This window comes from Butyrivibrio hungatei DSM 14810 (genome assembly GCF_900143205.1).
GTDB classification, from domain to species: Bacteria; Bacillota; Clostridia; order Lachnospirales; family Lachnospiraceae; genus Butyrivibrio; species Butyrivibrio hungatei.
Map to the genome: position 1 here is coordinate 203,161 of NZ_FRDH01000007.1, position 45,716 is coordinate 248,876.

Annotated in this window: 43 protein-coding genes, 5 tRNA genes, 1 rRNA gene and 1 other annotated feature (1 of these 50 running past the window's edge); of the genes, 8 read left to right on the top strand and 41 right to left on the bottom strand. The window is 41.0% G+C overall.

All coding sequences use genetic code 11. The features are described 5' to 3' along the window. The 19 genes from rpoB to BUA02_RS09935 form a co-directional block, all read right to left on the bottom strand. Positions 1–1,290, bottom strand: partial view of a DNA-directed RNA polymerase subunit beta gene (rpoB, locus tag BUA02_RS09845; protein ID WP_072703476.1) — the beginning only. Its footprint begins 2,580 nt before the window's first position; the window shows 1,290 of its 3,870 coding nt (coding positions 1–1,290); its start codon is at positions 1,288–1,290; the stop codon falls past the left edge of the window. Positions 1,291–1,580: 290 nt separating this feature from the next. After that, positions 1,581–1,958 carry a 50S ribosomal protein L7/L12 gene (rplL, locus tag BUA02_RS09850; protein ID WP_071175398.1) on the bottom strand — a complete coding sequence of 126 codons (378 nt, stop codon included), beginning with the start codon at positions 1,956–1,958 and terminating at the stop codon, positions 1,581–1,583. Between the two features lie 71 nt (positions 1,959–2,029). Beyond that, positions 2,030–2,605: a 50S ribosomal protein L10 gene (rplJ, locus tag BUA02_RS09855; protein ID WP_072703478.1), complete on the bottom strand. Its 576-nt coding sequence runs from the start codon at positions 2,603–2,605 to the stop codon at positions 2,030–2,032. A gap of 22 nt (positions 2,606–2,627) precedes the next feature. Next, positions 2,628–2,757, bottom strand: a sequence feature (ribosomal protein L10 leader region). A gap of 59 nt (positions 2,758–2,816) precedes the next feature. Beyond that, complete coding sequence (locus BUA02_RS09860; protein WP_072703597.1) at positions 2,817–4,064, bottom strand: CapA family protein; 1,248 nt, start codon at positions 4,062–4,064, stop codon at positions 2,817–2,819. Between the two features lie 72 nt (positions 4,065–4,136). Then, entirely contained in the window at positions 4,137–4,826 is a 690-nt protein-coding gene (rplA, locus tag BUA02_RS09865) for a 50S ribosomal protein L1 (protein ID WP_071175395.1), read from the bottom strand. 13 nt (positions 4,827–4,839) lie between these two features. Then, the gene (gene rplK / locus BUA02_RS09870; protein WP_071175394.1) at positions 4,840–5,265 is read right to left on the bottom strand and encodes a 50S ribosomal protein L11; all 426 of its coding nucleotides are present in this window, start codon (positions 5,263–5,265) and stop codon (positions 4,840–4,842) included. Between the two features lie 126 nt (positions 5,266–5,391). Then, positions 5,392–6,015 (bottom strand): transcription termination/antitermination protein NusG, encoded by a 624-nt coding sequence (nusG, locus tag BUA02_RS09875; RefSeq protein ID WP_072703481.1) that lies wholly within the window; start codon positions 6,013–6,015, stop codon positions 5,392–5,394. A gap of 16 nt (positions 6,016–6,031) precedes the next feature. After that, the gene (gene secE / locus BUA02_RS16190) at positions 6,032–6,310 is read right to left on the bottom strand and encodes a preprotein translocase subunit SecE (RefSeq protein ID WP_083385679.1); all 279 of its coding nucleotides are present in this window, start codon (positions 6,308–6,310) and stop codon (positions 6,032–6,034) included. 31 nt (positions 6,311–6,341) lie between these two features. After that, a complete protein-coding gene (gene rpmG / locus BUA02_RS09885; protein WP_013281689.1) occupies positions 6,342–6,491 on the bottom strand; it encodes a 50S ribosomal protein L33 in 150 nt (49 codons plus the stop codon). 122 nt (positions 6,492–6,613) lie between these two features. Beyond that, on the bottom strand, positions 6,614–8,488 hold the full coding sequence (locus BUA02_RS09890; protein WP_072703484.1) for a hypothetical protein: 1,875 nt from the start codon (positions 8,486–8,488) through the stop codon (positions 6,614–6,616). Between the two features lie 116 nt (positions 8,489–8,604). Then, positions 8,605–9,909, bottom strand: a complete 1,305-nt coding sequence (locus BUA02_RS09895; protein WP_072703487.1) for a hypothetical protein — start codon at positions 9,907–9,909, stop codon at positions 8,605–8,607. 169 nt (positions 9,910–10,078) lie between these two features. Then, entirely contained in the window at positions 10,079–11,266 is a 1,188-nt protein-coding gene (glf, locus tag BUA02_RS09900; RefSeq protein WP_072703490.1) for a UDP-galactopyranose mutase, read from the bottom strand. Between the two features lie 120 nt (positions 11,267–11,386). Beyond that, entirely contained in the window at positions 11,387–11,722 is a 336-nt protein-coding gene (locus BUA02_RS09905; protein ID WP_071175390.1) for a transcriptional regulator, read from the bottom strand. Between the two features lie 353 nt (positions 11,723–12,075). Next, entirely contained in the window at positions 12,076–12,813 is a 738-nt protein-coding gene (locus tag BUA02_RS09910; RefSeq protein WP_072703493.1) for a zinc ribbon domain-containing protein, read from the bottom strand. Between the two features lie 4 nt (positions 12,814–12,817). Beyond that, positions 12,818–14,356 carry a glycosyltransferase family 2 protein gene (locus BUA02_RS09915; RefSeq protein ID WP_072703496.1) on the bottom strand — a complete coding sequence of 513 codons (1,539 nt, stop codon included), beginning with the start codon at positions 14,354–14,356 and terminating at the stop codon, positions 12,818–12,820. 8 nt (positions 14,357–14,364) lie between these two features. After that, positions 14,365–15,273, bottom strand: coding sequence for an NAD-dependent epimerase/dehydratase family protein (locus BUA02_RS09920; protein WP_072703499.1), 909 nt, complete (start codon positions 15,271–15,273; stop codon positions 14,365–14,367). Position 15,274: 1 nt separating this feature from the next. Beyond that, positions 15,275–16,621 carry a lipopolysaccharide biosynthesis protein RfbH gene (gene rfbH, locus BUA02_RS09925; RefSeq protein WP_072703502.1) on the bottom strand — a complete coding sequence of 449 codons (1,347 nt, stop codon included), beginning with the start codon at positions 16,619–16,621 and terminating at the stop codon, positions 15,275–15,277. A 12-nt stretch (positions 16,622–16,633) separates the two neighbouring features. Continuing rightward, positions 16,634–17,671, bottom strand: coding sequence for a CDP-glucose 4,6-dehydratase (gene rfbG / locus BUA02_RS09930; RefSeq protein WP_072703505.1), 1,038 nt, complete (start codon positions 17,669–17,671; stop codon positions 16,634–16,636). Beyond that, entirely contained in the window at positions 17,671–18,693 is a 1,023-nt protein-coding gene (locus BUA02_RS09935; RefSeq protein ID WP_072703508.1) for a glycosyltransferase family 2 protein, read from the bottom strand. The genes rfbG and BUA02_RS09935 overlap by 1 nt, the downstream gene beginning before the upstream one ends. A gap of 71 nt (positions 18,694–18,764) precedes the next feature. On the opposite strand from BUA02_RS09935, the gene BUA02_RS09940 reads away from it, so the two are divergent. Both BUA02_RS09940 and BUA02_RS15585 read left to right on the top strand, forming a co-directional pair. After that, positions 18,765–19,814, top strand: coding sequence for an NHL repeat-containing protein (locus tag BUA02_RS09940; RefSeq protein ID WP_072703510.1), 1,050 nt, complete (start codon positions 18,765–18,767; stop codon positions 19,812–19,814). 91 nt (positions 19,815–19,905) lie between these two features. Continuing rightward, positions 19,906–20,988, top strand: a complete 1,083-nt coding sequence (locus BUA02_RS15585) for a GGDEF domain-containing protein (RefSeq protein ID WP_083572726.1) — start codon at positions 19,906–19,908, stop codon at positions 20,986–20,988. A gap of 13 nt (positions 20,989–21,001) precedes the next feature. Here BUA02_RS15585 and BUA02_RS09950 read toward each other — a convergent pair whose 3' ends face one another. From BUA02_RS09950 to BUA02_RS09970, 5 genes are all read right to left on the bottom strand, one after another. Then, positions 21,002–21,970, bottom strand: coding sequence for a carbohydrate kinase family protein (locus BUA02_RS09950; RefSeq protein WP_072703513.1), 969 nt, complete (start codon positions 21,968–21,970; stop codon positions 21,002–21,004). Between the two features lie 3 nt (positions 21,971–21,973). Then, the gene (locus BUA02_RS09955) at positions 21,974–23,455 is read right to left on the bottom strand and encodes a glycoside hydrolase family 32 protein (protein WP_072703516.1); all 1,482 of its coding nucleotides are present in this window, start codon (positions 23,453–23,455) and stop codon (positions 21,974–21,976) included. Between the two features lie 74 nt (positions 23,456–23,529). After that, positions 23,530–25,182: an ABC transporter substrate-binding protein gene (locus tag BUA02_RS09960; RefSeq protein WP_072703519.1), complete on the bottom strand. Its 1,653-nt coding sequence runs from the start codon at positions 25,180–25,182 to the stop codon at positions 23,530–23,532. Between the two features lie 67 nt (positions 25,183–25,249). Beyond that, entirely contained in the window at positions 25,250–26,164 is a 915-nt protein-coding gene (locus BUA02_RS09965; protein WP_072703522.1) for a carbohydrate ABC transporter permease, read from the bottom strand. Between the two features lie 11 nt (positions 26,165–26,175). Continuing rightward, positions 26,176–27,096: an ABC transporter permease gene (locus tag BUA02_RS09970; RefSeq protein ID WP_072703525.1), complete on the bottom strand. Its 921-nt coding sequence runs from the start codon at positions 27,094–27,096 to the stop codon at positions 26,176–26,178. A 227-nt stretch (positions 27,097–27,323) separates the two neighbouring features. Here BUA02_RS09970 and BUA02_RS09975 point away from each other — a divergent pair, with 227 nt between their 5' ends. Further along, a complete protein-coding gene (locus BUA02_RS09975; protein ID WP_072703528.1) occupies positions 27,324–28,382 on the top strand; it encodes a LacI family DNA-binding transcriptional regulator in 1,059 nt (352 codons plus the stop codon). Between the two features lie 90 nt (positions 28,383–28,472). On the opposite strand, the gene prfB is transcribed toward BUA02_RS09975, so the two are convergent. The 5 genes from prfB to BUA02_RS10000 all read right to left on the bottom strand — a co-directional run bounded on the left by prfB (position 28,473) and on the right by BUA02_RS10000 (position 35,357). Then, positions 28,473–29,615 carry a peptide chain release factor 2 gene (gene prfB / locus BUA02_RS09980; RefSeq protein ID WP_072703531.1) on the bottom strand — a complete coding sequence of 381 codons (1,143 nt, stop codon included), beginning with the start codon at positions 29,613–29,615 and terminating at the stop codon, positions 28,473–28,475. 77 nt (positions 29,616–29,692) lie between these two features. Then, a complete protein-coding gene (gene secA / locus BUA02_RS09985; protein ID WP_072703534.1) occupies positions 29,693–32,260 on the bottom strand; it encodes a preprotein translocase subunit SecA in 2,568 nt (855 codons plus the stop codon). A gap of 458 nt (positions 32,261–32,718) precedes the next feature. Next, positions 32,719–33,783 (bottom strand): butyrate kinase, encoded by a 1,065-nt coding sequence (gene buk / locus BUA02_RS09990; RefSeq protein WP_071175373.1) that lies wholly within the window; start codon positions 33,781–33,783, stop codon positions 32,719–32,721. 2 nt (positions 33,784–33,785) lie between these two features. After that, complete coding sequence (gene ptb, locus BUA02_RS09995) at positions 33,786–34,706, bottom strand: phosphate butyryltransferase (RefSeq protein ID WP_072703538.1); 921 nt, start codon at positions 34,704–34,706, stop codon at positions 33,786–33,788. 144 nt (positions 34,707–34,850) lie between these two features. Continuing rightward, a complete protein-coding gene (locus BUA02_RS10000) occupies positions 34,851–35,357 on the bottom strand; it encodes an acyl-CoA thioesterase (protein ID WP_071175371.1) in 507 nt (168 codons plus the stop codon). A gap of 152 nt (positions 35,358–35,509) precedes the next feature. Here BUA02_RS10000 and BUA02_RS10005 point away from each other — a divergent pair, with 152 nt between their 5' ends. Next, complete coding sequence (locus BUA02_RS10005; protein WP_072703541.1) at positions 35,510–36,532, top strand: glycosyltransferase family 2 protein; 1,023 nt, start codon at positions 35,510–35,512, stop codon at positions 36,530–36,532. 19 nt (positions 36,533–36,551) lie between these two features. On the opposite strand, the gene sdaAA is transcribed toward BUA02_RS10005, so the two are convergent. The 3 genes from sdaAA to BUA02_RS10020 are packed head-to-tail and all read right to left on the bottom strand — an operon-like array spanning position 36,552 to position 39,243. Then, the gene (sdaAA, locus tag BUA02_RS10010) at positions 36,552–37,439 is read right to left on the bottom strand and encodes an L-serine ammonia-lyase, iron-sulfur-dependent, subunit alpha (RefSeq protein ID WP_072703544.1); all 888 of its coding nucleotides are present in this window, start codon (positions 37,437–37,439) and stop codon (positions 36,552–36,554) included. Positions 37,440–37,447: 8 nt separating this feature from the next. Beyond that, positions 37,448–38,116: an L-serine ammonia-lyase, iron-sulfur-dependent subunit beta gene (gene sdaAB / locus BUA02_RS10015; RefSeq protein ID WP_072703547.1), complete on the bottom strand. Its 669-nt coding sequence runs from the start codon at positions 38,114–38,116 to the stop codon at positions 37,448–37,450. Positions 38,117–38,136: 20 nt separating this feature from the next. After that, a complete protein-coding gene (locus tag BUA02_RS10020; RefSeq protein ID WP_072703550.1) occupies positions 38,137–39,243 on the bottom strand; it encodes a hypothetical protein in 1,107 nt (368 codons plus the stop codon). Between the two features lie 179 nt (positions 39,244–39,422). Here BUA02_RS10020 and BUA02_RS10025 point away from each other — a divergent pair, with 179 nt between their 5' ends. Continuing rightward, positions 39,423–40,700: an endo-1,4-beta-xylanase gene (locus BUA02_RS10025; RefSeq protein WP_072703553.1), complete on the top strand. Its 1,278-nt coding sequence runs from the start codon at positions 39,423–39,425 to the stop codon at positions 40,698–40,700. A gap of 59 nt (positions 40,701–40,759) precedes the next feature. Here the strand turns inward: BUA02_RS10025 and BUA02_RS16105 are convergent, their stop codons facing one another. Both BUA02_RS16105 and BUA02_RS10040 read right to left on the bottom strand, forming a co-directional pair. Then, positions 40,760–41,665, bottom strand: a complete 906-nt coding sequence (locus BUA02_RS16105; protein ID WP_242946497.1) for an NUDIX domain-containing protein — start codon at positions 41,663–41,665, stop codon at positions 40,760–40,762. A gap of 42 nt (positions 41,666–41,707) precedes the next feature. Continuing rightward, a complete protein-coding gene (locus BUA02_RS10040) occupies positions 41,708–42,526 on the bottom strand; it encodes an MBL fold metallo-hydrolase (protein WP_072703556.1) in 819 nt (272 codons plus the stop codon). Positions 42,527–42,687: 161 nt separating this feature from the next. On the opposite strand from BUA02_RS10040, the gene BUA02_RS10045 reads away from it, so the two are divergent. The 3 genes from BUA02_RS10045 to BUA02_RS10055 are packed head-to-tail and all read left to right on the top strand — an operon-like array spanning position 42,688 to position 44,092. After that, on the top strand, positions 42,688–43,167 hold the full coding sequence (locus BUA02_RS10045) for a hypothetical protein (RefSeq protein ID WP_072703559.1): 480 nt from the start codon (positions 42,688–42,690) through the stop codon (positions 43,165–43,167). Continuing rightward, positions 43,160–43,396 (top strand): helix-turn-helix transcriptional regulator, encoded by a 237-nt coding sequence (locus BUA02_RS10050; RefSeq protein ID WP_178297642.1) that lies wholly within the window; start codon positions 43,160–43,162, stop codon positions 43,394–43,396. The genes BUA02_RS10045 and BUA02_RS10050 overlap by 8 nt, the downstream gene beginning before the upstream one ends. A gap of 6 nt (positions 43,397–43,402) precedes the next feature. Further along, positions 43,403–44,092, top strand: a complete 690-nt coding sequence (locus tag BUA02_RS10055) for a hypothetical protein (protein WP_072703565.1) — start codon at positions 43,403–43,405, stop codon at positions 44,090–44,092. Between the two features lie 51 nt (positions 44,093–44,143). On the opposite strand, the gene BUA02_RS10060 is transcribed toward BUA02_RS10055, so the two are convergent. The 7 genes from BUA02_RS10060 to BUA02_RS10090 form a co-directional block, all read right to left on the bottom strand. Further along, entirely contained in the window at positions 44,144–44,623 is a 480-nt protein-coding gene (locus BUA02_RS10060) for a DNA-deoxyinosine glycosylase (RefSeq protein WP_178297643.1), read from the bottom strand. 250 nt (positions 44,624–44,873) lie between these two features. Continuing rightward, a tRNA-Leu gene (locus BUA02_RS10065) sits at positions 44,874–44,959 on the bottom strand. A gap of 55 nt (positions 44,960–45,014) precedes the next feature. Then, positions 45,015–45,087: transfer RNA gene (locus BUA02_RS10070), tRNA-Val, on the bottom strand. Positions 45,088–45,129: 42 nt separating this feature from the next. After that, positions 45,130–45,203: transfer RNA gene (locus BUA02_RS10075), tRNA-Ile, on the bottom strand. 4 nt (positions 45,204–45,207) lie between these two features. After that, a tRNA-Glu gene (locus BUA02_RS10080) sits at positions 45,208–45,279 on the bottom strand. Positions 45,280–45,310: 31 nt separating this feature from the next. Then, positions 45,311–45,383 (bottom strand) — tRNA-Asn (locus BUA02_RS10085). Positions 45,384–45,492: 109 nt separating this feature from the next. Continuing rightward, positions 45,493–45,716, bottom strand: a 23S ribosomal RNA gene (locus BUA02_RS10090); the annotation flags it as partial.

Genomic DNA, 45,716 nt, shown 5'->3' on the forward strand with positions numbered 1-45,716 from the left:
ATCGTCATCGTTACCAATTCCATATTCAACATGGATGTTATAGTTAATAGAAGCAATGATATCTTCCTTAGTAATGTGCTTAGGAATAAGTTCATGTACACGCTTCTTGATTGTCTCTGCAAGTCCTTCAGGATCATTCTTGGCTGAGTACTCTTCAAGAATCTCCTTAAGAACAGGATAGTATACGTCCTCGTTGATTCCGAGCTGCTCTGGATCACACTCGATGAAGTGTGTGATATCAACCATCATATTAGAAAGAACTTTGATGTTGCGCTCTTCACCCTGAATAAGTACGTAAGGGATAGCACTGTTCTGAATCTCAGTAGCGAGTGCACGATCAACCTTAGTACCAGCTGATGCGATCATCTCGCCTGTTGTCTCATCAACAACATCCTCTGCAAGAACATGTCCGCTAATACGATTCTTGAAATGAAGCTTCTTATTGAACTTATATCTTCCGACCTTAGCAAGATCATATCTTCTAGGGTCAAAGAACATAGCATTAATAAGACTCTCCGCACTCTCAACTGAAAGTGGCTCACCAGGACGGATCTTTCTGTAAAGTTCAAGAAGACCGCTCTGATAATCTGTCGAAGAATCCTTAGAAAAGCTTCCCTGAATCTTAGGCTCATCACCAAAGAGTTCAAGAATTTCCTCATTTGTACCAATACCAAGTGCTCTGATGAGTACAGTTACAGGAACCTTTCTGGTTCTGTCTACTCTTGCATAGAACACGTCATTAGAGTCTGTCTCATACTCGAGCCAAGCTCCTCTGTTAGGGATAACAGTACATGCAATGAGTTCCTTACCGATCTTATCATATGTAATATCATAATAGATACCGGGTGAACGAACCAACTGGCTGACAATAACTCTTTCAGCTCCGTTGATAACAAAGGTACCAGTTGCTGTCATAAGAGGAAGATCGCCCATGAAAATCTCATGTTCTGTAATCTCGTCTTTCTCTTTGTTATGAAGACGAACCTTAACCTTTAAAGGTGCAGCGAAAGTAGCGTCTCTTTCTTTGCACTTTTCAATTGTATTCTTGTTCTTGTCAATCTCATCCTCGCAAAGCTTGAAATCAACAAATTCCAAACTGAGCTTGCCACTGTAATCTTCAATAGGAGAGATATCGTCAAAGACTTCTTTTAAGCCTTCGTCAAGAAACCATTGATAAGAGTTCTTCTGAACTTCGATCAGGTTTGGCATCTCCAGGACTTCCTTCTGGCGCTGGAAACTCATACGTATGTTTTTACCAGAGCCGGTAGGATGTAATCTGTTTTTTTCCATTGACATTCACCCCGTTCTTAAATATTTTCGTAGTGGTAATACGGATTTTTTTGCACAGAAAAAAGAGCGCAAAAAAGCCCACCACACCACAATAGTGCATTATCCATCTTACATCTAACTAAATTCCGTGTCAAGAACTTTTTATAAAAAACAATCAGACTCGAAAATGCTCCGCATTTTCTCATTTGGCGCTTCGCGCCAAATATATAAATAAAAAAGAGGCAGACATGTAAGTAAACTTACATCTGCCTCTTTCATTATTTATCTGCTTGTCTTTGAAGTAATCAAAATTACTTAAGAGTGATCTTAGCACCCTCAGCCTCAAGCTTAGCCTTGATGTCATCAGCCTCAGCCTTAGCTGCGCCTTCCTTAACCATCTTAGGAGCGCCATCAACGAGATCCTTTGCTTCCTTAAGTCCAAGACCTGTGATCTCACGAACAACCTTGATAACCTTAACCTTGTTAGGACCTACTTCTGTAAGCTCTACGTTGAACTCAGACTTCTCCTCGCCTGCTGCTGCTGCGCCAGCACCTGCTGCTGCAACTACAACGCCTGCTGCTGCAGATACGCCGAACTCTTCCTCGCAAGCCTTTACGAGATCATTTAACTCAAGAACTGTTAACTCTTTGATAGCATCAATAATTTCTGCTGTAGATAACTTTGCCATTTTATATACCTCCGTATAGTATAATCAATAAATTTTTGTTTTCATTACTTTAAGCACTCAGTACGATCAGATTACTCTGCTGCAGGTGCTTCTGCTGCAACTTCTTCAGTTGCTGGTGCCTCTGCTGTATCAGCTGGAGTTTCCTCTGCTGCTGGAGCTGCCTCACCATTCTTCTCTGCGATCTGCTTAATAACACGAGCGAAGTTTGTGATAGGTGACTGCATAGAGCCAAGCAACTTGGAAAGAAGAACTTCCTTTGAAGGGATTGCAGCGATTTCTGTCATAGCGTCAGCATCATAGTACTTACCTTCTATAACACCACCCTTAATCTCAAGAGCCTTAGCAGTTTTAGCAAACTCGTAAAGTACACGAGCTGGTGCAGCTGGATCTGTTGTTGAAACAGCCATTGCGCTAGGACCATTAAGGAGATCCTTAAGCTGCTCGAAATCTGTTCCCTTGAATGCGAAGTTCATCATCGTATTCTTGTAAACCTTATATGTTACGCCTTCTGCACGAAGTTTCTTACGAAGCTCAGTATCCTGTGCTACTGTAAGTCCACGGTGATCTACAAGTACGACAGCCTGTGCGTCTTTAATCTTCTCTGAAATCTCATCAACTACAGGCTTTTTTAATTCAACCTTTGCCATCTTCTTACCTCCTTATAGAATTAACCGCCGAAAAAAAGCCCCTCGAAGACATCGAGAGGCAAAAAGTCTAAATAATAACTTTTCCTCGGTAGGCGGATCATCATTATGTTCTTACGAACACCTACTGTCTTCGGACGGTTGTCTGTCTTTTTCAGACGACCTTAGTAAAGATATCACAAACACATATACTTGTCAACATTATTTTATTATTTTATCTAGGACTGATATATCCGTTAGAATCAAGTACTATTCCTGGTGACATTCCAGCCATCTCATTAAGCACTCTCATCTTCTCATCACCTACAGCTTCATATACGCTACATCCGCTTTGAATTGCAGGTACAAACTGTAAGTTCACTGATCCATTTTTGTGAAGAGTTGCTACCATCATTCCTGTATCAAGCGTCTTAGAATTAAAGATATAATTTCCAAGGCTATATACAACAGGAACTCCATTTACATAATCAATCTTTTGAAGTACATGTGGATGAGCTCCTATAATAAGATTTGCTCCCGCATCTGTAATTTCTTTTGCCTGATCAGTCTGAAGATAATCAACTTCGGATGTACTCTCTGTTCCCCAATGGATAAAGACTATAACATAGGCATTCTTTTCTCTTGCTTCTCTTACTCTATCCAACAAAAGCGAATCATCAAAGCATCTAAATACGCCTGCGCTAGTCTCTGTAGCGCCCTTGGTATCAGGATTATCAAGTCTTTCAATCTGTGTAGCACAGATGATTGCAATCTTCATGCCACTGTCAGTGATGTAATATACAGGATGTGAAGCTTCATCAAGATTTTTGCCAGCTCCAGCATACACAATCCCAGCATCATTAACAGTTGTAAACGTATCTAAAAGAGCCTGTTCTCCATAATCATATGCATGGTTATTGGCAAGTCCAACTATATCTACACCCATATCATTTAATATAGAAGCTGTCTCAGGTCTTGCCCTGAATGTATAGGTCTTACCTGCAGTAGGAGTTCCTCCATTAGAATATGGAAACTCGTTGTTGACCATCATGATATCAACACCCTGCATCTTTTCAAGAAGGCTACTTCCAACTACGCCAACAGCTGTATTCCCTGCTCTTGCAAAAGCATCGCCAACTGCATAGTTATCATCAAAGAGAATATCACCAGCAAATCCGATAGTTACAGTATCATCATCCGCCGCAGCGATTACATGTGTATAATCCTCATCGCCTTCATATATGATTGCCGCTCTCTTTGCACCTTCCTCACTATCAACCGCTGCATTTGGAGCTGTACTTGCTTCTGGAATGTCTTCCCATCCACTTACCAGCTTCACTCCTCCGCCCTGAGTCGAATCATTTATCTTCTTGATCACGAGAATTCCAAGGATTCCAGCAAAAAGAACTATCGACAACGTCAAAATAAAGACTCTGACAGCCAAAACACCATTATTAACTTCTCTTTTACCACTATTTCTCATAAAAAACAGTATAACATAAAAAAGAAGCAAGTCGATAAACGACTTGCTTCTCAAATTTACATTTTATGCAAATTAATACTTGTTAGAAACAACCTTAACACCAGGGCCCATTGTTGTAGCAAGAGTGATGCTCTTGAGGTACTGACCCTTTACAGATGCTGGCTTAGCCTTTGTGATAGCATCCATAAGTGCGTTGAAGTTCTGCTCGAGCTGCTCCTCTGTGAAAGAAGCCTTTCCAACTGGAACGTGGATGATGTTAGCCTTATCAAGTCTGTACTCAATCTTACCAGCCTTGATATCGTTAACAGCCTTTGTTACATCCATAGTAACTGTACCAGCCTTAGGGTTTGGCATAAGTCCCTTAGGACCAAGTACCTTACCAAGACGTCCTACAACACCCATCATATCAGGTGTAGCAACTACAACGTCAAAATCAAGCCATCCTTCGTTCTGGATCTTTGGAATAAGGTCCTCACCGCCAACGTAATCTGCGCCAGCTGCCTGAGCCTCATCAAGCTTTGTACCCTTAGCGAATACAAGAACCTTAACTGTCTTACCTGTGCCGTTTGGAAGTACTACAGCGCCTCTGATCTGCTGATCAGCGTGACGGCTGTCACAACCTGTTCTGATGTGAAGTTCAACTGTCTCGTCAAACTTTGCAGTAGCTGACTTCTTAACAAGAGCTATTGCATCAGCGGCTTCATACTGCTGAGTCTTATCGATAAGCTTAGCAGCTTCTACGTATTTCTTTCCGTGTTTCATCTCTCATCCTCCATCAGTCTTCTACTACAATACCCATACTACGTGCTGTACCAGCGATCATGCTCATAGCACCCTCGATGTCAACAGCATTAAGGTCAGGCATCTTTGTCTCTGCAATCTTTCTAATCTCTTCCTTAGAAATTGTTGCAACCTTAGTCTTGTTAGGAACTCCAGAACCCTTCTGGATCTTAGCTGCCTTTTTAAGAAGAACAGCAGCTGGTGGAGTCTTTGTGATGAATGTGAAACTTCTGTCTGCATAAACTGTGATAACAACAGGGATGATAAGATCACCCTTATCTGCTGTCTGTGCGTTGAACTGCTTTGTGAATTCAACGATGTTTACACCATGCTGACCAAGTGCTGGTCCAACTGGTGGTGCTGGTGTTGCTTTACCAGCCTGGATCTGTAACTTAATGTATCCTTCGACTTTCTTTGCCATTATGGCACCTCCTGAAAATATGTGGTCGGCGCGCTACTACATAAATGTGTAACGCTCCCACTCAGCGGTTACGTGCAGCCATAAGCTGCTATATATTCAAACGCTCTCGCGTCCAAATATCAAATCTTATGATTCTATCTTTCTAACTTCAGCAAAGCTGATCTCAACTGGTGTTTCACGGCCAAACAGATCTACATTGATTGTAGCAGTCTGCTTACCGAAGTCCATTCTCTGAACAACGCCAGCTGTATCTTTCCAAACGCCTGCGATTACTGCAATCTCATCGCCAACACCGAAATCAACAGAAATTGTATCCGTCTTGATTCCGAGAGGCTTAATCTCAGCATCTGTAAGAGGTACTGGTTTGCTTCCAGGTCCAACGAAACCTGTTACGCCACGTGTATTACGAACTACATACCAAGTCTCATCATTCATATCCATGTTAACAAGAACATAACCTGGGAACAGCTTTCTCTGAACATTCTTGCGAACACCATTCTTAACCTCGACAACGTCCTGAAGAGGAACACGAACTTCAAAAATCTGATCCTCAAGGTGTCTGTTGACGATTGCGCTCTCAAGATTGTCCTTTACTTTGTTCTCATATCCAGAATATGTATGAACAACGTACCAATGAGCGTTTTCATTAGCCTTAGCTTCCGCTGCAGCAGTTTCTCCCTCAGTTACAGGAGCCTCTGCCTCTGATAATACCTCATCAGATTCTAAAGCCTTTTCCATTTCTTCAGACATATTATCTCCTTTTAACTTAGAATATAGATGTAATGATATTCATTCCATATCCAAACACATAGTCTAATACAGCAATCAAAGCGCAGCAAATGACAGATACGATCACAACAGCAGTTGTCTGCTTAACCATATCATCCTTGGTAGGCCAAATTATCTTACCAAACTCAGCCTTAACGCCTACAAAGAAGTTCTTGATCTTGTTAAATGTAGCAACAAAAACATTCTCTTTCTTTTTCTTCGTAGAACTGCTCTTAGAAGCCTTAGACTCGTTATCTACTACCTTGGTCTCTTCCATACCTGTAGTCTCCCTCCAATAAAGGATGAAATTACTTTGTTTCCTTGTGTAATGTGTGCTTCTTGCAGAATGGGCAGTACTTCTTCATCTCAACACGATCAGGATGTGTCTTCTTATCCTTTGTTGTGTCATAGTTACGATTCTTACAATCTGTACATGCTAATGTAATTCTTGTACGCATTATCTCACCTCCGGCGTGTTATTATCACTTTAAATTCACGCCATTTTTTACTAAATTTTTGCATAAAAAAAAGACGTAAATCTCATGTCGCTTGTCTACTATAACATAGACAAACTTCTTCGTCAATTAGTTTTTTTTGAAAGCAAAATACCGCCATTATTCCAATTGACCTCATATATTTCTCCAGGTTCAAACTCCTGTCCGGCACTCATAAGAGGGGCAAAAAGTTCCTTAGATAAATTATCTTCATCTTCCACATAAATATATGAAGCGTGATCAGAAATTATCTTTTGCATCATCGTATCGCTGCTATCTTCCTCTACCTTAAAAGAGTCATAGACAAGTGCAACAGGTGAAGCCTCTTTACTGATATAAGTATCATGTACCCAGTGATAAGTATGACCATCTCTGATGATCAGAACTCTTTTTCCCCAAAGAGACTTATCTCTAAGGACTTTATCCACAATTATCCTGCCGTCATCCCCTACCATATCATGATTATATGCATTATTCTCCGACACATCTTTTCTATATCCGCTTAAGTGCTTGTAAATTCCGGCATAATCCGCTGTTAAAAGAACAAATGCAAAAGTTACAGTAGCTGCGATCATTTTAAATTTCTTTTCCTGAACCTCTTCAAGCCTTGAAAAAAGAGTTCCCATCAAAAGGTAATATCCTCCAAAAAGGAAAGGAAAGCCGTATCTTCCCATGGACACAGCCATGGCATAGGCATCAAGGTACTGATCCTCAGTCTGGAAGATTGAAATATGTGCCAGGAAAATAATTCCATAAGTAATAAGTCCGGTAACTATAAGAAATGCTCCAACTTTCTTGATCTCTGAAATGTCCATGAGCTTCTTATAATAAAGAATGAATAAAAAAGCAAATAGTATCACTACGCCAGCGCAAACAGAAATATCAAAAGTCAGGTTTCTGTCGGCATGCATAGGCATTGTAAGAAATCCCTCTGCAAAAAATCTCGCCTTATCAGCCGCATTCTGTGGTGCAGTGTAGGTTCCTGAAGTTGCCATCTTGAGGCCTGCGCCTGTAAGCTTAGCAACCCTTCTATTGATCAGACAAAAGACAAGCCAGCTGCCGTAAGTTATTCCGCTAAAAGCAGCGGCGCCGAATATCTTTTTGTCTTTCTTGCAGATTAAAATATAGAAGATAAGTGCAAACACCGCCCACTCAACTCCCACAGACTTTGTCAGAAAAAGAACTGCTGTAAAAGCGGCGATCTTTACATATAATAATGAATCGCTGCCACCCTTACCTTCGATCATCGTAAGAAGAAGCGCGCCATAAATTATTCCCATGGTAATGTCTGCCGGTGTTCCATAATAGATGATTCCATTAAATACACCAGGAAGCATCATAACAACCGCAAATCCCAGCACATTGACTGCCGTGCCAAGTCCAGTCTTTTTGATCCTGCCAAAAAGAGGCATCAAAAACAAAGTATTTAATGCAAAATATCCTGCAAACTGAAGACTCTCCCTGTACTCCTTCATTCCAAGCTGTAAAAAGAGCCATTTAAAGATAGAAGTTACTGGGGGATAATCCCCAAACTCAGGTGAAACATTTCCGTATTTTCCAGGAAAGCCGTTCATGAAAAAGAGCTGCTTGGCATCAGATGACCAAAAATTGATATCATCCCACCAGGTAAATGGTGTTTCCAAAGTCATTACAGTCACCAAAACAAGAGCCAGTATAAGCATAAGGTAAGTAGGATCTGCAAGGGTCCTTCTCAGCTCTTTTACCAGATCATTCCTCCCTGCCTTGTCCATTCTAAAAAGAAGCACACCAAAAGCAGCGCAAAAAAGAAAAGCCAACACTCCGATAAACTTCATGCCTCTAAAAAATGCAAGGACATATAAAAGAAGAATAAGTCCTGCTGTGCAAAGAGCTATGGCATCCCCAAGAATCTGCTTATATCTTATTGAGATAAGAGCGCTACCCAAAAAGAGCGCTATGAATGTAATAAAAAATGTGATCATAATGATCTATTATACCAAACCCTTCATATAACGCAAAGAAGCGGCACACAAAATGGTGCGCCGCTTCTTCTATATATTTCAAGTTATCATGTGGCCACATGATAACCGAACAGTGTTCAACAATAATTATTGAACATCATTCCAGAATATTCACTGGTAATATAAGGAGATGCTGTATTATCCTTACTGTCAGGATTCTTGTAATTAACAACCGGTCTATCTACATACTTCATAGGATCAACTGCTATGTCCTTAGCTTTTGCAATAAGTGCATCTGCAAACTTTCTGACAGGAGCAAGGGACTCATCACTCTGGGTGCTGTCAACTGTCTGTCCTAAAAGTTCTTTATCGACCGATACTGTCCCATTCGCTTCAAGCTTAATTCCTATATCCTCAATACCTGACAGACACTGCCTTGCGATTCCGATAGCTTCATTCTTGAGCTTGTCACCCTTGAACTTCTCATCCTTATAATCGCCGGTATCAAGAACAAAGCTGTTATAGTTATCAATAAGAGCTGTAACATGCTTAACAAGTGCTTCGTTATCCCTTCTGACACCTACATGTATAGGCTCCTCTGTAAGTTCATTGACCTGAATATCAAACTTGCCGCCAACAGTAAAATGATTAGAGACTGCTGTCTTAGGCTCACCATTAAGTGTAAAGTGAGCATTTGCTGCAGGAGCTGAAACCCTGTCAAGTCCAAGTGCTTCTACTGAGCCCTTTGCAAGTTCACCGGATGTTTCGTATATTTCAAACTGGCTGATAGCTCCGCTCTTAAGTCCTGTTCTGGTACTTGATATCTGAAGAGCGCTTCTTCCTTCACCTACATCTATTACTTCAGCAAAAATACCTATGCCTGCTTTATTGATCAGCTTCTCCAACTTATCAAAGACATCCGAATTACGATCAGTCTGATAAATGCTGAACTGGAACTCAAATTCCTGATCATCAAGCTTGACATCAAATGCATAACTGTCAGGAGCAAGAACTGATGTAGACTCCCTAGGAAGTGCTTTTCCTCTATTTACCTGGCTGGCTGCAAGTTGCGTTACTTCAATATCAAAACCCGAGCCATTAACATCAGCATCAGGAGTCTTGCCAATATAAGAAGCAGTAACCTTCTCCTCATCTGTAGTAAATGCAGAAGTATGATTAAGCGAAGACTTATCGTCCTGGTTACTTAAACTAAATATATTGCCCTGAAGCAGCCTTGCACGTTCCTTTATATCAATCGCATCATTGCGCGAAGCATCATCATCTGTAAGTAGATAAAGAGGGGATTTTTTATTGATTTTTGCAATTGACTTATACACATCCCGAAGCTCATCTTTTCGATGGGCATCAGCCTGTGTCACATCTTTAGAAACATAATCTTGTATGAAATGGTTGTAGACACCATTCATGGAAATGCCTGCCATATGCGCCCCTCCTTTCTTCCTTGATAATGCACGAGTCCTTTCTCTCTGTCAATCCTTTGACATCAATCGCGCCAGGGTACAATTAGACACTTTTAGTTACCTATATTTTTCACTAAAGAAAGCAATAAGTCAATAATATTAAAGCAAAAAGTTATTAAAAAAACATAAATTATTTAACCATATCAAGCGCTGCTCTGATGACCTGATCCATATTATAGTACTTGTAAGCTCCAAGTCTTCCGCCAAACTGGATATTTGGATATTCCTTTGCAAGATTAAGATACTTTGCAAAAAGAGTATTATTCTTTTCATCATTCATTGGATAATAAGGTTCATCGCCATGCTTCCAGGTTGCAGGATATTCTCTTGTTACGATAGTGCCCTTACCATTTCCATATTCAAAGTGCTTATGCTCGATGATCCTTGTATATGGGATCTCACGCTCAGTGTAATTCACAACTGCGTTGCCCTGGTAGTTATCAACATCAGGAATGTCCTCTGTCTCAAATCTAAGTGATCTGTATTCCAAAGTTCCAAGCTTGTAGCCAAAGAACTCATCGATCATGCCTGTAAAGAGCATATTATCAAACTCATCGCCATTTACTGATGAAAGTGGCTGTGCAGGTACGTTTCCTTCAATCTTAACAAAGTCATAGTAATCAACGCCTGTCTTAACAGTGATGCTGCCTGAAACCTTTTCTGTTCCCTCTCCTATCAAAAGGAGCTTCTCAATAAGTGCTGTGTAGCCTCCAATAGGAATTCCCTGATATCTATCATTAAAGTAATTGTTGTCGTAAATATATCTCATAGGAAGTCTCTTGATGATAAAGGCTGGAAGTTCCTTACAGTCTCTTCCCCATTGTTTCTCAGTGTAGCCCTTAACAAGCTTCTCATAGATATCTCTTCCAGCAAGGCTAAGTGCCTGCTCTTCAAGATTATCTGCGGTAAAAGAATCTGTGCCTTTCTCCGCTTTCATTCTCTCAATCTCCTCATTGGCCTGCTTGGAAATGATAGCCTTAGCCTCTTCAGGAGTCTTGATGTTCCACATCTTGCTAAATGTGTTCATATTAAAAGGAAGATTATAAAGCTCATCCTTATAAACAGCAACAGGACTGTTGATGTAGTTATTAAACTCCGCAAAGTTATTAACATAGTCCCAGACCTCTTTGTCAGAAGTATGGAAGATATGTGCACCATACATATGAACATTTATCCCCATTCTGTTCTCTGTATAGATGTTTCCTCCAACATGCTCTCTTTTATCTATGACCAGAACGCTCTTGCCCTGCTTAGCTTTCTCATGGGCAAAGACAGCGCCATAAAGTCCCGCACCAACAACCAGATAATCGTATTTCATATAAAAACCTCCAAATTGACGTATTGTCTACGCCGTATGTTTTCGGGCAAAAAAATAGCCCGCGGATTTAATTATATCAAATCCGCGAGGCTTTTTATACCTTAAATAGATAATGTACTATTAGTCTGCCTGGTACTTATCAAGCTGAGAGAAATCACCCATCATATCAAGGATCTTCTTACGTCCAACCTTGTTGAGCTTAACATACTGCTGCATTACACGATTCTCAACAATCTTCTTACCAAGGTCTGTACCCTGCTCAAGAGTAGAAAAATCAACAGGATTAAGATTTAAACGATCACACATCTTGATAACTGTTCCGTAAGCCATACCCTCGATTCCTCTATCTAATGCTGTAACAAGTGTACTATATGGAATAGACATATCTAAAGCGAACTGTCTGACACTCTTATACTGCTGTAGAATTTCTTTTTTTAAAATTTCTGCCTTTGTCATAGCGCTATCCTCCTACTTATTATTTTTCTTGCAAAAATAATCTTACCTTTTTGCACAAACAAGTCTACCACATAGACGTTATTTCGTCATTCACTTTTTAGGGGAATTTTCCAATAAAATTTTATCGAGTTTGACTACAGTTTTTTGGCATTTTAACGAAATTGCAATCGATAACAAGAATTTGCGAAAGTGTTCACACATTCTTCACAATTCATTGATACAATAAATGCTTTTTTACGTCCACCAAGAGCCAATCTTAACCTTTGAACCGTAGGAATTATCTGAACAATTGACGAAAAAACAAACAGCACGAAAGTGCTGTTTGTCATGCATTTCTGTATGTTATTTAGTTATTAGTTTTTCACTTCTTCAATCTTTTTAGTTAAAAATACTATAACTTCATTGTAAATATCTTTCGGAATACTATAAACTTTATGCACATTTCCCGCACATTGAACGTCTATAGTACCCATTTTCCTATTAACTGCAACGATATTTTTGTAGTCCAAAGTTTCCTTCTTCATACCGCCTGCAGGAGTAAATTCAAGTCTCTCTGAAAAGAGCTTCAGCTCACCTTCCAACAAACCACTGGAAGCCTTGAACTCATACTCTGGCATGTCATCTCCAAGAACAGTCTCAAAGCCTTTTTCACCAGTCTCTGATATCATAACAGGCTGAGATATCTCTTCTTTTGAGATACTCTCTGCATTATGACCATCCTCAGTTCCTTCCATTTCATTGACAAGAGTCTCAATAAGACTTGTGGCTGTATTGAAGTGTGCCTTGATCTCAAAATCAGCATCTAAGAGGATTTGGATCGATTTGTTCCTTACACCAACTCTAAACTTAATAGTGTGGAAACCAGCCTCCAAAACTATCAATAATCCTTCTCCGGCTTTAACCTCATACATGAGCCTCTCATCAATAAATACGAGCATATTGCCAAGAGCCAGATCTACAGCGCCCATGCTGTAAATATGCATGAGATAATGCTTACTGGTATCATAAAGTCTTTTGCCACAAAATGGACAAAAGTTGATCTTTGTATTTATGTCATCCGCTAGAGTCTGCTTACAATTAGGACATCTCATAAACTCAATCCCTTTCTTCTTCCCTATCGTCTATAATGATACCACTTGTTTTTACAAATTGTGAAGCCCTCACCATGCATACCTTTTCCCTCTCGAATAGCACCACATCAAATGAGTGATCATTCCAGGGAAGCTTAGATGTATTGAGGTTTCCGTACACCACATCATCAACAATATTCTTGGCAATACCTGCAGCAAAAGAGTTATCGCAAACGCCAGCCACAAAAACATCCGGAAATATGTGCTTTAAATACGAACCTGTTGCACCGAAATTACAGCTGAAATCAAGGATCTTAAGAGGCTCTTTTCTCTCTGCATAAAGATCTGCTATCTTGTCGCAGGCCTCCTGCCAGTGCAGGCAAAATCCCCAGATATCAAAGTCCCACTTGTCTATAAAGGTCTGGCGGCTCCTTTCCATAGCATCATTGTGCCCTTCAAAGCCGCTTCCACCGTTGTGATAGATAAAGCTGTTAGTACACAGATATTGTTCAAAAGAAGCTGTGGCAAGTCTCATTCCAAGGTCATCGTCCTCAAAGTAGCCAGGAGAAAATATCTCGTCAAATACCTTGTTATCAGGAGCAACCACCTTCAAGGCATCTCTTGAAACCAAAAGTGCAAAGCCAGTAAGCCTAAACCTCTTGATATATGGATAGTACATAGGAATGGTATTTACAGCGGCATATTTACTAAAGATCTCAAAGCTCTTAGTTGCACCAAGCTTCTTGTGCCACAGATTGTCAAGCTCCTGACCCGCATACTCACCAAGAAGTGATGGCGCAACTTCCTGCAAAGAAGCGCTGTTAGATAAAGAACTGCAGGCTCCCACATTTCTATTTTCATAGAGCCCCATTCTCAGCCAGAAAAGAGCATTTGTTGTAAGAACTGCATCGTTGTTCAAAAAAAAGATGTCATTGTCCTCATTGCAGCAGTCAGCTCCCTGATTACATCCAACAGGAAAGCCCATATTCTCGCTATTTTCTATGAGTTTAAAACTATAGTCGGCACTATCAGCTCTTTCTCTAAGAAACTCGCGAACGCCTTCCTCTGTGGAAGCGTTGTCTACCACTACAATCTCAAGGCTCTCCTTTGGAAGAGACCTCTCAACCGAGTCAATGCACATCTTTAATAATTCAAGATCGTTATATGAAAGCACCATAACGCTTACGCCACGAACGCGCACTCTGGTGTCTTTTTTTAATTCCTGCAATGTCGAAGCGATAACTTCCCTATCGCTGTCTACATCACAGTAAAATAAAGCCATTTCATGGCATAGATAGGCCTTATCAATATTAAAGTTCTGGTAGTACAGACCAAGCATGTAGAACAGCTCATAATTTGTCTGATCAAAGCTCATACCCTTAGCAATAGCCTCAAATTCAGCTATGCCATCTCCAAGAGCTTCCCAAATAGACGCCTCCAATACGCACAATCTGGCTGCATCTTCATCACTGCTAAGGCCAATATTTTGGTATTCCTCCTGAAACTCGTATAAAGCTTCCTTGTAATCACCCTCTGAAATAAGCTGCTCAAGTTTTTCGTACATGTCTCACCTTAATATTGTTTTATGCTATCAATAAGTGGTGTACTTGCTTCCCACCCTGTATCCCTCTTGATCTTTTGAACTGAAGGTCTAAGTGATACAAATGGATCAGCTCTTTTACCAAAGTGCAAAAGAGTTCTGTCAGCCCCAAGATGATCTGCTGCCTCAAAAACGAAGTTCCTTAGAAGATCATACTTGCCATTAGCGATATTGTAGGCTTCTCCGGACACACCTCGCTCACCAAGAGCCATGATAGCTCCTGCAGCGTCTACTGCATCAAGATAGTCCCAATATTGCTCGCATGAGCTTAAGTTTACTTCCTGTCCGTCTTTCAATTTTTTTACAAGATCAGGAAGCATCCTGCCTTCAGGTTCATACTTACCAATAAGGCTAAATATCCTGCCCCATATAAATTGTATTTCGGAGATTTCAGCTTTTTTCTTAAGTAAATAATATGCTGCTGCCTTGGATGCACCATAAGCAGAGAAAGGTTCCAAGAGCATATTCTCTGTGATCTCAGCATCATCTGACTTAACGCCATATTCCGCCTGAGATCCAATTCCTACAAATCTAACGCTCTGGGCCTTCTCTTTCAAGCTAATGGCTGAATCCATAGCCTTTAAAGAGCCCTCAATATTGCTGTACTGCGCATCAAAGTCATCTCTTCCGCCGCCCCAGGCAAGATGGAAGATTATCACATCCTTGCCAGTGACATCAGAAGGATCCATGAGCCCCGCTATCTGGTCATACTCATCCATGCCCAGCAAAAGAACTCTAAGCTTGTCCGACTCTTTAAATCTGGAGTTGTGTAAAGAGCCCTTTCTGCCAATGGCATAAACCTTGTAGTCGCTATCCAGCAAAGCTTCTGTGAGATTAGCGCCCGCAAAGCCAAAGGCTCCGGTAACTACAGCTGTTTTCATATTATCTACCACATGCCTTTTTGATCACATCAGATACGAAGTCGATCTTCTCATCTGTAAGTCCTGGATATACGCCGATCCAGAAAGCATTGTTCATAACTCTATCTGTAACATCAAGTGAACCAACTACACGGTAGTCCTTACCCTCTACATACTCATCAAAGCATGGATGCTTGATAAGGTTACCAGAGAAAAGAAGTCTGGTCTGAATGTTATTCTCTTCAAGAGCCTTAGTAATATCGTTACGGGTAAATGTAGCACCCTCTTTTACGCACATGATAAATCCAAACCATGAAGGATTAGAGTTCTCTGCTCTCTCAGGAAGCTCCAGAACATCTGAAAGCTCCTGAAGGTTAGCCTTAAATCTATCCCAGTTCTTACGTCTAGCATCAGCAAATGGAATGAGCTTATCAAGCTGAGCACAGCCAACTGCTGCCTGCATATCAGTTGCCTTAAGATTATATCCAAGATGGCTATATACATATTTGTGATCATAGCCAACTGGAAGCTTACCAAACTGGCCATCAAATCTATGTCCGCAGAAGTTATCCTTACCTGGAGGACATACGCAGTCTCTGCCCCAGTCTCTGAAGCTTCTGACAAGTCTGTGAAGAAGACCGTTGTTGGTATAAACGCATCCGCCCTCACCCATTGTGATGTGGTGTGGTGGATAGAAGCTTGATGTAGCGATATCGCCCCAGGCACCTGTAAGTCTGGTCTCGCCATCAATTGTATATTCTGAACCAAGAGCATCACAGTTATCTTCTACAAGCCAAAGGTTGTGCTTGTCGCAGAAGGCTCTTACTTCTTTAAGATCAAATGGATTACCAAGTGTATGAGCGATCATAACAGCCTTGGTCTTTTCTGAAAGTGCTTCCTCAAGCTTAGTAACATCGATATTGTATTGAGGAATAGTAACGTCAACAAATACAGGAACTGCGCCGTACTGCATGATAGGAGCAACTGTTGTAGGAAATCCGCAAGCAACTGTAATGACTTCGTCGCCTCTTTTCACCTGTCTATCTCCAAGTTCCTTGCCTGTAAGTGCCATAAATGCAATAAGGTTAGCTGACGAACCACTGTTAACAAGGCTAGCGTGCTTAACTCCAAGAAGCTTAGCAAATCTCTCCTCAAACTCATCAGTATATCTTCCAGCTGTAAGCCAGAAATCAAGTGAAGAATCCACAAGATTAATCACTTCTTTATCATCAAATACTCTTCCTGAATAAGGGATTCTGTCTCCCTTGTTAAAAGACTCTCTGTCTACCTTTAAAAACTTCTCATAATACTCTGCTACAAGCTCTTTTATCTGCTGTCTTGCAGCCTGCTCGTTGTTACTAATTGCCACAATAAATCTCCTTTATTTTTCAAAATACTCTTTTATCTGCTTCTCAGTGCAGGAAATTGCGTTGCCAGCCATATATTCGGAGGTCCATTCAACAGTCTTGCTGACAGCCATATCGATATCCCACTTTGGTGACCAGCCTAGTTTACTCTTTATTTTTGAACAGTCAAGTTTGAGGTAATTTGCCTCGTGAGGGCCTCCGTCAGGCTTAACCTCAACCTTAAAATCACCCTTCCACTCTCTCTTGAATATCCCTGTAAGTCTGCCAGCTGTGACAGCATCGCTCTCATTAGGCCCTACATTATAATAGCCAGCATACTTGTGGTCCTCGTACTGCTTCTGAGCCAGTAAAAGATATGCTGAAAGAGCCTCAAGCACATGCTGGAATGGTCTTGTTGAATCAGGATTCCTAAGAACGATAGGCTCTCCTGCCATAGCAGCTCTTACACAGTCAGGAATGATCCTGTCTCTTGCAAAGTCGCCGCCTCCAATAACGTTACCAGCTCTTGCTGTTGAAGTTGCTATATTAAGTTCATTAAAGAATGAATTCACATAAGAATGAGTCACAAGCTCAGAGCATGACTTACTATTAGAATATGGATCATAGCCATCAAGCTTCTCATCCTCTCTATATCCCCACTCCCACTCATTGTTCTGGTAAACCTTGTCTGTAGTTACATTGAGAAAAGACTTAACGCCGCCCTTTCTGACGCACTCACAGATATTAACTGTTCCCATCACATTGGTCTCGTAGGTATATCTTGGCTCCTCATAAGATGTTCTGACAATAGGCTGCGCAGCCAGATGAAATACTATCTCAGGCCTTGCCTCGTCAAAAAACTTCTGTAATTTATCAAAATCTCTGATGTCTCCAATGCAGGAGTGCATATTTTCTGAAAGCTTAAGGATATCAAAAAGATTGTCTCCCTCAGGTTTCAAAGCATATCCATAAACTTCAGCACCAGCCATCAAAAGGATCTTGGAAAGCCAGCTCCCCTTAAATCCAGTATGTCCGGTGATAAGAACTCTTTTACCCTTGTAAAAATCTAACATTACTCTCCCTTTTCGACCTCTGCGGCCTCCCTTTCATAATCTGCTGCCTGCTCGTCATTGCCAAGAGCCCTATAGCACTTAGCCAGAGCCAGTCTTGGAAGCTCTTTTGACTTCCTGAGATCCAAGATACTCTCACATTCATATGCAGCATTGAAGAACCATATTATAGCCTCATCATAGTCCTTTTGACCATAGTAATATTCACCAAGTTCATAGCACATTTCGCTCGACATTTCGGTATTTGCATCTTTTAAGGAACACTTCAAAAGAGTTTTGGTATCATCTGCAATAACTGCTATATGCGCAAGGACGCAGCAGGCCTCTTTTATCTCATCAATAGTCCTGTTGTTGTCCTTAAGTGAATCCTCAAAAAATGTTCTGGCTTTGATAAAGTCCTCTTTGGTTCCAGCCATCATAAGTTCCCTTGCATACATGTTATGAAGGCGCTTTGACAGATATCTGCCCTCAGAGATAGCTTTCCTAAAAGACTCAAGATCTCTTCCAGCATGATTCTCTGCTGGTCTGTGAATGATTTCGATCTCGCTGTTGCAGATAACAGGGTCAATTGCCACCTGCTCATGGATTGGGTCTTCCCACACGAACCTCCTGAGACGTTTAAAGAGCTTTGGTCTAAGCTCCCTGTCGTAGTTGTAGACAGTTCTGAATGCAAGCTGGTTACAATAGTACATTTGCACAATATCTATATCGAGCTTCAAAAGATCATCTTTTAGCTTCAAAAAGCGCTCTCTGTTCTCCTCATCAAGCTCCTCATCAGCATCTGCGGAATAAATATAGTCACAACTTGCCTTAGAAAAAGCAAAGTTCCTGGCTTCACTAAAGTCCCCTGTCCATTCAAAGTCATAGACCTTGGCGCCAAAAGACTCAGCTATTTTCTTAGTTTTGTCGGTAGATCCTGTATCAACAATGATAAATTCATCAGCAATCCCCTTAAGACTGTTTAAACACCTTGAAAGGTTTGCCTCTTCATCTTTTACTATCATACAAACACTAATCGTAACCATAATTAACCCTCCATAGTTTTATGGTACAACAACCTTTACCATGTAGCAAACATAATGTAAAATTAGGAATTATGAAAAAGACACTAGTGTTTACTATTTTGACAATAGCTCTTTTGACAGGATGTGGTAAAAGACCTGCTGAAACCGTAGCGATCACTCCCTACGAGCCAGAAGGCTACATCGCTGAATCTGAACTGACCGAGGCCGGCAAAGATCCACAGACCGCAGCTTCAGAACTAGAGCCCATAAATAACTACGATACCAAGTTAAGTGTCCCTACCTGCATCACACAGATAGATGGCACCTGGTTCATCGTAGATTGCTACCACAACAGAGTCATCTACTCCGACACTCTCGGGGTTCCTCTGACTGATTGGCGCATCATGACTACAGAAGTCACACAGCCGCACACCATTGCCAGCGATGGCACGGTCTATATGATAGATGACACTGAAAATAACAAAGTCCGAATCTTCGAAAAAGTCGATGGCGTATTCTTGCAGACTCAGGTTTTTTACGATATCGGAAATCGCCCTCATTACACAGTTTATGACAAAGCAACTGACACCTTTTATGTTTGGAGCTCCATAACTGGCGAGCTGTACTGTTTTAGAAGAGATTCATCCTCCACAAGAGTGTATCTTACTGATATCAGGAAGGTCGATGACCTTGAGGGCATTTACGTCAGATCTTTTTCTATAATAGATGGCGATATTTACTTTGTTTCCGGAATCTCTGATTCAGATTCAGAGGCAACTTCCAAGATCTACAGATGTGATCTGTCTGATCTTTCGGTAAAAGAAAAAATAGACGTCCCTTCAGAGCTTGCAGGAATGGCGCAGATCACCAAAATTCAGGATTACTACTATATAACAGTATCTACTGATGCAAGCGGCTCACAGGACAGCGCAACATTAGTAAGAACAAAATCCTTACACGACTTAATACAAGGTGAATATGAAGATATCTATTCTGAGTACTTTGTAGGTGGCGGAACCCCATATTACATCTCAGAAGTAGATGATACTTATTTTCTTACTGAACATCGTCTTGCAGACCACGGAATATGGTCATTCAAGATCAGAAATAACGACATTACAGAGGTCATTCCATTATACTAATGGATGGCCTCTTTTTTATAATTATTAAATAACTTTTCCCTTTATATATTCTTGTTTTTTTAGTACAATACTATATTAGGAGAAGTATTATATGAAGATTGTAGAAAACGCTAAAACACTGATTAATCTGTACAAAGATTATCGTACAATGAACCAAACAGACTTGGAGGACTTTTACAAATCCAAGTGTACTTATTATCAAGATTACGTTGGCATTAGTCTTTTGTTTGGCAGTATATTTTCAATTGCGTATCTTTATTCAGATTATCAATTGAATGGCTCCTATGGTCCTACTCTAATTCCTAGATTATCAGTTCTTGTCGCTGTGCTTCTTTTCATTTTAGTGACTGAATTTGTTGACAACACTGGTGTTACTGTTTTTATGGACTATTTTCTGGGTCACTATATAGTCATCGCCACTATTTGGGCAATATATTTCCTTAAGATAAGAGTTCACGCAAGCGAAGGATTCATCATAATGAATCTGGTATTTTTGACAGTGGGATTCGTCGCCCGACCTAGCCAGATAATCTTGTCAAGTCTATTCTTCCTTGGAGAAATACTTATTTCCAATGGTTTTAACCACTATGAGAACCTGGATATCATCGTTTCTCTTGAGATTCCATGTGCTCTTGCGGTTATTGCTTCACACCTGATCCTTACTCTTTTCTACCTGGATCACTATCGCATGCAGCAAAAGCTTGAGCTGTCAATGGTAACAGATCCACTAACTCAGGTTTACAATAGACATTTGCTTGAAAAGATCGTAACCAAGAACGCACTTATCGGTGATTCCAAGGAAGTTGCGATTGCAATGCTTGATATCGACTTCTTTAAACAGGTTAACGATGAGCATGGTCACTACACTGGCGATCAGACTCTTTTATACATTGGACAGAAACTTACAGCTCAGACTCACGACACGGACTATGTTATCAGATTTGGTGGTGAGGAATTCATCATTATCTTCAAAGACTGCGACGTGAACAACGCCTGCGCACGCATGGAGCAGTTCCGTCAAGACATAGAAAAAGCCACAGACTCACCAGTTCCTATCACTGTGTCTGTGGGCGTTTCCAAGTACACTGGCGACTTTGAAAAGACAATCGTCAATGTAGACAACGCCCTCTACAAAGCTAAGAACACAGGACGAAACAGGGTGGTTGTGGTTTAAGAAATTTAATATATCAATGATTGTTTTCTAAGAAAGACATTACTTCTTCTTTAGTTGGCATCACAGAAAGCGCACCTTTTTTGGTAGTAATTATAGATGCTGCAGCATTTGCAAAGGAAAGACACTTGGTAAGTCCTTCCTCAGTGAGGTTATCAAGGCCGTTTCTGCGAATGTAGTCTATGGCGCAAGCACAGAATGTGTCGCCTGCCCCTGTAGTCTCTATAGTTGCCTGATTTCTGTAGCCATCTTTTTTTACAGCTATATCCTTATAAAGGGCAATACTTCCATCAGGTCCAAGAGTTGCAAATACTATCGGAATGTCATAATCCTTCTTGATCTTTTTGGCACCCTCTTCAATATCCTTGATTCCTGTAAATAACTGAATCTCATTGTCTGAAATCTTTAAGATATCACAGTTCTCAAAGCCAAATTTCATAGCTTCCAGAGCATCACTCTCACCTTTCCACAAAGGTTCTCTATAATTCGGGTCAAAAGAGATAGTTACTCCATTTTCTTTTGCTATTTCAACCGCCCTGATAGTTGCAGCCTTTGCAGGTTCATCTGTCATTGACAATGTTCCTAAATGAAAGATATCTGCGCTTTTTATAAGATCTGCTGCCTTCTCAACATCTGCTACTGTCAGCATCATATCAGCACCAGGTTTTCTGTAAAAAGAAAAATCCCTGTCACCGTTTGATAGCTTGTTTACAAAAGCAAGTGTAGTATTGACGTTTTCATCAAAGACAAGCCCTGTTGAATCTATTCCCTGCTTTTCAATCCTTTCCTTTAGCATCCTTCCAAAAAAGTCATTTCCTACTTTTCCTATAAATGCTGTATTATTTCCAAGATTCTGAAGCATCGACAATACATTGCAGGGAGCCCCGCCAGGGTTAGCCTCAAACAAAGGATTTCCCTGAGCACTATCTCCACTACCTGTAAAATCTATAAGTAATTCCCCAAGCGCAACTACATCTTTTTTCATAGATCATTTCCTCTCAAGTTCATACATAGTAACATCCATAAGAAGCTCCCCAGCCGCTTTGAAGCTTATGCCCTCAGCTCTTACATCTGTCAGGATAACCATAGACATTGCCTGCTCACCATTATTTATGAACAGCTCGCAGCTATATCTGTCAAGAACAAGTCTAAGAGAAATCTCACCCTTATTTCCTGCCACCTTGCATCTCCTCTGGTGGACGATAGCTCTTCTGCTGCCGGAATGCTTTCTGTCGATCTTAACGATATTGTCAACAGGATCATACTCAATAGTTGAATATGCCTTGCCATTATCTGCAAATCGGATCTCAAACTTTTTGTATGAAAGCTCTGGCTGTGTAGATCTTACTTTGACAGTCATGTCGACACATCTGCCCTCAATGCTTGATAATGAAACACTGTCAGAAATAAGAACATTCTGTCTGCTGATCCTTTTTCCGTAATAGTTTTCTATTTCTCTTGCTGGCCACTGAATAAGCTTGTTATCACGAATAGAGATTTCTCTTGGAATGCTCATCTGCCCAAACCAAGGGAAGTCGTTTCGCTTAATTCCGCATGTATCCCAGTTCTGCATCCATCCGATCATAATCCTGCGTCCATCAGCGGTCTTAATAGTCTGTGGTGCATAGAAGTCGATACCATAATCAACCGCCTGGCAATTTTCTTCGCAGAACTCACCTTTTTCGTCAATGCTTCCAATAATGCACAGGGTTCCATTGCCGTTGTGGAATTCAAGTTCTTCAGGAAGCATATCCTGAGGGCTTGTCAAAAGGATATGTTTACCATCGTGCTCAAAGTAATCAGGACACTCCCACATAACACCAAATCTGTGATTATTCTTGATCATGGTCTTATCGTAGGACCAATGAATTCCGTCTTCGCTCACATACTGAAGAATCTGTCCATCCTCATCCTCTGTCTTATTGCCAACAACGATATAGTATTTACCATTTTCGCGCCATATCTTTGGATCTCTGAAGTCGTATTTACCAGCCCCTTCAGGAAGCATTGTACTGTCGATAACCGGATTATTTTCGTACTTCTCATAATCCCTGCCATCTCCAATGGCAACGCACTGGGTCTGCACATCTCTGATATTGCCGTTTTCATCTTCTGTTTTCTGAACGCCAGTGTAGACAAGGAGCTGTTTTCCATCTTCCAGCTCTATAGCACTTCCTGAAAAGCATCCATTCTGATCATATTCACTGTCAGGCGCGATCGCAGCCGGTAAATATTTCCAGGTGATCAGATCCTTACTGACTGCATGTCCCCAGTGCATTGGTCCCCACACAGTCTCGTATGGATAATACTGATAAAAGAGATGATATTCGCCCTTGTAGATACTAAAGCCGTTAGGATCATTCATCCAACCAATTCTTGGAGTCAGATGAAAAAGAGGTCTCATTTCAGGAGCTATCATCTTTTCCTTTTTCTCTTCATATTCACGTGCCTTGTTTAACTTATCGCTCATTTCTTTCCTCACTTAACTTTGAAATTCTTAAAAAAAGGGAGGAGATAACCTCCCCCCTGTATTACTTTTTTAGATTACTTATAGAACTCATCAAGATACTTCTGGTAGATAGAAAGATACTTATCAAGACCATAAGCATTAACCTGCTTGATATATTCATCCCACTCAGCATCTGTAAGGCCGTTCATCACGAAGTTACTTCTGCTTGAATTGATGTAGCTGATAAGATCTGTCTGGATAGTTGTAAGTTCTTCTGTGTCTTCAGCTGTCATAAATACGTTAGGATATACGTACTTGCAATTCATATCATCTGTGTAATACTCTTTGATCCAGTCAAGACGATACTGCGCATCATCAGGACATGTTACATATACTCCATAGTACTCATCAAGAATAGCAAGAGGACCACCAACGCATTCAGCCTCACGTACCTCTACAGGAGAAGCATCTCCAAGTGGTGCATGCTTGAGCATCTTATCGCCGTTCGCATTTGTTGAAAGTTCAAAGATATCAAACTCATCATCCTCGCCATATGTTCCCCAGTTATTCTGTGGAGACTGGAATGGATCATACATCTTATCAAGCCAAGCGCATACAAATGCAGGATTCTCGCACTTTGAAGTGATGACACATCTTCCGCGATCAAAACCTGATGTAAATGAACTGTTCATTGGAGTTACATTTCTTACATCTGCCTTAAGTGCTGCAAGAGGAACGAAATCTTCGAGATTATCAATGTTTGCAACATCCCATGTAAAGCAAACGCCATATCTGTGTGATTTTCCTTTAGCTACATATGTTGACCAGTCCTGTGTAAAGCACTCAGGATCAATAAGTCCCTCTTCGTAGAGCTTGTGGAGCCACTGCATACCTGACTTGAAGCCCTCCTGTGTAGCTGTGCAGATAACCTTCTTGTCATCAGTAACTGCAATATGCTGGCCAAGATCATTATCACCGTAGCCTTCACCAAAACCATTGATAAGAAGACTTGGATCCTGATCATTCATGATGCATGACATAGGAATGATGTCACCTTCAATACCAAATTCTGCCTGAAGATCTGAAGCGTGATCTTTGAATGCCTTAAGCACTTCCTCAAATTCATCTACTGTTGTAGGTGTCTGAAGTCCAAGGAAATCCAACCACTTCTTGTTAATGTATGTAAAGTTATTACCTACAGTCTGGATAGCTGTCTTGTTTGAACCAAGCTGCTCGATCCATGGAAGAGCCCAGATATGTCCCTCTGAATCCTCACACATTGCGCGATATTCAGGATATTTATCAAATACTGCCTTCAGATTAGGCATGTTATTGTCTATATACTCTTCTATAGGAAGAATAACTCCCTGATCAGCATATCTGATAAGATCAGAGTTGCTAAAGCTTGCGTTAAACACAAAATCAGTAAGTGCATTCTTGTTAGCCATGTTGAGCTGGATCTTGTCACCCCACTGATCATTTGAAATAGCTGTCCATTCAACATGTACATTTGTCTCTTCTTCAAGTCTCTTAAAGATAGTTCTATTATTAGGTTCTGACTCAGTTCCTGATGGATAGCTGATAGTACCAGTAATAGTAACCTTATTTTCTAACGGAAAGCTGATATTTTCCGCTGAAACTGATGCTGCCCCACTCTTTGCTGCGCCTTTTCCACAACCAGCAAGAACACTAGCTGACATTGCAAGAACAAGTACTGCTGAAAATAACTTTGTTGTTTTCTTTTTCATATACCCTCTCCTTATAAAAAAATTATTTATTCGCTCCTGTTACCAGGGGAAATACATTTTTAAAAGATCATCCCTTTACTGAGCCAACCATGATACCTGAATCAAAATACTTCTGGAAGAACGGATACATCACGATCAGTGGCAAACTGGATATAATGATCGTCGCATACTTTAAAAGTTCTGCAAGCTGCGCTCTCTGTGCAGTACTCTGCATATCAGCTATCATTCCAGGATCCGGTTCATTCTGGATCAAAATAGCCCTAAGCACCAGCTGAAGTGGCTGCTTCTCAGCAGAATTGAGATATATCATTGCATCAAAGTAGCTATTCCACATTCCAACAAACTGCCACAAGACCAAAACAGCAATAAGAGGAGTACATACAGGAAGTAGGATCCTGAAGAAAAATACCAGTTCATTCGCTCCATCTACATCAGCCGCTTCTCTTAATTCACTTGGAATGCCTTTGTAATATGTTCTTGCAATGATCATGTTCCATACACTGAATGATCCAGGAAGAAGTACAGCCCACATAGTATCAAGAAGTCCCATATTGCTGATAAGAAGATATGTAGGAATCAGACCTCCACCAAAAAACATTGTGATAATGAAAATTGCATTAAAAAACTTTTTTCCTTTAAAATCGTCTCTGGACATCGGATATGCACACAGAAGTGTTACAAAAACCGATATGAACGCAAATAACACAGAATAAATAATTGCGTTCTTGAATCCTATCCATATCTGAGAGTTAGTCATAACCCTCTCGTAAGCTGTCAAAGTCCACTTACTGACATCAAATACGATTCCCTTGTTCTGCAGTGTAATAGGGTCCATAAAAGAAGCTACGATGATATACACTACAGGACCTATGATTGCTACAACAAAAGCCGCAAGAAGGATATATCCCACAAGGAGAAACGTCTTATCCCCGATAGATGCTCTTGCAAACTCACTCTTTTTTGCTCTAACTGTTCTTTCCATTTCTCTCCTCCTTATAGTCCCTGGCCATCGTTAAGCTTCTCAACGACCTTATTGACTGCGATCAAAAGGATTACATTGACTATGGTATTGAACAGGCCTACCGCTGTTGAATAACTGTAATCTCCGTTTAAAAGACCTTTTTTATACACGTAAGTTGCAATGATCTCAGATGAAGCAAGGTTCATATCAGACTGAAGTGCGTAAGCTTTTTCGAATCCGACACTCATGATATTTCCCGCCTGAAGGATAAACTGGATAACAACCATATCCTTTATAGCTGGCCACTCAACTGTTTTGATCTGCTGCCAGATGTTAGCTCCGTCAATCTGTGCCGCCTCCTTAAGTTCCTTACTTGCGTTGGAAAGAGCTGCAGTATACATGATCGATGCCCAACCAGCGCCCTGCCAGATACCACTTATGATGTAAATTGGTCTGAAAGCTGCAGGTATTGTCAGGAAATTGATGTTTGTTCCAAGGAGCATATTTAATGGTCCTGTAACTGATAAAAGGATTCTGACCATACCGCAAAGAACTATAACTGAAATAAAGTTCGGCATATACAGAACAAGCTGTATCTTCTGTTTGACCTTACTGCTGGCTACCCTGTTAAGTAGAAGTGCCAAAATGATCGGCATTGGGAATCCCCAAAGCAAGCCAAAGACACTAAGCTTGAGTGTATTAACAAGATATTGCATGAAATCAGGTGATGATAGGAATTGTTTGAAATATTTAAGACCAACCCATTCGCTGCCAAGAATTCCCTTGAATGGATTATATTTCTGAAAGGCGATCAGGATACCTCCCATTGGAATGTATCTGAACACTATCGTAAGTATCAATGCAGGTCCTAAGAAAAACACATATAGCTGCCAATGTTGCTTAATATATATCAAGGTATTATGCAATGAATTATCTCTTACCTTTGTGTTCATTTGATCCTCCCCTGGCGTTTTGTATTTTACATTTGCACCATTTACATTTGCATATGTAAAATATATCACCCTCGTTTTCTGGTGTCAACATAATTATTTTACATTTGCACAATTAATATTTACGTTTGACACTTTATTTTTTACATTTTATAATGATAAGGGTGTGATGCGCCGTAAATACGGCTTATTCGCCAAATCAAACGACTATAGAAAATGGAGACTATATTATGCCAGCCAAAGTCACCTTGCAAGATATAGCAGACGCTCTTGGAGTATCCAGAAACACTGTATCCAAGGCTATCAACAACACAGGAGTTCTAGCAGAGGCCACCAGACAAAAGGTTTTAGAAAAAGCTATAGAAATGGGATACAAGCAGTTTTCCTATGCCAACTCTCTAGGCGACATCAAAAACCCATCGTTTGGCGCCAAACCATCTGCATCCGGTGAAATAGCTCTTTTTACAGGTAATTTTCTCAACAATTCGCACTTTGCTTCTACTATGCTTGATAAGTTCCAGCATGAAATATCGCTTTTAGGTTATAGTCTTACAATGCACCGAGTTGATCAGCATAACCTCGAAAATCACAGCCTTCCGCTGTCATACAGACCAGAGAATACCAAGGCCATTGTATGTATTGAGATGTTTGAGCATTCCTATTGCGAAATGCTATGTGATCTCGGATTGCCGGTTCTTATGATTGATGCTCCCGTTGCAAGTTATTGGAAGCCATTAAATGCAGATGTGCTGCTGATGGACAATTTCTCCAATATCTACACTGTAGTCAACGATATGAGCAAAAAAGGTATTACCAAGATCGGCTTTGTAGGTCAGGTTACACACTGCCGCTCATTCTATGAGAGATTTATCGCTTTTAGAGAAGCCATGTATATCAATAATCTAAGTTTTGAAGAGAAATATTGTCTGACTGAGATTCATCCACATGGACAGGACTACAGAGAGTATCTATATAAAGCTCTTAAAAATTCAAGTGAGCTTCCTGAATTATTTATCTGTGCGAACGATTTTGTTGCCCTTGACCTCATATATGGACTTAAGAGACTTGGAATAGAATGTCCAAGAGACATTAAGATCTTTGGCTTTGATGATTCACCAGAATCCAAGATCATGACACCTTCTCTTTCAACCAGCCACATACACAGCCAGGTAATCGGCTACTCGGCTGCTAACCTCGTGATCTCAAGGATTGAGCAGCCTGATCTAAATTACAGGATCACCTACACAGAGACAGATCTCATTTACAGAGAGTCAACACAAATACTATAAAAAGATATTGTCACTTATAAAAAAAGCTACAGTATAAACACTATAAATTTAGTGTTTAGCCTGTAGCTTTTGTTTAAGCATAAACTCACATTACTCTTCAGATGTATCTCCAACTGGCTTACCGCCTGTTGCAAGCCACTTAAGATATGCATTGATGAACTGATCAAGATCTCCATCAAGAACTGCATCTGCGTTTGATGCCTTGAAACCTGTACGTGTGTCGTTAACCATTGTGTATGGCTGAAGGACATATGAACGGATCTGGCTTCCCCATGCATTATCCATAACCTCACCACGGATACCAGCAAGCTTAGCTGCCTGTTCTTCCTGCTTCATGATAAAGAGCTTTGCCTTCAGCATCTGCATAGCCTTGTCCTTGTTCTGGAACTGTGAACGCTCATTCTGACAAGCAACAACTACACCAGTAGGAATATGTGTAATACGAACAGCTGATGATGTCTTGTTGATATGCTGTCCACCGGCACCACTTGAACGGTATGTATCAATTCTAAGATCATCAGGATTGATCTCTACATCTAGATCTTCTTCAATATCTGGCATTACATCACATGACACGAATGATGTCTGACGCTTAGCCTGAGCGTTGAATGGGCTGATACGAACAAGTCTGTGTACACCGTGCTCTGACTTTAAGAGTCCATATGCATTTGTTCCAGAAATCTGGAATGTAACTGACTTGATACCAGCTTCATCACCATCAAGAAGGTCAAGAACTTCTGTTGTGAAGCCCTTTCTCTCTGCCCATCTTGTGTACATACGATATAACATAGAAGCCCAGTCACAAGCCTCTGTTCCACCTGCACCAGCGTTAAGTCTAAGGATTACATCATACTTATCATAAGGCTGATTCAAAAGATTGCTGATACGGATATTCTCAAGAGTTGTCTCGAAATCATCAAGCTCAGCTCTGATCTCAGCAGCCATATCCTCATCATCTACACCTTCTGCATTCTGCATATCGATAAGATCAATGATATCGCCATACTGAGTGTTGAGCTTCTCGATACCCTCTACAAGATCCTGCATGTTCTTAAGATCCTTTGTCTTCTTGTTTGCCTTTTCAGCATCATCCCAGAAACCAGGCTCTTCCATTTCACGGCTAAGCTCTTCGATGATCTTCTTCTTAGTATTTAAGTCAAGTGAAGCAGTTACTTCTTTTAATGTGTCCTGAAGGTTTTGAATCTCAACCTTCATCTGATCTAAAACTACCATAAATAAACCTTTCTATTTTTCTCCTAAAGAAATGCGCATTAAACATGCGCATTTCCCATTAACTACACCTTTATATATTACTGAGCTCTGCCACAGCAGTTCTTGTATTTCTTACCACTTCCGCATGGGCATGGATCATTTGGATAAACCTTAGCTTCAACTCTCTTAACTGGAGCCTTAGCTACTGAGTCATCCTTGTTTGTTCCAGTAACCTTAGCTACCTGCTCACGCTCAACTCTCTCTTCAATGTGAACATGGAAAAGAAGTCTTACAGTATCTTCCTTGATGTTCCTTGTCATGTCATCGAACATCTCATAACCAGCCAGCTTGTACTCAAGCTTAGGGTCTCTCTGACCATATGCCTGAAGGCCAATTCCCTGACGGAGTTGATCCATATCATCAATGTGATCCATCCACTTTCTGTCGATAACCTTCAGAAGGATAACACGCTCGATCTCACGGATTGTCTCTGGTTCGGGGAACTCAGCTTCCTTTGCCTCATAAAGCTTAACAGCCTCTTCCTTAAGCTGCTGCATAAGTCCTGACTTTGTAAGAGTCTCTATACGTCCTCTTGTGATCTTCTTGAGTGGAACTGTAGGAAGGAGGATCTCATTAAGCTCGTTAAGATTCCAGTTATCTGGATCATTTTCTTCACCAATAACTGTCTCAACTGAAGACTCTACTATATCTGTGATCATCTTGTAGATAGAATCTCTCATGGAATCTCCATCAAGAACCTTCTTACGTTCTGCGTAGATGATCTCTCTCTGTTCATTATTTACCTGGTCATACTCAAGAAGGTTCTTTCTGATCGCATAGTTGTTAGACTCGATCTTCTTCTGAGCTGACTCAATAGCTCTGGTAAGTGATGAGTGCTCAATTTCCTGTCCATCAGGAATGTTAAGTGCATTGAACATTGCAATGAGTCTCTCTGAACCAAAGAGTCTCATAAGGTTATCTTCAAGTGAAAGATAGAACTTAGATTCACCAGGATCGCCCTGACGTCCTGAACGTCCACGGAGCTGGTTATCAATACGTCTACTCTCATGTCTTTCTGTACCGATGATCTTAAGACCGCCAAGCTCTCTAGCCTCTTCATCAAGCTTAATATCAGTACCACGACCAGCCATGTTAGTAGCGATTGTTACAGCGCCATGCTTACCAGCTTCTGCAACGATCTCAGCTTCCATCTCATGGAACTTGGCATTAAGTACCTGATGCTGAATACCTCTTTTTCTGAGCATCTTGGAAAGTTCCTCAGAAGATTCGATGGTAATAGTACCAACCAGAACAGGCTGTCCCTTCTTGTGTGCCTCTTCTACAGCATCACAGATAGCATTGAGCTTTTCTTTCTTGGTCTTATATACAGCGTCCTGAAGATCCCTACGGATAACAGGCTCGTTTGTAGGAATCTCAATAACGTCCATTCCATAGATATCACGGAACTCACGCTCCTCTGTAAGCGCTGTACCTGTCATACCACACTTCTTTTCAAACTTGTTAAAGAAGTTCTGGAATGTGATAGTAGCAAGAGTCTTGGACTCTCTCTTAACCTTAACATGCTCCTTAGCCTCGATAGCCTGGTGAAGGCCGTCTGAATAACGTCTACCTGGCATTACACGACCTGTGAACTCATCTACGATGAGAACTTCGTCATCCTTAACGATGTAGTCGTGATCACGCTGCATAAGGTTGTTCGCACGAAGTGCAAGGATAATGTTGTGCTGGATCTCAAGGTTCTCAGGATCAGCAAGGTTCTCTATTCTAAAGAATCTCTCAACCTTGGCAACACCCTGCTCAGTAAGGTTGACGATCTTGTCCTTCTCATTAACGATGAAGTCACCAGTCTCTTCTCTCTCGATACCCATGATAGCATCCATCTTGGAGAGATCTTCCATATCCTCACCACGAGTCATCTGCTTAGCAAGGATATCGCATGCCTCATAAAGCTTAGTAGACTTATCTGACTGACCAGAAATGATAAGAGGTGTACGAGCTTCATCAATAAGGATTGAGTCGATCTCATCGATGATAGCGTAGTTAAGGCCACGAAGAACGCACTGCTCTTTGTAGATAGCCATGTTATCACGAAGGTAATCGAAACCAAGCTCGTTGTTAGTAACGTATGTGATATCGCAGTTATATGCTGCTCTTCTCTCTTCTGCATTCATGCTGTTGAGTACAACACCAACAGTAAGTCCAAGGAACTCATGAATCTTACCCATCCACTCAGCATCACGCTTAGCAAGGTAATCGTTGACTGTAACTACATGTACGCCCTTACCTTCAAGAGCATCCAGATATGAAGGAAGTGTAGCAACAAGTGTCTTACCTTCACCAGTTTTCATCTCGGCAATTCTGCCCTGATGGAGGATAACACCACCAATGAGCTGTACCCTAAAGTGTTCCATTCCAAGTACACGCTTACCAGCCTCACGAACTGTCGCATATGCCTCTGGCATAATATCATCAAGAGTCTCGCCATCAGCAAGTCTCTTCTTGAACTCCTCAGTCTTTCCTCTTAATTCTTCATCAGAAAGAGCCTGCATCTTTGGTTGCATTGCCTCAATAGCGTCAACTGTTGATTTGATACGCTTAAGCTCTCTCTCACTGTGTGTTCCAATAATCTTATCAATAATGCTCATACCGTTGTATCTCCTAAAAAAGGGTAAACTACCCCAATATTTTAGCAAAAGTCCGTTGTACATTGTAGCAGATTTACACAAACTATTCAACCTTGTCAGAGTTTAGGATGCTTAATGGCAATCAAAAAAGCCTTAACAAACACAAACTATAATTAGTTCATGCCTATTAAGGCTTTTATCAGTCTTATTATCAAAAGCTAGCACATCATAAGGCCATTTAGTCTCCCCCAAGGTCTATGAACACCACACAGTGTGATATGTATAAGAAGTTAGCTCGAGCGATTTATTTTTTGCAGTCACTGCAAAACCAAAAGTCTATCGTCATCCTACCCCTGCAAAAAATATCGGAGCGAGAGATGACTTTTTATACTATCACACGTCCGGTATCACTACCTTCCGGGAAACCAATTTCCTTCCGGTACCACTACCTTCCGGGAAACCAACACACTACCGGGTAATCAATACTTCTGTGCTTCTTCTTCGCCTGTCATTACACGGATTGCACCCTGTGCAAGTGCAAGGAGCTCATCCTCACCAGGATATACTGTAACTGGGCAGATCCAATCTACACGCTCTTTGATAGCATCTGTGATAACCTGACCATATGCAATTCCACCTGTAAGGATGATCTGATCAACCTTACCCTTAAGAACAGTAGCGCAAGCACCAATGTTCTTGCAGATCTGGTAAATGAAAGCTTCACGAACAAGGATAGCCTTCTCGTTGCCCTCTTCACACATCTTGTTAACTTCTCTCATGTCGTTAGTTCCAAGGTATGCGTTAAGTCCGCCGTAACCAACGATCTTCTTTTTCATCTCATCATATGTGTACTTACCTGAGAAGCACATATCTACAAGAGCCTTAGCAGGTATGCCGTTTGCTCTCTCTGGAGAGAATGCACCATCACCATTAAGTGCTGCGTAAACATCTACCATCTTGCCGTTCTTGTGAACACCAGTTGATGTACCGCCACCCATGTGAACAACGATAACGCTGATCTCGTCATACTTCTTGCCGATCTCTTTTGCATATCTTCTGGCAACAGCCTTCTGGTTAAGAGGATGGTCGATAGAAACACGCTCGATCTCAGGAACACCAGAAATACGTGCAACTGGCTCCATCTCATCTACTACTACTGGATCTACGATGTATGAAGGAACACCGATCTCATCACCGATCTCTCTAGCAAGGATTCCGCCAAGGTTAGAAGCATGCTGACCCTGAACGCCCTTTCTAAGATCCTCTAAAAGAGCATCTGTACACTCATATGTACCGCCTGGAATAGGACGAAGAAGTCCGCCTCTACCAACAATAACATTGAATGACTTGATATCAATGTTCTCTTTCTTGAGGAAATCAAGAATGATATTCTTACGGAAATCCTTCTGATCAATGATTGATGCATAGCTCTCGATTTCTTCTGTGCTATGTCTAAGTGTCTCTTCCTTTACAAGTGTCTCATCCTCAAAGATACCAACCTTTGTTGATGTTGAACCTGGGTTAATGATCAAACTCTTTATCATGATTATTCTCCTTTATTGTTTGCTGCTACAACAGCTGCAAGTGCGATAGAATTAACCTTTACTTCTACAGAATCAGATCTTGATGTAAGAATAACTGGAGCCTTTGTACCTGTGAGGATGTTACCATTCTTAACAGTTGCAAGTCTTACGATAGTCTTGTATGTAAGGTTTCCAGCGTGGATATCTGGGAAAAGAAGGATGTCGGCATCGCCTACGATCTTTCTGTCAAGAGCGCCAGCCTTGTGCTTAGCAGCTTCTGGATCGATAGCAAGGTCCATAGAAAGAGGTCCATCAACGATACAATTCTTGATCTCACCCTCTTCATTAAGTCTTGTAAGCTCTGCTGCCTCAACAGTAACAGGCATCTTAGGGTTAACAACTTCAACTGCTGCAAGTGGAGCAACCTTAGGGCACTCAACGCCACAGGCTCTTGCAACATCTACTGTATACTCAATGATGACTTTCTTGTCTTCAAGTGTTGGGTAAGGCATGAAAGCAACGTCTGTAAGGAATAAAAGACGATTGATTCCAGGAATCTCAAATACGCAAACGTGTGAAAGAGGACGACCTGTACGAAGACCAACTTCCTTATCAAGTACGCTCTTAAGGAAATCTCTTGACTCAAGGGCACCCTTCATGTAGATATCAGCCTTGCCGCTTGATACAAGTGAAACTGCTGTACGTGCAGCCTCGATTGTATCCTTAACATCGATGATCTCGTAATCATCAAGGTTCATTCCAACCTCTTTTGCCTTCTCCTCGATCAGCTCCTTGTCACCAACAAGGATAGAATCAACGATTCCTCTCTCCTTAGCAACCTTAACTGCCTCAAGTACGTGTGTGTCCTGTGCTACAGCAACAGACATCTTCTTGGTGCTGGCAGTCTTGAGCTTAGCTAAAATGTCATCAAAGTTCTTACTCATGATAAAAAACCTCCGTTTTAATTGTTCGATCGAAATAAAATATGAAAAAAGAGTGTTAAACTCTCGCCATATGACAAAAGTTTAACACTCCGAACTTACAATTACAATATTTTTACCAACTTTTCATACTTCAAAAAAGAATTTTTAGAAACCTTCCATTCTGCGCTGTTTACGAAGCTCGCGTCTCTTGATAGCCCCTTCCCACTCAGCCTTCTCATTTTCTGTTTTGACATTAAGTCCATAAGGCACTGTACATGGTGATCCATCGTGATCGATGCACACTTCTGTGAGGTAAGCCCTGTTAAGGACATGTCTCATACCAGTCTTAACATCCTCAACATAAGTATCTACGCGAACTTCCATAGAAGTCTTGCCAACATATGTGATCTTGCCGATCATAACAAGCACATCTCCAAGAAGTGCTCCCTGCTTAAACTGCATGTTATCGATCGCGGCTGTTGCTATAGGATTGCCTGAATGTCTCATGGCAACTGTACCAGCAACCTCATCTATCCACGCCATAAGTGTTCCACCAAAAAGTCTGTTCTCAGCGTTGATATCACCATACTTAACGACCTTGGTCCACTCTGTTATTGAATCCTCCACATTTTTGTTTGCAATCTGTTTGTCAACGTGAAAAACCTTGCCCATACCTTGCACCTCCAAAGTGAGTTTAATACTTTCTCTACATATAATTTTACTCTAAATGCGCCATTGTTTCCATGAAAATGTTACCAGCCACAGTTTTGTGATAGTATATATTTAGCTTGGAAAAAAGCTAACAAAGAAGTGGAGAATAACAAATGTCCAAGATAAGCTTTATTATCCCAATCTATAATACATCTAAATACTTAGATAAATGCGTGGAGTCTGTCTTAAATCAGACTCTTTCAGATATAGAGATAATCCTCGTTGATGATGGCTCTACAGATGGCATATGTCCAAAGATGTGCGACGACTACGCTGCCAAAGATTCCCGCGTAAGAGTAATCCACAAGGAAAATGGCGGTCTCATGTCAGCCTGGATCTGTGGTTCCAAAGCCGCTACCTCTAATTATCTTAGCTTTGTAGACAGTGATGACTGGGTTGATGTTGAAATGGCGGAGTCTCTCTATGCTCTCACCGACAGTTCTTTTGCCACATCAGAAATCATCTCAAGTAATTATATTGTTGAAAAAAACAACGAAAGAAGAAAAGAAACCCAGACGCTTAAACCTGGCGTATATTTCAGACAGGACCTCGATAAGATCTGTGAAGGTCTCCTTGGTGCAGAGATCCGCCCTGTGACTATGTCAAGATGCATGAAGCTCATATCAAAAGAGCTGCTTCTTAACAATCTAAAGTACTGCAACACAGCCATTTCCATGAGCGAAGACGTAAATATTACTCTCCCATGCCTTTGCGACTGTCAGCGCCTCGTAATAGCAGAAGGAAGCTACTTCTATCACTACAGACTTGTAGGCGAATCCATAGTTCACAACTATAATCCAAAGCTTCTTCCAAACCTTGAGCTCACAGACAAGACCTTTAGAGAGATCCTTGCAGATAAAAAAGTTGACGGCTACGAAGCACAGATGGATAGAGAGTTCATCATCATGCTCCTTGTAATCCTCAAAAACGAGCTTCGCTGCCCTGATAAAGACACTGCCGCCCGCGTCAAAAAGATCTTCCTAAGACCTGATATCAGAAAAAAAGTGACATCCACCAAAGTAGATGTCACCTCAAAAGCTAATAAATTGTTATATTACTGCATTAAGCATCCAAATCCTGTAGTAGTAGCCGTAACAAAAGCTATCATCACAGCTTACGACCGAAAGACCAACTAACAAAGGTCTTTCGGCTTTTTTATTTATCTGAGCCAAAAACTTTTTCTTTTAACTTCTTACCAGTAGGTGTTCCAGCAAGTCCGCCAACTGCAGTCTCCTTAAGCGCCGGCACCATAGCATCTCCAACTTCCTTCATGGCATCAAGGCACTCATCCACAGGAATCTTGGCTTTTATCCCTGCAAGAGCCATATCTGCACTTGAAAAAGCTATCATAAGGCCTGACACATTTCTCTTGATACAAGGGATTTCCACAAGTCCAGCCACAGGGTCACACACAAGTCCCATCTGGCTTGAGATTGCAATAGCACAAGCATCTGCGCACTCTGAAGGCGTTCCACCCATAAGCTCCACAAGAGCTGCTGCCGCCATAGCTGCTGCGCTTCCGCACTCAGCCTGACATCCGCCATTTGCTCCAGCGATACTTGCCCTGTTTGCGATCACCATTCCAAAGGCTCCCGCTGTGAAAAGTGACATGATTACGTCATTTTTGTCATATCCCCTGTCCTCATACAAAGTGACAAGGCATCCTGGCAGAATGCCGCAGCTTCCTGCTGTAGGAGTTGCAACGATCTTGCCCATGGAAGCGTTACATCCGGCAACAGAAAGAGCCCTTCCCATTGCTTTGGTCATAAGCTCACCGCTAAGTCCGCCGCCAGTTCTTTTCACATAGTCATTCATAAGAAAGCCCTCACCGCCAGTAAGTCCTGACATAGAGCGCTGTTCCTTCTTAGATCCTGCTTTTACAGACTCCACCATAATGTCAAAGTCTGTCGCCATCTTATCAAAAAGCTTGGAAGGCTCTTTTTCCATGGCCTTTGCCTGGTCTTCCAGCACAAGCTCGCTTATTTTAATATTTCTTTTCTCAGCTTCGCTCACAAGCTCAGCAATAGTCTCATATCTTAGCATATATCCAATTAAATCCTTCTGATCAAGATAGCATTTGTGACATGTTCGATCTGTCTGATATCGTCCACCAGTGTCTCCTGTGGCTGATTGTCGATCTCAATAGTCATGATGGCATCTCCGCCCTTCTCCTGTCTGGAAAGATGGAAATTCGAGATATTAAGATCTGCATGTTCCCAGTGCATAAGATTAGTAACCGCTGCAATTACGCCAGGTTTATCCTCATGCATTACAAGTAACGTATTGTTATCACCATTAAACTCAACAGACATTCCATTGATCTGATTTACAAGGATATTACCTCCACCAATGCTGGCTCCCTGCATGACTCCCTCGGTGCCATCTGTAAGATAATAATGGATCTTGGCAGTATTAGGATGCGCTCCCTTTATATCCTCTTTGAAAAAAGAGTATTCGATGCCTCTTTGAGCTGCGATGGTAAGAGCATCTCTGATCTCAGGAGAATAGCTCTTGTAACCCATGATACCAGCAAGGAGAGCTCTATCCGTACCATGTCCTTTGTAGGTTCTGGCAAAAGAGCCTGAGAGCACGATCTCAACCTTTTTTAGCTGCCTGTCATCTATTAACTTATTAACCACACGTCCCAGTCTCACAGCCCCTGCTGTATGTGAACTTGAAGGTCCGATCATAACTGGTCCGATTATGTCAAAAACATTCATCCGATAAAAACCTTTTTCAATTATTTTGCCAAAGATGAAAGTGGTGTGTAGTCAAATCTCACGTACTTGCTTGTGTCTGCAACTCTGTTGTTGTAGTCTTCCTCCGTTACGTTTTCCCACTCTTCTCCATCATATGTGATAAACCAAGGCTGAGCTTCGTTTTCATAGCCATCGTACTTGGTTCCCCACTGAAGAGTCATCTCTGTAGTATTGTAATCAAGATTGTAAACCATGCTTCCGCTCTCAGCTGCGCCGCCGGAAAACTCATTAACAATAAATGCGTTATCATATACAAAATATCTGTTTCGGGCTGATCCGCTGACTACAAGCTGTGGCTGTCTGTTAACTACTGTATAGATATCATAGACAACGCCCTTAAAGTCGCCTTCTGCAATCTCTCCAACGAAGAGTTCGTCTACACCGTCAAGGTTTACATCAAGATAAGCAAATCCAATTCTATCACCTGCATTACCTTCTGAAAAGGTAGCAACTTCATAAAACTGAGGACTCATATTTTCCTCTTCAAGCTTATTTGCATCCCATCCTTCTGACACAGCTTTTACATACTTATCAAGTACGTCTCCGTAGAGATCTTCACCGTGTATTCCGGCTCCAGCTTTATATGTTGCGCCATTAACTGCCTGAATTGTATTACAGATATCTTTTTCTGCATCTGCGATTCTCTTATAATCCTCAGGCATAGAATAGGATTTATTAAAATCCCACTGAACCTCTGAAGGATAACCTACAACCACGTCGTAGTCCTTGCCATCAGCAGAAACAAGCTCGCCAATCTTAATCTGAGGTCCTCCTGCGTAATCAGGAGTAACTTCTCTTACCCAGACATAAAACTCAAGTCCGCCATAGCCAGCATCCTCGCCTTCCTTGTAAATAACAGATAATGTGTCAGGCTCATTTTCAACTCTACAAATTCCGTCAAACTCTGAGGGGATCGTCATCTGGATAAAATCATTGGAAAAAGTATCACCTTCTACCTGGGCTTCATTTTGAGCCTCCAAAGATTCTTTTTCCGTACTATTTCCTTCTGCATTTGTACCACCAGACGTTCCGCAGGCAGTTGTCAAAACAGTTATCAGTGCTAAAATGATCCAGCTATTCTTTTTCATTTTTCTTTTCCTCATTTAAATTCATGTTTTCCAATATAGTACTATTATACGTTTAAAATGTACCCGTGACAAAAATTAGCAATTTATATCAACCAGGTAACAAGTTGTGGTTAGTGGATAGCGCCATGATACTGTATATTTTATTAAAAGCAAAAAACTACTGACTTTGGGAGGCTAACATGAAAATAAAAACTCTTTTATCAGGTGCTCTGATAGTCACGCTCCTTGCAGGATGTGCAAGCTCTGCCGTGACAAATACTGATCCAAGTGCAAACGTAAGCGCTACTGATAGTACAAATATAGAAGAAAGCGCCAACGATGTCTTAGTTACAGAAGCTTCAAGTTCAGAGGAATCTACTGATGTGCAGGCAGAGTACACTGACTACGCTCCATTAAAAGACCTATGCAGCGATTACTTCACTCTTGGGGTAGGAATAAACGGAAGTAGCCTTGAAAACCAGACCTTAAATATTCCTCACTACATGGAAATGTGCGAGTATCACTTTAACAGCTGCACCATGACAAACCTTATGAAGAGCTGCTACATTCTTGATCAGTTCGGCTCTCAGGCAAATCTCAAAGATGGAAATGAAGAACCTGCTCTTAACTTTGCTTCCATCGATCCTACTTTAAAATGGTGTCAGGAACATGGCATGAAGATGCGCGGTCACACCCTTGTATGGCACACTCAGGCTCCAAACTGGTTCTTTAGAGAAGGCTATACAGACGAAGGCGAATATGTGGATAAAGACACTATGCTCCTTAGAATGGAAAGCTATATTAAGCAGCTGGTAACTCACGTTCAGGAAGAATATCCTGGTGTTGTTTATTGCTGGGACGTTGTAAATGAAGCTGTAGAGCCAGATGCCTGTGACCCTGACAGCTTCTTTAAATGCAGAGTAAAGACCGGAGACGAGCCAAACCCATGGTACGAGACCATAGGCGAAGACTATGTTGAGATGGCATTTACCTACGCTAGAAAATACGTAACTGACGGAGCAAAGCTCTTTTACAATGATTACAACACCTATCAGGAGCCAAAGACAGAAGGAATCTACGCTCTATGCAGTCGCCTTAAAGAAAAAGGACTCATCGATGGTATTGGAATGCAGGGCTACTGGGGAATTGACTATCCCAAGGACGAAGCTATCAAAAAAGCCATCGAGAAATTTTCAGAGCTTGACCTTGAGATTCACGTAACTGAGCTTTCCATCGGAATTGACAACGAAACCGACGCTCTTATTGAAAAACAGGGTGAAAGATACGGCGAAGTATTTAAGCTTCTCCACGATATGGACAAAGAAGCTGGCGGCCCAGCAAACATCACTAATGTAACATTATTTGGACTTGTGGACCACTACAGAGATGGTGATACAACAAATACTCGAATCTTTGATATGAACTATGATCCTAAGCCAGCGTATTTCAAGATAAAAGAGGTTATGGAGAACTACTGATTTTTTACATAAAGAAATGCCTAAGCAGTGGATGTTATCCTTCCTACTTAGGCATTTTCTTATAAGTTCTTTTCTTTTACCATTTTAAGAGCCCTTAATGACGCCAGTTCATCTTCATTAAATGAATATAGCTCTTCTCTGCTGATCCACTTAAAGTCAATAGTTTCTCCTTTTTGAAGTACCACGCTATCTTTTTTTGCATCAGTTTCACAGAAATAAATCACATAAAGAGACCTGTTTTCATCTTGTACAACTCTTCCAATCTCTTCTATTTTCCCTGTGACACCTGTTTCTTCTGAAAGCTCTCTTTTAGCGGCGCCTAAAGGTTCCTCACCTTTAAGAGCTGACCCACCTGCTGTAAACTCCCATTGTCCGCCATGCATTTTCTTAAAATCACGCTGCATCATAAGATAAGTGCCATCAACATGCTTAACCGCTATATCTACAACAAGATGATACTGTCCCTCAGGAATCCCCTCGCCTCTTACAAGAGTCTCACCAGGTATCCTTGTAAAATCTCTATTATAAGCATCCCAAAGCTCTATTCCCTTTATGTGCTCTTTGATATACTTGTCTGCTGCCTTTAAGATATTTCTAACTCCATCATATTCAAGAGTCTTAAGCGCATCCTCAAGATTAAGAACCTTGATAGACCTAACTTCATCAGGCCTTACAATACAAGGCTCTTCATCTAGATACTCAGCAAGAAAATATACAATCTGCCTTGTAACATCTGGCCTCTCTCTGGGTACATATTCATCAACCATCCTAAAATTCTGGATAAGGTCAAGCTCAAGTCCTGTCTCTTCCTTTATCTCACGGATTGCTGTCTGTTCCTCATTTTCACCCTCTTCAACATGTCCCTTGGGAAGGCTATGAAATCCTGAATCTTCCTCGATTATCACGTAAAAGATCTGTTCTCTTCGTATAGTAAAAACAATTGCCCCGCATGACTTCTCTATCATGTAACCACCTCATTATTCAGTCATCTCTTATTAGTTTTAGTGTCAAATTTTTATTATTTTACCAACCTGTAGCTGTTCAAGCTTGTCCCCAAGAATATCTTTAAGAATATGATAAGCTCTATTCATGGTGCAATGACCAGTACAAACGTAATCAATACCAGTGCTGATTATACCCTCAGCAAGAGTCTTTACCTCCTCTTCTGATTTATTGTATAAATGGAAACCTCCAATAAGTCCATAGATATGCTTGTCAGGAAATGTTTCTTTTACTTCGTTTATGATATTAACAGCACCTCCATGAGAACAACTGTTAATGATCACAAGCCCCTTATCAGTATCAATTACAACGCTCTGTTCATGTGAAAAATCATCTGGCTTCCAGCCCTTCTTTGTACGAACATACATCATTTCTCTTTTTCCAATGGCTTCCAATCCTGGAGTCTTGTGAGGAATAAGATAAACGCCTTCACAAAGCTTGTAATCACCTGATACGAATTTGAGTCTGTCGGGATTTCTCTTGATGATATGTCTTGGAAGGCCAATATAAAAGTGGAAAATGAACTTCTTGTGGTAACAGTTCTCCGCTGCTGATTCTCTTAAATAAAAATTAGCTTTATCATTGTGATCAAAGAAATACTGAAGTCCGTTAGAATGATCATAATGAGCATGACTGATAGCGCCATAGTCTACATCTGCAATATTAAGACCAAGCTTTTCCATATTCTTTGCAAAAAGATTAGACGCACCAGTATCTATAAGTACATTATTTTCACCGCATTTTGCATGGATGCAAAGTCCCCATTCTCCCTGCAGGTCTTCATTTGAAATATTATCAACAACTACTGTAAGTTTCGTCTCCATAACTTTCCCCTCGTTTATTTTTCATACACCATCAGCATATCACAATATGTTCCATTTTTACTAGCAAGCAAAAAGGTACTATATATTTCTTTTCACACATGTGATAACGTCATATTAGAAATACTTCTATTTTGATATGAGAATAAAGAAGGAGAATACTAATGAAAAAGAATATACGTACCGTTTTATTGGGAGAACTTTTGCTTTTTATTGCAGTTTTTTTGATCAGTACACTTGGAACCAACTTTGATTTTTCAGTTATGGCATGGTTTTTTGACTTGCCTTCGCTGCTAGTTATTATACTTACACTGATTCCCGGTCTCATCATCATAGGAGAGTGGAAAGATTTCTTAAAGTCTTTCTCTGTAGGAATAAAAGAATACAGGCTCCTTGAGTTAAAAAATATCATTGAAGCAGTAGGTGCTGCTCAGAAACTTGTTGTCTTTGGATCTCTGTTTGCTATCATAATATCAGCAATACTCGTTATGGGAAATATCTCCAAGCCAGAAGCAATTGGCCCTAGACTTGCTATCTGCTTCCTTGCAGGCTTTTATGCAGTTATTATAGAGTTCTTTCTTCTCCCTCTTAAGCTTAATGCTGAGCGCAAAATGAATGAAGAAATGGATATGGAAAATGATTGATTCTGGAATCACGAAAGCACAATATCTGAATATCGCCCGTAATTTTGGGCTTACCACAAGGGAACTCGAACTCGGCTACCTAAAAGTAGCCGGGTTTTCCAATCGTAGAATCGCTTATATGCTCGGCATTTCAGAGCAGACAGTCAAAAATCATTTCACACACATCTATGAAAAAGCCTGGGTACCAGGAAAAAAGGAATTTATAGAACTTTTTAGACAGGATAGATAAAATCTTATGCAAAAAGCTAATAAAAAAAGCATTATCGGACTCATCATATTTAGTTGCTTCCTGATTATTGCCGCCACATGTGGAAAAATACTCAGCAGATTTGTTTACGAAGACCATCTTGATGAGCCGCTTATCACAGTTGATGATAGTGAGATAACTTTAAGAGAATTTGGATATTACATATATTTAGTTGAAGAGTTTGTTCAAGATCAAGCTCTTTTGTATGATCCTGAGAACCCAAAGCATTGGTGGAATACTCATTTTTCCGCAGGTTTGGATTCTCAGTTTGTTTGTGACTATGCCAAGAAGTACGCTGTAAACAGCTGTATATCAGACGAGATTTATTATAAAAAAGCTCTTTCTGATGGTGTTGTACTAAGTAGTGAGGAAGAAAAACAAGCTATAGCCGAAGCTGAGATGATCTTAAACAGCATGAATGGTTATCAGCTTGCTAAGACAGGTGTAGATAAAAATATCCTGATCAACATGAGAATAAAACAAACTATCGCAAGGAAATACTCCAACAATCTTGCAAAAGTCCTGAACTTCACTGGATACGCTGATTCTCCGGAAAAGCTGATGAACTGGGATGGAGCATATTATCAGGAAAACATTTTACCGGGACATTCAGTTATTACCAATGATAAAGTTTTGGATAAAATAATGCTTGGAACTATAACCGTAAATTATCAGTAAGCAGTTTATTCTTTATATCTGACTGTCTACAGTGCTGCCCCAAGGGAAAGGTCAATACTTTTTTATAATCTTCCAAGCACTCAGAAGCTTTTCCATACTCCAGGCAGCATTGGCGGGACTTGTAGATGGAAGACATATTGCTGGTCTTTTGATTACAGGCTCCATATACTTTTCATAATACTTAAGTGCCGTTTTACCATTGACATATATTGCCTTGATATCCGCTGTATTTAAGATAACGCTTAGATCGTTCGGTACTACATTAGTGATGCTGGAGTCCGATGATCCTTCAATATCGCAGGATTGTATCACATCCCATACTGCAATCTTGTTCCTTATCAAAAGAGCTTTCTTCTCCTCAATCGTCCCTGGCTCTTCCTCTTCGAATACTCCGGAAATCACCTTCCAAAATCTATTCTGCTTATGCCCATAGAAAAATCCTTCTTCTCTTGATTTAACAGAGGGAAAACTTCCCAGAATAAGTATTTTTGAACTCTTATCATATATTGGTTCAATTGGATGTATAACCATAATTAAGTCTCCCCTTCCCCCATCCAACATATATGCAAACATTCTTGGATAAAACATCCAAGAATGTATCAACCAATCCAATTAAGTGCGACTTTCGCCGCAAGGATTGGTTGACTCTTGAATCATGTTCTTACGAAACCCGCAGCAAGTGCGTGTTTCTGCAATTCCATCTATGAATACATACTATTCTATAGTACAAGATGGCAACAAAAAAGAGAACCGCAAACTAATACGATTCTCTAATGTTTACTGCCGGCGACCGGGATCGAACCGGTACGGGTATCACTACCCACGGGATTTTAAGTCCCGGGCGTCTGCCAATTCCGCCACGCCGGCATTCTACCATATTTAATTGGTAAAAAATTCGCGATATGCCTAAACATATCGCGAGTGGGGCCTACAGGGCTCGAACCTGTGACCCTCTGCTTGTAAGGCAGATGCTCTCCCAGCTGAGCTAAGACCCCTAATTAAAATAACTGGGTAATGATTTCAATACAGAAACCTAGTGGAGATTCAGGGACTTGAACCCGGGACCGACCGGTTATGAGCCGGTTGCTCTAACCAACTGAGCTAAATCTCCTGAGTGACTCCGACGAGAATCGAACTCGTGTTACCGCCGTGAAAGGGCGATGTCTTGACCGCTTGACCACGGAGCCGTATCAGACCGTAGTAACAGTCTTTTTTTAGCTCCCCCTGTCGGACTCGAACCAACGACACTTCGGTTAACAGCCGAATGCTCTACCGACTGAGCTAAGGAGGATTATTAAAGATACTATATATACAAAATGCCATGCTACTGCATGGTCCTTTTGCTTTGTACCTTCAAAACCGAACACTGATATCTAAATCCATTTTCCTATACTTGCGTTTTGGATAAGCCCTCGACCTATTAGTACACATCAGCTGAACACGTTACCGTGCTTACACCTTGTGCCTATCTAACCTCGTACTCTCCAAGGGGTCTTACTGCCGAAGCAGGGATATCTCATCTTGAGGGGGGCTTCACGCTTAGATGCCTTCAGCGTTTATCCCTTCCGGACGTGGCTACCCAGCCTTATGCATCTGGCGATGCAGCTGATACACCAGCGGTCCG

Bases quoted from the DNA above. Each gene is read 5' to 3' on its own strand.
- BUA02_RS15585 (WP_083572726.1), top strand. From the start codon at position 19,906: ATGAAGATTGTAGAAAACGCTAAAACACTGATTAATCTGTACAAAGAT.
- BUA02_RS09895 (WP_072703487.1), bottom strand. From the start codon at position 9,909: ATGGCAGGCATTTCCATGAATGGTGTCTACAACCATTTCATACAAGAT.
- ptb (WP_072703538.1), bottom strand. From the start codon at position 34,706: ATGAGTAAGAACTTTGATGACATTTTAGCTAAGCTCAAGACTGCCAGC.
- BUA02_RS10045 (WP_072703559.1), top strand. From the start codon at position 42,688: ATGAAAAAGAATATACGTACCGTTTTATTGGGAGAACTTTTGCTTTTT.
- prfB (WP_072703531.1), bottom strand. From the start codon at position 29,615: ATGGTAGTTTTAGATCAGATGAAGGTTGAGATTCAAAACCTTCAGGAC.
- BUA02_RS10055 (WP_072703565.1), top strand. From the start codon at position 43,403: ATGCAAAAAGCTAATAAAAAAAGCATTATCGGACTCATCATATTTAGT.
- rplJ (WP_072703478.1), bottom strand. From the start codon at position 2,605: ATGGCAAAGGTTGAATTAAAAAAGCCTGTAGTTGATGAGATTTCAGAG.
- secE (WP_083385679.1), bottom strand. From the start codon at position 6,310: ATGGAAGAGACCAAGGTAGTAGATAACGAGTCTAAGGCTTCTAAGAGC.
- nusG (WP_072703481.1), bottom strand. From the start codon at position 6,015: ATGTCTGAAGAAATGGAAAAGGCTTTAGAATCTGATGAGGTATTATCA.
- sdaAA (WP_072703544.1), bottom strand. From the start codon at position 37,439: ATGCTAAGATATGAGACTATTGCTGAGCTTGTGAGCGAAGCTGAGAAA.
- BUA02_RS10000 (WP_071175371.1), bottom strand. From the start codon at position 35,357: ATGGGCAAGGTTTTTCACGTTGACAAACAGATTGCAAACAAAAATGTG.
- BUA02_RS09915 (WP_072703496.1), bottom strand. From the start codon at position 14,356: ATGTACGAAAAACTTGAGCAGCTTATTTCAGAGGGTGATTACAAGGAA.
- BUA02_RS09890 (WP_072703484.1), bottom strand. From the start codon at position 8,488: ATGATCACATTTTTTATTACATTCATAGCGCTCTTTTTGGGTAGCGCT.
- rplA (WP_071175395.1), bottom strand. From the start codon at position 4,826: ATGAAACACGGAAAGAAATACGTAGAAGCTGCTAAGCTTATCGATAAG.
- BUA02_RS16105 (WP_242946497.1), bottom strand. From the start codon at position 41,665: ATGATAGAGAAGTCATGCGGGGCAATTGTTTTTACTATACGAAGAGAA.
- BUA02_RS09905 (WP_071175390.1), bottom strand. From the start codon at position 11,722: ATGACAAAGGCAGAAATTTTAAAAAAAGAAATTCTACAGCAGTATAAG.
- BUA02_RS09965 (WP_072703522.1), bottom strand. From the start codon at position 26,164: ATGGAAAGAACAGTTAGAGCAAAAAAGAGTGAGTTTGCAAGAGCATCT.
- BUA02_RS09950 (WP_072703513.1), bottom strand. From the start codon at position 21,970: ATGAAAAAAGATGTAGTTGCGCTTGGGGAATTACTTATAGATTTTACA.
- sdaAB (WP_072703547.1), bottom strand. From the start codon at position 38,116: ATGAATGTTTTTGACATAATCGGACCAGTTATGATCGGACCTTCAAGT.
- BUA02_RS09975 (WP_072703528.1), top strand. From the start codon at position 27,324: ATGCCAGCCAAAGTCACCTTGCAAGATATAGCAGACGCTCTTGGAGTA.
- BUA02_RS10060 (WP_178297643.1), bottom strand. From the start codon at position 44,623: ATGGTTATACATCCAATTGAACCAATATATGATAAGAGTTCAAAAATA.
- BUA02_RS09920 (WP_072703499.1), bottom strand. From the start codon at position 15,273: ATGAAAACAGCTGTAGTTACCGGAGCCTTTGGCTTTGCGGGCGCTAAT.
- BUA02_RS09860 (WP_072703597.1), bottom strand. From the start codon at position 4,064: ATGAGAAATAGTGGTAAAAGAGAAGTTAATAATGGTGTTTTGGCTGTC.
- secA (WP_072703534.1), bottom strand. From the start codon at position 32,260: ATGAGCATTATTGATAAGATTATTGGAACACACAGTGAGAGAGAGCTT.
- rplK (WP_071175394.1), bottom strand. From the start codon at position 5,265: ATGGCAAAGAAAGTCGAAGGATACATTAAGTTACAGATCCAGGCTGGT.
- rplL (WP_071175398.1), bottom strand. From the start codon at position 1,958: ATGGCAAAGTTATCTACAGCAGAAATTATTGATGCTATCAAAGAGTTA.
- BUA02_RS10020 (WP_072703550.1), bottom strand. From the start codon at position 39,243: ATGAAAAAGAATAGCTGGATCATTTTAGCACTGATAACTGTTTTGACA.
- BUA02_RS09940 (WP_072703510.1), top strand. From the start codon at position 18,765: ATGAAAAAGACACTAGTGTTTACTATTTTGACAATAGCTCTTTTGACA.
- BUA02_RS09910 (WP_072703493.1), bottom strand. From the start codon at position 12,813: ATGAGATGTCCTAATTGTAAGCAGACTCTAGCGGATGACATAAATACA.
- BUA02_RS10025 (WP_072703553.1), top strand. From the start codon at position 39,423: ATGAAAATAAAAACTCTTTTATCAGGTGCTCTGATAGTCACGCTCCTT.
- glf (WP_072703490.1), bottom strand. From the start codon at position 11,266: ATGAAATACGATTATCTGGTTGTTGGTGCGGGACTTTATGGCGCTGTC.
- BUA02_RS10005 (WP_072703541.1), top strand. From the start codon at position 35,510: ATGTCCAAGATAAGCTTTATTATCCCAATCTATAATACATCTAAATAC.
- BUA02_RS10040 (WP_072703556.1), bottom strand. From the start codon at position 42,526: ATGGAGACGAAACTTACAGTAGTTGTTGATAATATTTCAAATGAAGAC.
- BUA02_RS09935 (WP_072703508.1), bottom strand. From the start codon at position 18,693: ATGGTTACGATTAGTGTTTGTATGATAGTAAAAGATGAAGAGGCAAAC.
- BUA02_RS09955 (WP_072703516.1), bottom strand. From the start codon at position 23,455: ATGAGCGATAAGTTAAACAAGGCACGTGAATATGAAGAGAAAAAGGAA.
- BUA02_RS10050 (WP_178297642.1), top strand. From the start codon at position 43,160: ATGATTGATTCTGGAATCACGAAAGCACAATATCTGAATATCGCCCGT.
- buk (WP_071175373.1), bottom strand. From the start codon at position 33,783: ATGATAAAGAGTTTGATCATTAACCCAGGTTCAACATCAACAAAGGTT.
- BUA02_RS09960 (WP_072703519.1), bottom strand. From the start codon at position 25,182: ATGAAAAAGAAAACAACAAAGTTATTTTCAGCAGTACTTGTTCTTGCA.
- rpmG (WP_013281689.1), bottom strand. From the start codon at position 6,491: ATGCGTACAAGAATTACATTAGCATGTACAGATTGTAAGAATCGTAAC.
- BUA02_RS09970 (WP_072703525.1), bottom strand. From the start codon at position 27,096: ATGAACACAAAGGTAAGAGATAATTCATTGCATAATACCTTGATATAT.
- rfbG (WP_072703505.1), bottom strand. From the start codon at position 17,671: ATGTTAGATTTTTACAAGGGTAAAAGAGTTCTTATCACCGGACATACT.